The 56165-nt window shown below is 65.3% G+C and carries 56 protein-coding genes, 1 tRNA gene, 2 pseudogenes and 1 riboswitch (1 of these 60 cut by a window edge); of the genes and pseudogenes, 27 read left to right on the plus strand and 32 right to left on the minus strand.

Features of this window, described 5'->3' with window-relative positions; translation table 11 throughout:
• On the plus strand, nt 1–513 hold the final stretch of the coding sequence (locus EV646_RS31040; protein ID WP_132154916.1) for a helix-turn-helix domain-containing protein. 711 nt of this gene lie to the left of the window's left edge; 513 of the gene's 1224 nt are visible here — the last part of the coding sequence; its start codon lies off the left edge, out of view; it ends in the stop codon at nt 511–513.
• Between the two features lie 74 nt (nt 514–587).
• Nucleotides 588–1127: a flavoprotein gene (locus tag EV646_RS31045; protein ID WP_241996455.1), complete on the plus strand. Its 540-nt coding sequence runs from the start codon at nt 588–590 to the stop codon at nt 1125–1127.
• A gap of 564 nt (nt 1128–1691) precedes the next feature.
• Here EV646_RS31045 and EV646_RS31050 read toward each other — a convergent pair.
• From EV646_RS31050 to EV646_RS39030, 5 genes are all read right to left on the minus strand, one after another.
• On the minus strand, nt 1692–2177 hold the full coding sequence (locus EV646_RS31050) for a PIN domain-containing protein (RefSeq protein ID WP_132154919.1): 486 nt from the start codon (nt 2175–2177) through the stop codon (nt 1692–1694).
• Nucleotides 2170–5412: a type I restriction endonuclease subunit R gene (locus EV646_RS31055; protein ID WP_132154921.1), complete on the minus strand. Its 3243-nt coding sequence runs from the start codon at nt 5410–5412 to the stop codon at nt 2170–2172. The genes EV646_RS31050 and EV646_RS31055 overlap by 8 nt, the downstream gene beginning before the upstream one ends.
• A 120-nt stretch (nt 5413–5532) precedes the next feature.
• Nucleotides 5533–6750: a restriction endonuclease subunit S gene (locus EV646_RS31060; RefSeq protein ID WP_132154923.1), complete on the minus strand. Its 1218-nt coding sequence runs from the start codon at nt 6748–6750 to the stop codon at nt 5533–5535.
• Nucleotides 6747–8324, minus strand: coding sequence for a class I SAM-dependent DNA methyltransferase (locus tag EV646_RS31065; protein ID WP_241996439.1), 1578 nt, complete (start codon nt 8322–8324; stop codon nt 6747–6749). Before EV646_RS31065 ends, EV646_RS31060 begins: the two co-directional genes overlap by 4 nt.
• A 53-nt stretch (nt 8325–8377) precedes the next feature.
• Nucleotides 8378–8527, minus strand: coding sequence for a hypothetical protein (locus tag EV646_RS39030; protein WP_158291054.1), 150 nt, complete (start codon nt 8525–8527; stop codon nt 8378–8380).
• A gap of 411 nt (nt 8528–8938) precedes the next feature.
• Here EV646_RS39030 and EV646_RS31070 point away from each other — a divergent pair, with 411 nt between their 5' ends.
• From EV646_RS31070 to EV646_RS31080, 3 genes are all read left to right on the plus strand, one after another.
• A complete protein-coding gene (locus tag EV646_RS31070; RefSeq protein ID WP_132154925.1) occupies nt 8939–9364 on the plus strand; it encodes an SRPBCC family protein in 426 nt (141 codons plus the stop codon).
• Nucleotides 9365–9723: 359 nt separating this feature from the next.
• Complete coding sequence (locus EV646_RS31075; protein WP_199237288.1) at nt 9724–10395, plus strand: potassium channel family protein; 672 nt, start codon at nt 9724–9726, stop codon at nt 10393–10395.
• 160 nt (nt 10396–10555) lie between these two features.
• Nucleotides 10556–11569, plus strand: a complete 1014-nt coding sequence (locus tag EV646_RS31080; protein ID WP_132154929.1) for a PDDEXK family nuclease — start codon at nt 10556–10558, stop codon at nt 11567–11569.
• 39 nt (nt 11570–11608) lie between these two features.
• Here EV646_RS31080 and EV646_RS31085 read toward each other — a convergent pair whose 3' ends face one another.
• Nucleotides 11609–12211, minus strand: coding sequence for a GIY-YIG nuclease family protein (locus EV646_RS31085; protein WP_132154931.1), 603 nt, complete (start codon nt 12209–12211; stop codon nt 11609–11611).
• A 108-nt stretch (nt 12212–12319) separates the two neighbouring features.
• Between EV646_RS31085 and EV646_RS31090 the strand changes: the two genes are divergently transcribed.
• The 3 genes from EV646_RS31090 (at nt 12320) to EV646_RS40745 (ending at nt 14736) form a co-directional block, all read left to right on the plus strand.
• Entirely contained in the window at nt 12320–13231 is a 912-nt protein-coding gene (locus tag EV646_RS31090) for a DUF7662 domain-containing protein (protein ID WP_132154933.1), read from the plus strand.
• 153 nt (nt 13232–13384) lie between these two features.
• Nucleotides 13385–14224, plus strand: a complete 840-nt coding sequence (locus EV646_RS31095; RefSeq protein WP_132154935.1) for a hypothetical protein — start codon at nt 13385–13387, stop codon at nt 14222–14224.
• Entirely contained in the window at nt 14221–14736 is a 516-nt protein-coding gene (locus EV646_RS40745; protein ID WP_132154937.1) for a GNAT family N-acetyltransferase, read from the plus strand. The genes EV646_RS31095 and EV646_RS40745 overlap by 4 nt, the downstream gene beginning before the upstream one ends.
• 490 nt (nt 14737–15226) lie before the next feature.
• Here EV646_RS40745 and EV646_RS31105 read toward each other — a convergent pair whose 3' ends face one another.
• The 3 genes from EV646_RS31105 to EV646_RS31115 all read right to left on the minus strand — a co-directional run bounded on the left by EV646_RS31105 (nt 15227) and on the right by EV646_RS31115 (nt 20352).
• On the minus strand, nt 15227–15415 hold the full coding sequence (locus EV646_RS31105; RefSeq protein WP_132154939.1) for a hypothetical protein: 189 nt from the start codon (nt 15413–15415) through the stop codon (nt 15227–15229).
• Nucleotides 15408–18503: an SIR2 family NAD-dependent protein deacylase gene (locus tag EV646_RS31110; RefSeq protein WP_132154941.1), complete on the minus strand. Its 3096-nt coding sequence runs from the start codon at nt 18501–18503 to the stop codon at nt 15408–15410. Before EV646_RS31110 ends, EV646_RS31105 begins: the two co-directional genes overlap by 8 nt.
• A 637-nt stretch (nt 18504–19140) precedes the next feature.
• Nucleotides 19141–20352, minus strand: coding sequence for an IS110 family RNA-guided transposase (locus EV646_RS31115; RefSeq protein ID WP_422386734.1), 1212 nt, complete (start codon nt 20350–20352; stop codon nt 19141–19143).
• A gap of 2555 nt (nt 20353–22907) precedes the next feature.
• Here EV646_RS31115 and EV646_RS39040 point away from each other — a divergent pair.
• Nucleotides 22908–23005, plus strand: a tRNA-Gly gene (locus tag EV646_RS39040).
• 327 nt (nt 23006–23332) lie between these two features.
• Nucleotides 23333–23854 carry a tyrosine-type recombinase/integrase gene (locus tag EV646_RS31130; RefSeq protein ID WP_158291056.1) on the plus strand — a complete coding sequence of 174 codons (522 nt, stop codon included), beginning with the start codon at nt 23333–23335 and terminating at the stop codon, nt 23852–23854.
• A 261-nt stretch (nt 23855–24115) separates the two neighbouring features.
• Here the strand turns inward: EV646_RS31130 and EV646_RS39045 are convergent, their stop codons facing one another.
• Nucleotides 24116–24271 (minus strand): hypothetical protein, encoded by a 156-nt coding sequence (locus EV646_RS39045; RefSeq protein WP_158291057.1) that lies wholly within the window; start codon nt 24269–24271, stop codon nt 24116–24118.
• Nucleotides 24271–24501, minus strand: a complete 231-nt coding sequence (locus EV646_RS31135) for a relaxase domain-containing protein (RefSeq protein WP_158291058.1) — start codon at nt 24499–24501, stop codon at nt 24271–24273. Before EV646_RS31135 ends, EV646_RS39045 begins: the two co-directional genes overlap by 1 nt.
• 265 nt (nt 24502–24766) lie before the next feature.
• On the opposite strand from EV646_RS31135, the gene EV646_RS31140 reads away from it, so the two are divergent.
• Nucleotides 24767–25978, plus strand: a complete 1212-nt coding sequence (locus EV646_RS31140; protein WP_132154951.1) for a hypothetical protein — start codon at nt 24767–24769, stop codon at nt 25976–25978.
• Here EV646_RS31140 and EV646_RS31145 read toward each other — a convergent pair.
• Both EV646_RS31145 and EV646_RS31150 read right to left on the minus strand, forming a co-directional pair.
• Nucleotides 25972–26526 carry an NUDIX hydrolase gene (locus tag EV646_RS31145; protein WP_132154953.1) on the minus strand — a complete coding sequence of 185 codons (555 nt, stop codon included), beginning with the start codon at nt 26524–26526 and terminating at the stop codon, nt 25972–25974. The two genes, EV646_RS31140 and EV646_RS31145, sit on opposite strands and share 7 nt — an antisense overlap.
• A gap of 713 nt (nt 26527–27239) precedes the next feature.
• Nucleotides 27240–27533 (minus strand): DUF1330 domain-containing protein, encoded by a 294-nt coding sequence (locus EV646_RS31150; RefSeq protein ID WP_132154955.1) that lies wholly within the window; start codon nt 27531–27533, stop codon nt 27240–27242.
• A gap of 212 nt (nt 27534–27745) precedes the next feature.
• On the opposite strand from EV646_RS31150, the gene EV646_RS31160 reads away from it, so the two are divergent.
• Nucleotides 27746–28099, plus strand: coding sequence for a winged helix-turn-helix transcriptional regulator (locus EV646_RS31160; RefSeq protein ID WP_132154959.1), 354 nt, complete (start codon nt 27746–27748; stop codon nt 28097–28099).
• A 147-nt stretch (nt 28100–28246) separates the two neighbouring features.
• On the opposite strand, the gene EV646_RS40370 is transcribed toward EV646_RS31160, so the two are convergent.
• Nucleotides 28247–28393 carry a hypothetical protein gene (locus tag EV646_RS40370; protein WP_241996440.1) on the minus strand — a complete coding sequence of 49 codons (147 nt, stop codon included), beginning with the start codon at nt 28391–28393 and terminating at the stop codon, nt 28247–28249.
• Between the two features lie 13 nt (nt 28394–28406).
• Between EV646_RS40370 and EV646_RS41065 the strand changes: the two are divergent.
• A pseudogene (locus EV646_RS41065) lies at nt 28407–28667 on the plus strand (N-6 DNA methylase); the annotation flags it as partial.
• Between the two features lie 40 nt (nt 28668–28707).
• Nucleotides 28708–29106 carry an N-6 DNA methylase gene (locus EV646_RS40750; RefSeq protein ID WP_199237290.1) on the plus strand — a complete coding sequence of 133 codons (399 nt, stop codon included), beginning with the start codon at nt 28708–28710 and terminating at the stop codon, nt 29104–29106.
• A 90-nt stretch (nt 29107–29196) separates the two neighbouring features.
• On the opposite strand, the gene EV646_RS31175 is transcribed toward EV646_RS40750, so the two are convergent.
• Nucleotides 29197–29655, minus strand: a complete 459-nt coding sequence (locus EV646_RS31175; protein ID WP_132154961.1) for a hypothetical protein — start codon at nt 29653–29655, stop codon at nt 29197–29199.
• Between the two features lie 14 nt (nt 29656–29669).
• Complete coding sequence (locus EV646_RS31180) at nt 29670–29945, minus strand: putative antibiotic biosynthesis monooxygenase (RefSeq protein ID WP_132154963.1); 276 nt, start codon at nt 29943–29945, stop codon at nt 29670–29672.
• Nucleotides 29946–30054: 109 nt separating this feature from the next.
• On the opposite strand from EV646_RS31180, the gene EV646_RS31185 reads away from it, so the two are divergent.
• Nucleotides 30055–30612, plus strand: a complete 558-nt coding sequence (locus tag EV646_RS31185) for a helix-turn-helix domain-containing protein (RefSeq protein ID WP_338419301.1) — start codon at nt 30055–30057, stop codon at nt 30610–30612.
• Nucleotides 30613–30716: 104 nt separating this feature from the next.
• On the opposite strand, the gene EV646_RS31190 is transcribed toward EV646_RS31185, so the two are convergent.
• Together EV646_RS31190 and EV646_RS40755 are read right to left on the minus strand one after the other, a co-directional pair.
• On the minus strand, nt 30717–31433 hold the full coding sequence (locus EV646_RS31190) for a DUF4386 domain-containing protein (protein WP_132154967.1): 717 nt from the start codon (nt 31431–31433) through the stop codon (nt 30717–30719).
• A 313-nt stretch (nt 31434–31746) separates the two neighbouring features.
• On the minus strand, nt 31747–31869 hold the full coding sequence (locus tag EV646_RS40755) for a hypothetical protein (protein ID WP_277875145.1): 123 nt from the start codon (nt 31867–31869) through the stop codon (nt 31747–31749).
• On the opposite strand from EV646_RS40755, the gene EV646_RS31195 reads away from it, so the two are divergent.
• The 4 genes from EV646_RS31195 (at nt 31868) to EV646_RS31210 (ending at nt 35276) form a co-directional block, all read left to right on the plus strand.
• A complete protein-coding gene (locus tag EV646_RS31195) occupies nt 31868–32518 on the plus strand; it encodes a DUF4386 domain-containing protein (protein ID WP_199237291.1) in 651 nt (216 codons plus the stop codon). The genes EV646_RS40755 and EV646_RS31195 overlap by 2 nt on opposite strands.
• Nucleotides 32508–33392, plus strand: coding sequence for an SDR family oxidoreductase (locus EV646_RS31200; protein WP_132154971.1), 885 nt, complete (start codon nt 32508–32510; stop codon nt 33390–33392). The genes EV646_RS31195 and EV646_RS31200 overlap by 11 nt, the downstream gene beginning before the upstream one ends.
• A 145-nt stretch (nt 33393–33537) precedes the next feature.
• Nucleotides 33538–34518 (plus strand): serine hydrolase domain-containing protein, encoded by a 981-nt coding sequence (locus EV646_RS31205; RefSeq protein ID WP_132154973.1) that lies wholly within the window; start codon nt 33538–33540, stop codon nt 34516–34518.
• Between the two features lie 65 nt (nt 34519–34583).
• Nucleotides 34584–35276 carry an HNH endonuclease family protein gene (locus EV646_RS31210; RefSeq protein ID WP_132154975.1) on the plus strand — a complete coding sequence of 231 codons (693 nt, stop codon included), beginning with the start codon at nt 34584–34586 and terminating at the stop codon, nt 35274–35276.
• Between the two features lie 71 nt (nt 35277–35347).
• Here EV646_RS31210 and EV646_RS31215 read toward each other — a convergent pair whose 3' ends face one another.
• Genes EV646_RS31215 through EV646_RS31225 form a run of 3 tightly spaced genes read right to left on the minus strand, consistent with a single transcriptional unit; the run spans nt 35348 to nt 37532 of the window.
• Nucleotides 35348–36148: an LLM class flavin-dependent oxidoreductase gene (locus EV646_RS31215; protein ID WP_132154977.1), complete on the minus strand. Its 801-nt coding sequence runs from the start codon at nt 36146–36148 to the stop codon at nt 35348–35350.
• A gap of 30 nt (nt 36149–36178) precedes the next feature.
• Nucleotides 36179–36634: a hypothetical protein gene (locus tag EV646_RS31220; protein ID WP_132154979.1), complete on the minus strand. Its 456-nt coding sequence runs from the start codon at nt 36632–36634 to the stop codon at nt 36179–36181.
• Between the two features lie 49 nt (nt 36635–36683).
• A complete protein-coding gene (locus EV646_RS31225; RefSeq protein WP_132154981.1) occupies nt 36684–37532 on the minus strand; it encodes a DUF1028 domain-containing protein in 849 nt (282 codons plus the stop codon).
• A 142-nt stretch (nt 37533–37674) separates the two neighbouring features.
• Here EV646_RS31225 and EV646_RS41070 point away from each other — a divergent pair.
• Together EV646_RS41070 and EV646_RS40380 are read left to right on the plus strand one after the other, a co-directional pair.
• Nucleotides 37675–37950, plus strand: a pseudogene (locus EV646_RS41070) (FHA domain-containing protein); the annotation flags it as partial.
• A gap of 124 nt (nt 37951–38074) precedes the next feature.
• A complete protein-coding gene (locus EV646_RS40380; RefSeq protein ID WP_241996441.1) occupies nt 38075–38437 on the plus strand; it encodes a hypothetical protein in 363 nt (120 codons plus the stop codon).
• Here the strand turns inward: EV646_RS40380 and EV646_RS31235 are convergent.
• The 8 genes from EV646_RS31235 to EV646_RS31270 form a co-directional block, all read right to left on the minus strand.
• Nucleotides 38427–39434, minus strand: coding sequence for an acetylxylan esterase (locus EV646_RS31235; RefSeq protein WP_132154985.1), 1008 nt, complete (start codon nt 39432–39434; stop codon nt 38427–38429). The two genes, EV646_RS40380 and EV646_RS31235, sit on opposite strands and share 11 nt — an antisense overlap.
• 39 nt (nt 39435–39473) lie before the next feature.
• On the minus strand, nt 39474–40058 hold the full coding sequence (locus EV646_RS31240; RefSeq protein WP_132154987.1) for a GNAT family N-acetyltransferase: 585 nt from the start codon (nt 40056–40058) through the stop codon (nt 39474–39476).
• Nucleotides 40059–40070: 12 nt separating this feature from the next.
• On the minus strand, nt 40071–41750 hold the full coding sequence (locus tag EV646_RS31245) for a M4 family metallopeptidase (RefSeq protein WP_132154989.1): 1680 nt from the start codon (nt 41748–41750) through the stop codon (nt 40071–40073).
• Nucleotides 41751–41768: 18 nt separating this feature from the next.
• Nucleotides 41769–42209 carry an HAD family hydrolase gene (locus EV646_RS31250; protein WP_132154992.1) on the minus strand — a complete coding sequence of 147 codons (441 nt, stop codon included), beginning with the start codon at nt 42207–42209 and terminating at the stop codon, nt 41769–41771.
• Between the two features lie 104 nt (nt 42210–42313).
• Entirely contained in the window at nt 42314–43108 is a 795-nt protein-coding gene (locus EV646_RS31255) for an endonuclease/exonuclease/phosphatase family protein (RefSeq protein WP_132154994.1), read from the minus strand.
• Nucleotides 43109–43114: 6 nt separating this feature from the next.
• Nucleotides 43115–43474, minus strand: coding sequence for a sigma-70 family RNA polymerase sigma factor family protein (locus tag EV646_RS31260; RefSeq protein ID WP_132154996.1), 360 nt, complete (start codon nt 43472–43474; stop codon nt 43115–43117).
• Nucleotides 43467–44333: an RNA polymerase sigma-70 factor gene (locus EV646_RS31265; RefSeq protein ID WP_132154998.1), complete on the minus strand. Its 867-nt coding sequence runs from the start codon at nt 44331–44333 to the stop codon at nt 43467–43469. Before EV646_RS31265 ends, EV646_RS31260 begins: the two co-directional genes overlap by 8 nt.
• A complete protein-coding gene (locus EV646_RS31270) occupies nt 44334–44531 on the minus strand; it encodes a hypothetical protein (RefSeq protein ID WP_132155000.1) in 198 nt (65 codons plus the stop codon).
• A 137-nt stretch (nt 44532–44668) separates the two neighbouring features.
• Here EV646_RS31270 and EV646_RS31275 point away from each other — a divergent pair, with 137 nt between their 5' ends.
• The 3 genes from EV646_RS31275 to EV646_RS31285 all read left to right on the plus strand — a co-directional run bounded on the left by EV646_RS31275 (nt 44669) and on the right by EV646_RS31285 (nt 46988).
• A complete protein-coding gene (locus tag EV646_RS31275; RefSeq protein ID WP_241996442.1) occupies nt 44669–45886 on the plus strand; it encodes a low temperature requirement protein A in 1218 nt (405 codons plus the stop codon).
• A 3-nt stretch (nt 45887–45889) separates the two neighbouring features.
• Nucleotides 45890–46007, plus strand: a riboswitch (TPP riboswitch).
• Nucleotides 45998–46201 (plus strand): sulfur carrier protein ThiS, encoded by a 204-nt coding sequence (gene thiS, locus EV646_RS31280; RefSeq protein WP_132155002.1) that lies wholly within the window; start codon nt 45998–46000, stop codon nt 46199–46201. (Overlaps the previous riboswitch by 10 nt.)
• 4 nt (nt 46202–46205) lie before the next feature.
• Nucleotides 46206–46988, plus strand: coding sequence for a thiazole synthase (locus EV646_RS31285; protein ID WP_132155004.1), 783 nt, complete (start codon nt 46206–46208; stop codon nt 46986–46988).
• Between the two features lies 1 nt (nt 46989).
• On the opposite strand, the gene EV646_RS31290 is transcribed toward EV646_RS31285, so the two are convergent.
• Genes EV646_RS31290 through EV646_RS31300 form a run of 3 tightly spaced genes read right to left on the minus strand, consistent with a single transcriptional unit; the run spans nt 46990 to nt 51236 of the window.
• Entirely contained in the window at nt 46990–47835 is an 846-nt protein-coding gene (locus EV646_RS31290) for an NmrA/HSCARG family protein (RefSeq protein WP_132155006.1), read from the minus strand.
• Between the two features lie 21 nt (nt 47836–47856).
• Nucleotides 47857–49764 (minus strand): DUF6807 family protein, encoded by a 1908-nt coding sequence (locus EV646_RS31295; protein WP_132155008.1) that lies wholly within the window; start codon nt 49762–49764, stop codon nt 47857–47859.
• Nucleotides 49764–51236, minus strand: a complete 1473-nt coding sequence (locus EV646_RS31300) for a glycoside hydrolase family 43 protein (RefSeq protein WP_199237292.1) — start codon at nt 51234–51236, stop codon at nt 49764–49766. Before EV646_RS31300 ends, EV646_RS31295 begins: the two co-directional genes overlap by 1 nt.
• Nucleotides 51237–51361: 125 nt before the next feature.
• On the opposite strand from EV646_RS31300, the gene EV646_RS31305 reads away from it, so the two are divergent.
• The 3 genes from EV646_RS31305 (at nt 51362) to EV646_RS31315 (ending at nt 56137) form a co-directional block, all read left to right on the plus strand.
• A complete protein-coding gene (locus EV646_RS31305; RefSeq protein ID WP_158291059.1) occupies nt 51362–52708 on the plus strand; it encodes an ABC transporter substrate-binding protein in 1347 nt (448 codons plus the stop codon).
• Between the two features lie 77 nt (nt 52709–52785).
• On the plus strand, nt 52786–54069 hold the full coding sequence (locus EV646_RS31310) for a pectate lyase family protein (protein ID WP_132155014.1): 1284 nt from the start codon (nt 52786–52788) through the stop codon (nt 54067–54069).
• A 13-nt stretch (nt 54070–54082) separates the two neighbouring features.
• A complete protein-coding gene (locus EV646_RS31315) occupies nt 54083–56137 on the plus strand; it encodes a pectinesterase family protein (protein ID WP_132155016.1) in 2055 nt (684 codons plus the stop codon).
• Nucleotides 56138–56165 lie beyond the last annotated feature (28 nt).

Consider the following 56165-nt stretch of genomic DNA (forward strand, 5'->3'; position numbering starts at 1 on the left):
CGAGTAGCTCGGATGGACCCAGCAGCGCTCAGTCTGCTTGGCATGCTCGACCTCCGGATGGCAACCGCCGCGTCACGGCGCAATGACCGTGCAACAGCCACCGAACTACTCGCCTCCGCAGAATCGGCGGCGCAACAGCTCGGTTCGGACGCGAATTACTGGCAGACCTCCTTCGGCCCGACGAACGTCATGCTGCACAGGCTGTCCGCTGCTCTCGACCTAGGCGACATCGCATACGTGACGGAGCACGGCCCGCAGGTCGATTCGACAGTCCTACCCACCGTCCGACAAGTCGCGCACAGCATCGACCTCGCTCGCGCCCACAGCTACTCAGCTCAGGACGACGAGGCAATATCCGCGATCCTGGACGCTGAGGCGAAGTCACCTCAGCTCGTGCGGCACAATCCCGCCGTCCGAGAGATTGTGCGGGACATCCACCGCAGGACGCCAAGCACTGGCGGCCGCGGATCGCAAATCCTCGCCCTCGCCGAGCGCTGCCGGGCGGTTCAATGAGCGGCCGAACACTCGGCCTGGTCTGCGCAGCTGCCGGCGGAATCGAGGACGTGCGCGAGCGACTCATCGAGCCGATGTTGGAGGACGGCTGGACCGTTGCGGTGACCCTGACACCAACCGCGACCATATGGCTGGAGGCCACTGGCGAAATCGGCAAGATTGAAGCAGTCACCGGCCTACCGGTTCGCAGCGCCCCTCGCCTACCTCACGAGACGAGTCCCCATCCAGAGGTGGACTGCTACGCGGCCGTTCCGGCGACCGCGAATCTGGTAGCGAAGCTAGCGCTCGGCATCGCCGACAACCAGGCTCTTACCCAGCTCTGCGAGGCAATCGGCGGACGCCGTCCACCTGTCGTCGTCTTTCCTCGGGTCAACGCGGCCCATGCCGGCCAGCCCGGCTGGGAACACCACATCGCCGCACTGGCCGGCTCTGGTGTCCACCTCGTCTACGGAGAGGATGTCTGGCCTCTGCACAGACCCCGCAGTGCCCCAAACAAGGAACTCCCCTGGCGAGCAATCCGCGCTGCCATCGAAGCGGCTACTGGGCTGGGCCAGCGCCAACACCCGTCAGACGAGCAACCAGGTCGGCCGCCAGCCACAGGCCCTGGCCTGTAGCAGGTGCTGCACTTCCACTCCTGCCGTGGAAGGGGCCTGCTCCTCGCCAACGTCTTCGGATTGGACCATCAGTCGATGGAGTGGCTTTCACTGACTCCGCCACCGATTACCTCTAGTGTCGCGCTACACCCGCCGAGGGACGTGCCGATTGTGGCGACAGTTAATTCAAGCGCATGTCGCCATGCGGACTCGGGCGTTTCATTTAGAGTGAAATCTCATTGAAACACCGGAGCCCTTGACAGCAGAACCAGGTGGGATCGCGCGCAACTACGGCTCAGCTGACGGCTTGACGACTCCCCATCCTGAGCGGCGACGGTCCTCTGTTCAGGCATCCCCGGACCGCCCTGCCCGGGGAGCGCGCTTAGATGACCGGCCAGCCAATGCCCAAGAGTCTGACCGCACACGTGGGTCCGCGCTGTGGCGAGCAGTCATGTCGCGCGCTAATGCCTTGGTCGCCGCTGTAGGCGGCCGAGAGTGACAGCCCGTAACCATAAGACTCGCGAAGCGCCGTGGGTCAGTTGCCGACGAGAGAATAGCGCAGGGCCAGATCTAGCCGAATACATTTCACGGCCCTTCAATCCTCTCATCTAGCTTCCAGACTATGCACAATTGCGGTATGACGGTGCTCAGGCCGTGGATCTTCGGATCAGACGTCACAAGTCCCAAATTATGCTTCAAAGCAGTTGCGGCAATTATTCGGTCACCTGGATCGGCGTTGGTCGTCACAGTCCCATTATCTGTGGTGAAGGTTCTTGGTACAGCAGCAACTCCAAACGCCACGTCACCATCGACAGGGACAACTACGAAAGGACCCACCGGATCTGCCAGGACGTTGCGGACAACCTCCAATTCTTGCGGAGTGATGCCGTTTGAAGACTTCTCGGTCATATATACGAGTTCAACCACTGAGTAAGCAGAGACAGATATCGGCCTATCCATCGTCGTCTCTCGCTCCATGGCCTTCACGGCTGTGTCCGTCAGCCGCGACGGATCTAGCACATACCAAGTGACGACCATTGTGTCGGCGAGTAGCAGACGATTTTCACTCATCGGTTGCCCCAATGTCGGCACCGAGCTCGTGCCGTACCTCGGCGAATGCTTCCTCGCTCAACGCGCTTCGGCGGTGAGTTGCGCCCGTGCCGAGATAGCTGCGGCGGCGCCGACTGTCGCCGAATGCGCGTTCGCTCGCCACGCTATCCCCAAGAAGCATGGCTTGTTCCAAGACCAGGTCGACGGCTCGCGACTCCAAGTCCGGCGGGTAGTCATATTTCGCCAGCAGGCGGCGCACCTTGGCGCGTATAGAAGCACGCACTGAATCTTTATATTGCCAGTCAATTGTCACACTGCCACGGACAGAGTCGACGAGGTCGATCGCGATTCTCTTTAGCGTCTCGTCGCCAATCTGCAGTACAGCGGCGTCATTCTGAACAATAGCATCGTAAAAGGCGGACTCCGCCTCGGTCAGACCGAGCTCCTCATGGTGCTTGGTCAGCTTTCGCATGTCTTTAGCAAGGCCAACGAGTTCAGCGATTATCTCCGCCGTGGACAGGCTACGGTTGATGTATCGGTTGATCGCCTCTTCGAGGAGACCTGAGAACTTGCGTGCCTGCACGACGTTGGTGCGCTGGACGGTGCGGATCTGGTCGTTGATCAGCCGACGCAGCAGTCCCATCTGCAGGTTCGGCTTGTCCTTACCAACAAGGCTGTCAAGGAACTCGTCGGACAGTATCGACAGCTCGGGTGTCTCGATGCCGGCGAGCTTGTAGATATCGACGACCTCGTCTGCGGCGACGGCCTCGTTGACAAGCTGGCCGATGGCGGTGTCGAGTTCGACGGCGCCGCTGCCGCCGCGGCCAGATTCAGGGTTCTGGATCTTCAGGATCGCGGCACGGACGTCGGTGAACATGCGCACGTCATTGCGGATCGCTGCAGCCTCGTCGCGTGCGCCGCACAACGCGAATGCCTTCGCCAGCGCGAGCACCTGGTCGAGGAAGCGAGCGGTGCGGTCGGGGTCGGCCATGACGAAGTCAAGGACAGCCGCGTGCTGAGCCAGCCGTTCGGCCGGGGGTAGCGACGGGGAGGAGTCGTAAGCGCAGCCGTGTAGCAGGCCTCGGACGATGTCGTGCTTCTCCAGCATCGCGGCGACCATGTCTTCGATGGGCACACCGGCCTGGTCGCGGTCTGACGGCGAGTATTCGGCAAGGGCGCGACGCAGATTGGTGGCGACGCCGATGTAGTCGACGATCAGTCCGCCGGGTTTGTCGCGGAAGGTGCGGTTGACCCGCGCGATGGCCTGCATGAGCCCCGCGCCCTGCATCGGTTTGTCGACGTACATTGTGTGCATCGCCGGGGCGTCGAAGCCGGTGAGCCACATGTCGCGGACGATGACGATCTCCAGCGGATCGCCCGGGTCCTTGGCACGCAGCTTCAGCTTCTTCCGGACGTCCTTGGGGCGAATGTGTGGCTGGAACGCGGCCGGATCGGCTGCTGAGCCCGTCATCACGACCTTTATCCGCCCCGCGTCGGGGTCGTCGCTGTGCCACTCCGGGCGCAGCTCGACGATGCGGTTGTAGAGCTCGACGGCGATGCGCCGGCTCATGGCCACGATCATGGCTTTGCCGAACAGCTCGCTGCGGCGGGCTTCCCAATGCGCGACGAGGTCGGCAGCTACGATGTCGAGCCGCTGACTCGCACCGACGATCGCCTCGAGCCGCGCCCACTTGGACTTGGCGCGGGTCGCGTCGTCGGCCTGCGTGTTCTCGCTGATTTCGTCGACTATTTCGTCGATGCTCTCGGAGGCGTCCTCGTCGAGGCTGACCTTGGCCAGGCGGGACTCGTAGAAGATCCGCACGGTCGCGCCGTCCTCGACAGCGCGGGTGAGGTCGTAGACATCGATGTAGTCGCCGAACACCCCGCGGGTGGACTTGTCAGTCGACTCGATCGGCGTGCCGGTGAACCCGAGATACGTAGCGTTCGGCAGCGCGTCGCGCATGTGCTTGGCCAGCCCCGAGGTCAGCCGGCCATCGGCGTCGAGCGCTTCACTGAAGCCGTACTGCGACCGGTGAGCTTCGTCGGCCACTACGATCACGTTACGACGATCCGTCAGCACCGCGTTTACGTCGCCGCCGGCCTCCGGGGCGAACTTCTGCAGGGTGGTGAACACAATCCCTCCGGACGCGCGCCGTAGTAGCGTCCGCAGTTCGCTACGGGAGTCGGCCTGCGCTGGCTTCTCGGGCAGGATCTCCGCTGGCGCGAACACCTCGCCGAACAGCTGGTCGTCCAGGTCGTTGCGGTCGGTGATGAACACCAGCGTCGGGTTACCCATCCGAGGGTCGCGCATAATCTTGGCCGCATAGAGCAGCATCTCGATCGACTTGCCCGAGCCCTGAGTGTGCCACACGACGCCGCCTCGGCGGTCGCCGTCGGGACCCGCGGCCTCGACCGTGGACTCGACCGCGGCGTTGACCGCCCAATACTGGTGGTACTTCGCGACCCTTTTCACTAGCCCGTTCGCCTCGTCGCTGAAAACGACGAAGTTCTGAAGCAAATCCAGGAAACGGTGCTGGTCGAAGACGCCCTTAACCAGCACCTCCAGCGCGGGCCTGCTCGTAACTACCTCGCGGCCGTTGATCGTCTTCCACGGCGCGTAGTGCTCGAACGCGCCGGCGAACGAGCTCATCGCCGCGCTCGTGCCGTCACTGATCACCGTCATCGCGTTCGGCGTAAATATCGCCGGAATGTCGCCGCGGTACGTCTGTATCTGGTTCCATGCGCCCTTGAGCGTGGCGTGCTCGTCGGCGAGGTTCTTCAACTCGACGAGCGCTAGGGGAATGCCATTGACGAACGCGACAATGTCCGGGCGTCGCTCCTTGCCGTTCTGCAGGATCGTGAACTGGTTTACCGCCAGCCAGTCGTTGTTGCCAGGCTGCTCGAAGTCGATCAGGCGAATGCGGACGGTGCGGACCGCGCCACTCGCGTCACGGCGCTCGACTGGGACACCCCGCGTTAGTAGCGCGTGGACGCGGAAGTTCTCGGCGATCGCACTCTGCGTCTCCGCCCGCTCAAGCCGCTTGACCGCTTCCTCGATCACGGACGCAGCGAAGTCGGGGTTGATCCGGGACGCTGCTGCACGGAGCCGGTCGTAGAGATAGACCTGCTCGTAACTAGAGCGTTCGGCGCCCGGTGTGTTCGGAGCGATCGTCGGTCCGAACGCAGTCGCCCACCCGAGCTGGCGCAGGTACTCCAATGCAGCCAGCTCGACCGTCGACTCATTCAGCGAGGTCATGCGTCGTCGTCGACCTCCAAAACCGTCTCCTTGCACAGATTGCAGATCGGTGCCTGGAACCCCATGCCTCAGTGCTTCCTCGTCAGCATGGTGATCATGCTCGTCTGGTCAGAATAGTGCTCATGCCAAGCCTTCGAGGGCTTTCGTGGCTTCGGGCACCCGAATGCCGCCCGTCAAGAGTTGCGGCAGCAGCGCGTCACGCAGGCCAGCCAGCTTGGCGGCCTCGATTCGCCGCTGGTGGATGGAGTCGAGTAATGCCAGAGCGGTGCGCTTTAGTGTTGGGGAGATTTCTCGGACGTCAGGGACTTCGATGGCGAGCAGGTCGTCCGGTCTGACCCGCTGGTGGCTTCCAGAAGTTCCGCTGGCTCGTCGAACGAGTTCGCTACGGAAGTACGCGTCACGCACCGCGAGCCATATGGCGGCGAGATCTTCGCGGTCATCCGTCGTCAGGCAGGCGAATTCGGTCGACGCCAACGCACGTACCCCGTGCGTGGGCACTGCCCACCAGGTTCGGTTGAACCGCGGGTTAAGGCGCGACACCAGAATGCTCGGCCCTGTAACGGCGAGCTTCCCACTCATGATTGTCGATGCTGCGACGCGCTCCGGGCGCGCACTGTCGTCGAAGGCGGGCAGGCTGAAGTGATCGACTCGCTCGCTGCCGAGGCCATTCGGGTGGACGGCCGTACGTTCTACGGTGGCCAGCTGGCCGAGCGGCACGCTCCGCACAGCATTAGCGAGCGACGCGCTGAGTGCATCGAGAAGATCGCTGGCAAGCCGAATGATACGGCGGTTTGACTCGATCTTGTCATCCAGCGCCCCCAACGTCGCCGCGATTCCGCGCTGCTCCTCAAGCGGGGGCAGTGGAAGCGGGATCGAACGAATGATTGGCAGGTTCAACCGCTGCGCTACTGACCCGTCCCTGTGCGCATAGACATACTTACGCATAGTATCCGAATTGAGCCAGTACCGCGCGTAGCTGAAGTGCAGGACCGTCGGATCTGGACGGATGAGGACCATCCGCTGACCGAGGCATACTTCTGTGCCTGGAGGAACCTCAGCCGAAATACCAAAGTAGGTCCCCTCCCGGCTGTAGAGGAGGTCGCCGTACTCCGGCTTAGCACGAGCAATTCGCTCCTCATAGGTTGCCCGCGACACGCGCGCGGCAGCCTCGCCACGGAAGACCCCTCCGCCGATGTCCTGCGTGCGAACGAGGTATGGCCCGGCCTGCGCAAGTTTCGGTGTTGAGTGAGGGCAGTCGAACACGCCGAGTGCAGCGTCCCTAAGGTGAACCCAGGCCCACCCGGCCGGCGTCGGAGTGAGCGGCGTCGGATTCGTCATTCGAGAGTCCTCAGCCGCTCGTGCACTGAGTCCTCTAGTGCGCGCCCGCGCTCGAACTCAGCGAAGAGATCTTTTGTCAGGCGCTCGATCTTCTCGTCGATGGGTTCGTCGTCGGCTTCGACTTCTTCGGCGCCGACGTAACGCCCTGCGGTGAGCACGTAGTCATGCGAGGCGATTTCGTCTCGCGATGCCGCCTTACAGAAACCGGTCGCGTCCTCATACTCGCCATCCTGGTTGCGCCAGGCGTGGTAGGTGTCAGCGATCTTGGCTATGTCGGCGTCGTCGAGCACACGCAGCCGCCGGGTCGCCATGCGGCCAAACTTCCGGGCGTCAATGAACAGGACCTCGCCGACGCGCTTGCGGTGGCCATTGCCGTGGCGATCCTTCGAGACGAACCATAGGGCGACTGGAATGGCAGTGTTGAGGAACAACCGGTCGGGCATCGCGACGATGCAGTCAACGAGGTCGGCTTCGACGAGCTTGCGACGGATCTCGCCCTCTCCGCCACTCTTCGATGACAGCGACCCGTTGGCCAGTACGAAGCCGGCCGTCCCGCGCGGGGACAGGTGGTAGACGAAGTGCTGCACCCAGGCGAAGTTGGCGTTGCCCTGCGGCGGTACGCCGAATGCCCAGCGTGGGTCATCGGCGAGCTTGCCGTCCCACCAGTTCGAAACGTTGAACGGGGGATTGGCGAGCAAGAAGTCGGCACGCAGGTCGGGGTGCAGGTCCGAGCTGAACGAGTCGGCCGAGCGCTCCCCGAGGTCGGCCTCGATACCGCGCAGGGCGAGGTTCATCTTGGCGAGCTTCCAGGTGGTGTCGGTGAACTCCTGGCCGTAAATCGAGACGTCGTTGCGCTTGCCGCCATGCGCCTTCACGAACTCGGCCGACTGCACAAACATCCCGCCCGAGCCGCAGCATGGGTCGTACACCCGTCCGTGGAACGGTTCGAGCATCTCGACCAACGTCCGGACCACCGAGCGCGGCGTGTAGAACGCGCCGGCGTCCTTGCCAGTCTCCTTTCCGGCGAACTGGCCGAGGAAGTACTCATACACCCGGCCGAGCACATCGTCGCTGCCGTGGTCGTCAGTCTCTGTGAACCCGATCGAACCGATCAGGTCGACCAACTGCCCGAGCCTGGCCTTATCCAGACCTTCGCGGCCGTAGTTGCGCGGCAGCACGCCGCGGATGACGGGGTTCTCCTTCTCGATCAGATCCATCGCGGTGTCTATGTCCTGCCCGATCCCGGGCAGCTTGGCGCGGGCCTGGATCGTGTCCCACCGTGCGTCGGCTGGCACCCAAAACACGTTGTGCCCGGCGTACTCATCGCGGTCCTCGAGGAACTGTGAGCGTCGCTCCCCGGGTATACCGTCGGCCTCGAGTTCGGCTTCGATCGCCGCGCGTCGCTCGGTGAACCGGTCGGATATGTACTTCAAGAACACCAAACCGAGCACGACGTGCTTGTACTCGCTCGGCTCCTGATTTCCGCGCAGCGCGTCGGCGGCGTCCCACAACCGCTGCTCCAGCGTCTTGACCGGCTTCGCTGCCTGCTTGCGCCGACGACCTTCCACGAACACGCCCCTCCATTAGCCGCGCTCGGCGGCGATGATGAACCATCCGACCCTACTGCTTACTTCCAACGCAGGGGGCAGCCGAGGTGGGGTGCATGCCGGCCGCTGTGTCCCAGGTGGTCGCGGACGAATTCCTCGCCGACCTTCAGGTTGTCCATGATCAACTCACCGGCCGTCTGCACACCGCCGATGCGCGTGGCATCGAACACCGGCAGCCCAGGTCTGCGCGTCAGAGTTTTAGAGCACTTGTGGAACGCTTCGTGGAACGAACTGGCGAGTAACAGAGTTGCTGGAGCCGACGAGAGCCGGACTCAGCGTGGCTCCTGATGGCTCAAATCGGGTCCTGTCGAGGTGGTCCGGCGGCCTTCTAATCCGCCACTAGTAACGTTCGGCTATCCCCATCCGATAAGCCAGCAAGGCGCAGTTCCGCGATCTACGGGGGTATCGATGGGGAGTCGGCCGCGGCCTTGGCCGGACGCTTGGGGCGACCGTTTGAGGGCGTCGTGACAGCACGAACGCGTTTTCGCCTAGAAATCGTCAGCAGGGCGAGCGGCCCGATCCGCGTTTCTGAGTCCGCAACAGTTGACCTTCCACGGTCTGCGCCGTTGGTCTGGGCGTTCATGAAGGATCCGGCGAGTGCGGTCGTCCTCTCGGACACCATAGTCCTCGGCGCCCACCTGCCTGGGACACCAGACGGGGTCGGCGAGATACAGGTGTTCGTGCACCAGGGCGACGACAGTCGACTCGGCAGCATGCTCGAGGTCGTGGCCATGGAGCCCGGTCGACGAGCAGTAACCCGCCAGCTCTCAGGCCCTTGTCCAGCTGGCGGTGAGCTGGTGATCTTGCCGAGCGGCCCGGAGGCGTGCCAGCTGACGCAGAGCTTCTGGACACTTCTGCCCGCTGGAGTCAGCCGGCGCGACGCCAGAGCGGTCGAATCGGCGTACCGAGAGAGTCTCCGCGACCTTGTTCGGCGCCTGAAGGAACGCGCCGCCGACGACCGTCTCTGGCCTGCATGCGCGTCGTCGTCCGACGTACAGGCCGGCTAGTTGCCACGGCCAAATAGCGCAGTTGCACCAGCGGAAGAGCGTCAGTTCAGCCAGCGGTGGCACAGCAAGGATCCGCCACGCTCGGCAGTTCAGCCTGGGAACATCATGGGAACAAACGGGTGTCGATTCGAGTCAAGTGGAGTCGAGAGCGGGCCGAACTGGTGTCGGCTACTCACGCCTGGAGAGGCGTATGTCGGTGGAATGGTTCGGTTTCCTAAACCGCACGTCAACCGGCCCAGCCCTCGAAGGCCTCTGGCCGGCCTCGCTGTCCGCGAGATCCTGTCGGCATGGTGACTAGGAATGCAGACCGCTTGGCGAGGTACGAGCGGCGCACCGGCTGGCTGCTCACTGCTGCCGCCGTGCTCTTCCTGGTGGTGTACGCATGGCCGATCCTCGACCCCGACCTGCCGCCAGCGCTGGTACGCGCCTCCTCGATCGCGAACATCACAATCTGGATCGGGTTCGGCGCCGACTACCTAGTGCGGTTGACCCTGGCACCCAGCAAGCGCCGATTCCTCCGGACGCACATCCTCGACCTAGTGGTGCTGGTCCTGCCGCTGTTGCGCCCGTTGCGGGCGTTGCGTGTCGTGACCGCCCTCGCGCGGATGAATCGAGCATCGCTGTCGTTCCGGGGTCAGACAACGATGTACGTCGTGGGCGCCGTGACACTGCTGGGATTTGTAGGCGCCCTCGCCGTGCTCGATGCGGAGCGAAACAGCGAGAACGCCAACATCGCATCCTTTGGAGACGCCCTGTGGTGGGCATCCACAACCATCACGACAGTCGGCTACGGGGACCGCTTCCCCACAACGACGGAAGGCCGCATCGCCGGCGTGGCCCTGATGATCGGCGGAATCGCACTCGTCGGCACCATCACGGCCGCCCTGGCGTCATGGTTCGTAGAACACATCGGCTCCGTCGAAAAGGCCAATGCAGAAACCCAGGACGAAGTCGCAAGCCTGGTGGCGGAGCTGAAGGCCATCCGCACCGAACTCGCGGCGGCTAAGGACACCAGTCAGCCTGAGGGTTGAAGCCAGGCCGGTAGTGCATCCTGACGTCAAGCGTCGCGTCTAGAACACAGCACCGCGTAGCCTGTTCTACAGACCCGGCCGTCTTGGGGGTGTGCCGATGGCAGGAATCTGGAGCTTGAGCGGTGATGGTCGCTGGCGACCTATGACCGCTGCAGGATTCGTGAGTGAAGCCGATCTCCACGACCTGATCGAGCAGACACCGACCATGTTGCCGCTTGCAGGCACACCGCGTCTCGCGATTGTCGGCAAGGAGGTCAGGTGCGGCCGGGAACGCGCCGATCTACTGGCAGTTGAGGTCGAGACAGGCAGGCCGGTCGTCATCGAGGTCAAGTTGGCGTCCAACACAGATCGTCGACGTTCACTGACACAGGTTCTCGGCTACGCGGCCTTCCTGCGTCGGCTCGATGGCGACGGGCTTCACACAGTTCTGCGGGGATATCTCGACCAGCACGGCTATACCTCGGTCGCTAATGCCGCCAAGGCAGCAGCTGAGGCCGACCCAAGTTTCGATGAAGATGCCTTCCAGGCTCAGTTCGAGGATGCGCTGGCGGATGGTCGCCTGCGAGCAGTGGTTGTGCTCGACGAAGCACCGACGGATCTGGTGGATCTGGTCGGCTACCTCCAGGACGTGACGAGCGATCGGCTGACCCTCGACCTGGTGGTCGTGACCGCGTATGAGGTAGCCGGTCAGCGCATTCTGGTTCCGCAACTGGTCGAGCCGGATCGCACACAGCTGACTGCAGAGTTGGCCGGAACCGGTAAACCATCCACTGCGAGCGAGGTTGTCCGCGGCTCGGATCCGTTTGAAGCGTCCATCGGCACCGTGGCACTCGAGCACCAGCCGTTGCTGCGGCGACTCTTGGAGTGGGCACAGGGACTGGAGCGCGAGGGCCTCGCCACCCTCTTCACGTCGATCGGCAAGGGCCGATGGGTCCTCAATCCTCGTCTGCCGGGCCAGGCTCGCGGGATGGTCTCGATCTGGAACGAGAATGGCCCCTACCTCTCCCCGTACCGCACCGTTCTCGACCAGGAAGCGCCTGCCACGCTGGCGAAACTTGATGCGACAGTGCCCAACGAGATCGGCCGGGGCAACTACATCAAGGCCCAGTACGACGAAGACCTGCTACGGCTCCTGCGCGAGGCCTACGTAGAGGCCAGAGACAGCCGCGCGTAGAGCCAGGCCGAGGCCGTCAGCGCTCGACGCGCCGTCGCGCTAGCTGATGGGTAGTTCTCGTGCCCGGGCGCGTTGATGGGCACGGGCGACAGTGAGTTCGGCATGGAATCCGCTGTGCTTGTTCTGGTCGAGGTTCAGCGGGAGTAGCAGGTTGTGGATGAGTTGGCTTTCCAGTAGCCAGGGCGTTGGGGTGGCGACCCAGCACACGCGTGCATGGCGAGCCATCCAGTCGGACAGGACCGCTTCGTCGTGGGCGAACGTCATCCGTTGCCCGGTGCCAACGCGGCGCAGCTGAATGCCCAGTTGTTGGCTGAGCAGAGAACCCAGCGACAGCCGCAGGGTCGACCCGTAGGCGTTGCCTCGGAAGTGGTATCGGATGCGCGACCGCAGGGTCTGGCGGCTACCGGCGCGACCGTCTTTGGGCGGTGCCTTCGGCGAGATCCCGACGTACAGCAAGGCGCCAGCGGCGGTGTGATGGCACCCCTGCACGGGGACGCGCGGCGGGGCTTGGTCGAAGTACCAGGCATACACGCCGGACACCGCGGGCACCGGGCAGGGCCACGTCAGGACCTCGGCGCGGGTCAGCACGGCAGCCGGCTCAAGCAACGAGGCAAGCTCGTCAGCGTGTTCGGATAGTGGCACACCATTATGTTGCCGTACGGATGAGGCAGGGGCGATCCGCTGATGGGCGGCTGGCCGAAGTGGCACCGATAAGTAGCCGAACCGCCGCGGTGGTGGGAGGAGGGAAGCATGCCTGCGAATTGGCAACACCTGACGCAGTTTCTGAACGGCCGCTCCGAGGTCGTCCACATGGATTGGCAGGAGTTTGACGAGATCGTTGGTGGCGTGCCCGCATCCGCCATCGACCACTACCCGCAGTGGTGGCATGGGGATCGGCCGCAAACGCGCGCGTGGCGCGCCGCCGGCTACGAGGCTGAGCAGATACGGCCGGGGCGGTCGGTGGTCTTTCGCCGCGCCGCCGACGCGTCGCGGGCACGCACGGGTGTGTCGCGATCGGTGGACCGACTTGACCATTCGGTCGAGACCGATGCTGTCTTGGGTGGCCTTGATCGGAGTCGAGTACTACTGATTGTCCCTTGCTCGGCCCGCAAGCGTCCCGGCGGCACGGCCGCCGCGCGGTTGCTGCCGTGGCCTCGAGAGCTGGTCGCCGCGCAGCGACCCGTCCTGGCCGACGCTGGCCTCGATGACAGCCGACTGATGCCCGCCTGGCAGCGCTACGACGGCGAGTTCTATCGCGCTGCCGGAGCCGGGCTGCGTCAGGTAGCCGAGGCGGGCCGCCTGATCATCCTGAGCGGAGGCTATGGTCTGATCGACGGCGCCGAGCTGATCGGAACCTACGACCGCGTCCTCTCCCTCGCCGACTGGCCGCCGGGGCTACTTGAGGACTTGCTTCAGCAGCGGGCGCGCGCGTCCAATAGCGACGTGGTGGCGTTCGCGGCAGCAACGACCGCTTATGCAACTCTGCTGCGCCGCATCCGCTGGGATCTCCCCGCGGGTCGCCGGGTCTTCCTGGTAAGTGTCAGTGGCCTCAGAGGAGCAGCCAACGTATCGCGGCGGCTTGGCGAGGCCTGCAATTCATTCCTCCTTGGCGAGCACCCAAGGTGGCCGGAAGGCATCCGCGTCGAACCACTGACAGCGTGAAACGGCCGCGGCCTGAGACGAAACCGCGTGGTCTACATATCCGACAACGCTTACCCTCGAGCCAACCAAACCGTGACCTTCACCGATCACCTGAGCGGTTGTTCTGACCGGCCAGGCGCGGCATACTGGCGTTAGACCTGAGGGGAGGGTCCGATGGCCACACCGAAACGCAATTACGTCCTTCCGCTCCCGGTAGTTGGCTGGGACCTGCTGGTTCGCGCGTTCTCGCCGGCGGAGCGTCCCACTAGGGCAAAGCTACGGACGCTACGGAACCGGCATGGCGTGCAGGGTGTCCAAGTCACCCACAGAGGTGAGCACAACGCTGCCGGTAGCGGAACCTACTTCAGCGTCCTTGCGGTTTTCGCCGCGCACGCTGAGCGGGACGGACGGCCAGAAGAAGCTCATGAGCTCGCAACAGCGGCGGCGGCACTGGAGACGCGGTTCAAACCGCAGTTGACTGGATTTCTCCGCCACAACGACCTACGGGACCTTCCCAAAGCGCCATTCTTCGACGACCTCATGCGGGCGACGGCCGAGGTGATGAAGAGCTGGCTCGGCCTGCGGCCCGGCGGAACCTTCGCGGCAGCCGTGAAAGACGTTCGTGGACCCTTCGCCCGCCTTGACGCATACCTGGTCTTCACTGGTACTCGAACCTCCCTGGACCTCCCTAAGGAACTGCTGGAGGCAGCCAAGCTTGGAGTGAACGACTGCGCGTGGGTCTTCAGTAGCACAGTTGAGAACACCGGCCTCGTCGAACTGCTCCCAGCGGTGAACGTCCGGCGAGCTCTGGTCGGCAGCACCTTGGAGGATTGGTACACCTCGGTTGTCGCGTCAGAGGCTGCCGACGACAGCATGACTGAGGCCGAGATGGAAGCAGTCGCAGATGAGTACGATCGGCTAGCCGGGCCGATGAGTCCAGCCAGAATCGCTGCGGCCCGCCGCACTGCGAGCGACAGGGGCTTTGTGCGGCAAAGTGTCCGCCTGGTGGGATGACTCGGGGACTCAAATGGCGTGAGGCTGACGCGGGAGACAAAGCAGTCTTACAGAGGTTCACCTGCACCGAGCCGCCCTCCCGGCCTGGCGGAAGAAGCAGACCGCTTCCTTATGCGCGGCCATACGAACGGGTCGTCCAAACCTACATCCGAACAGGTCGTGGTATCGGCGACCCAGCGGGACGAATGTTTCTCGGAGATGACGATCACGGCCTCGCGGCAGTTGGTTCCTTCTGGATACTCGATGAGCCCGGGGCATATAAGCTGCGGGTTGTCGCGGTCGCCCTCCGAGCTCAACACAACGGGTACGGCCGCGCGACCCTTCGGTACCTCGTAGAGCAGATCGGACGTCATGCGTTGTCGACCGGCTGCACTGATGTCGATATCTTCGGCTCGATCCACAAGGACAACTCCAACAGCAAGCGGATGTGCGAAGCCGAAGGTTTCGCGCTGCTTTGTCCCGATGGCGAGGAGTACGATCTCTACCTTCGCCAAGTCAGTTTTGATGCCTGAACCACGCTCGCCGGGGGTCTCTGACAAGGAGCTCACGGTTCAGCTCCGACGCGACCCGTCACCTGGGGGTGCTCACGCCGGCGAGTATCGCGCCACCCATCGGCGACCACCCGAGGCGACGGGTCCCTACCTGGACGCTCGCTGGCCGGCCGTCCGAGCGCCCAGAGGCGAGCCTTCAGCAAACCGCACCCGGACAGTCCGAGATGGAGTCCCTAGCTAAGGCCGCTTCTCGAGAAGGCGCTCGGCTGGCACCGGCCGCCATCCGTTCGCTCACCGTGGGATCATTCGTGGTGCGAAATGGAGTCGAAGAGGGTTGGTTAGCGGGGCCACAGTCCCTTCGAACACAGACTTTTGACGCCTAAAGAGGCTGGTTACTAGGGCATCATGGCCCCTTTTAATCCGCGGGTTGTGGGTTCGAGTCCCACGGGGCCTACCAAACACGCAGGTCAGAGCACACATGACCGCAGCGGCCACCCCCTCGACCCACCACTTACCCACCACTTTGGGTCTCCCAGCCTCGTTCAGCGTCGCCGCGCCCGAAGACCGCGTCCATCGCTCTGGCCGCCTCCAGGTTCTTGACCTTGCGCCCGAGGTAGCCGTCCTGAGTCATCGACACTCGGCTGTGGCCGAGCTGGTCCGCGATCTGCCGAGAGGTTACCGCGTTCGGGTCGTCAGGCATCGCCAGACTCCAATTCTTCGGGTGTGTCCTCGTCGTCAGGACTTACGGAGTACACCGTCTGACCTCGCGGGATGGGACTTTTCCGTTGCCACAACATGCGGTTGCGCTTCAAACGCTGAGAAAATTCCTGCCGCGCTCGCTGTTCCTCGTGCCGATCCATCGGGGCGGCGGCGTGAAGTTTATGTTCCAAAATGAAATCATGCAAGGCATCCGCCTCTGCTGGAGTTAGCGTATGCCGATAATAGGCACTTGTCGCAATTGTTGGAAAGAACTTATCTACGGCGCGAACCCGCGGGTGTTCCCTTTGCGCAAGACTGAAGTACTCTATCCAGCCCTCCGTTTGCAGTCCAAACGCATATAGCGCGCCCATCACGACTGGCTTTGGATCAGTTAAGAACGCGGGGTCCTTGAAACAGTTCTTCAGGGTTAGGATCAACTTTCTTGAGGACAGGGTTATAGACATTCCCGTGAAGCCAGCCAAGATCGGAGCAACACCCATGAAAATATCAACGAATTCATCGGCCTTCGATTGCGCTACTCCGAAGTTGATGCCGATGCGCCTTGCCAGCCCTCGAACGAATTCCTCATACTCGTCGTCCTCGCCAAGCAGCTCAACGTATACACCCCAAACGACAAGTATGCGATGAAAAACCGTCTTCTTAAGGTGTTGATCACGAATCATTTCAGAATCTCGCAGGACATTCGACACCAAGGACAGAGCGGTGCTGACACGAGCGAGCTCCGGTCCGTCCTCGACCTGGTCGAGCGGGAAGGCTTCCCGGTCCTCGTCCTCTAGATGATCCAACCAGTCGTAATCCGAGGGTTCCGTGGTCTCGGCAAAGGAAGCTCGTTTCCCCGGCATATCCAGGTCCAGCTGTCGCATTAGCGATTCCACCGACGATGCGTCCCCATCTAGCTCAGGTGCGGGCAATTCACCGAACATCCCGGAGGCAGATGATGCATACTTGTCGTGTGCCCATAAGAGACTGGCTACTACCTTGAGAACTTCTGCGTCACCTCGCGCCAGAGCTGCGTAATGACGGATTATCGGCGCGTAATAGAGTGGTCGAGAGTATAGCAGTTGGCGGAAATTTTCCGAAACAAGCGCCCGCTTTGCCGACAATAGGTGCAAATAGCTTGACTGGGTAAACCTTACTTGACTATTGCTGACAGCGAGAATCCTCAGTTCTCTAAAGTGCGTGAAAACCTCAGTTGGATCTTCGACCCAGCCAACCTCCTCAAAATACTTCTCGAGCGCGGTGACGACGACTGACTCAGGCAGCGAGCCGCTGTTCGTAAGAACGAACTGCTCCGCCAGGCTTGCCAGGATATCGAATCGCTCGTACGAGTCTAGACCAAACCTGGCATCCTCATATACGTTTCCCCGCCCCAAAAGAAGGCCTATGTACTCGTCCAAGAGCGCCGTATCAGAAGCGGCCGCCAGTTTCGATTCACCATGTAACAGGGTGCTGATGAGGACGGAGAATGTGAACGGAGTCCGTGACAATGACTCTTGAGTCACGATGGAAATTGCCTTTCGCGCCACAGTCAGAGCCTGCGCGGGAGAGGATGCGGCAAGCTCAGCAAGCTTCCGTACGTCAGAAGTATTGAACCGGCCCAAGTATCTGAGATTTGCATCTAGACCGCGATCGGACATCGCACTATATATGTTAGCTTCCAAGCCGGACCGACAGCCAATTATCAACCACGCGAGCCTGAGCGCCTGGAGTTCATCGAGAACCTTGTCCGCAAGCTTACTCGGAGCCGGAGGAAAATTGTCGATCGCAAGAGCCAACTTCGGAAGAGGCTGGTTCTTGCCGACTCTGACGCCAATTTGCCTGAGCGCCTGCACGACCAGAAGGCGCAGAGGAGACCCACTACGGCCGAGATCTCGACAATCAACCATTACTGGCAATTCGCCGAACCCGAGCCCCGCTCGCTTATGCAACATCCAGTCCATCGCTGATGTCAGGCCCGAATGTTCGTCAGCCGCAAGCAGAATCGACGGCTCCTTAATCTCGACCGCAATGTCGCATCGACGCGCCTGTATTTCCGGATCGCTATCGAGCGATGCGGTAAACTGCTCGTGCGAGACTGGCAAAATGACGGGAGCAATTAGCAATTCATCGATTTGAGACGCTCCTGGGTCTGAAGTGTGGTCAATCAATACCGACCCGCTTCGCACGCGATCGCTAATCGACTCCATCGCCTGCTCGATTCCTGAGACCATGACTTCAGAATCGGCGCCCGACGATCGGATATTCCTTAAATACCCTGCCAGGTCAGAATATTCGCTCCCATATGCAATTGGCTGGATCGAATCAGCGCTGTGGTATTGTTGCAGCGTTGCCAATTCCGAGCTTCGACAGAGCCGATAATGAGTTACCGCCGAGCCCTCTAGTTTGTCATTGAGCCAGTTGCGGAGTGCCTCGAAATTGGGATCGGCCAACCCTTCGCCGAAACCAACGAACAGTATGGTCTTCGAAGCTCCGAGCGCGTGCTCCAAGGCCTCAGTCGCGGGATGCTGCATTACTCGGCCATACGACCCATACCCCAGGATGACTGACCGCGGCTTCTTCCAGTGTCCGTGAAGGTGAGCGATGTCATTCGAAGAGCCATGGAGTGCCGCACGAAACGGCGCGTTGTCTAGCCAGGTAACCGGATCACGCCCAGAAACATCGGAGATCAAGTTGTCGTAATTTGTCGTCACGATGGGAGCACGGAGATCGACGATCGCGGAGACAACGTCTCGATTCTTGACTGAGAGATCCCCGACGTCGCGCTGCAACCATTGGAAGAAATGTGTGCCATCTGGCGCAGACAACTCTGTTTCTACCATCTGAGCCACGCTTAGCAGGCTCGGCATGTACGTCATACCACGCTCTAAGCCATGGCGAGCTTCTTCAGCCCACCAGTCCTCCAGGCCAGCTCCAACCACCTCCTCCGCATATGCCACCCCGGACTTGAGCAGCCCGAGCCACGAGGCCGTTGGGGCGTTGGCTGTTGTCGCTACTGAGACGCCTGCACCTACGAACACGACCACGCGGCCGTTGATCAGATCGTCGACGAGTCTGTCTTGATGAATCATGATTCCCCCAGCTTCTGCGGCTCCAGAGTGCCCCCACCCAGCCGCGCGAAAAACAATTCATAGCACAGTGCCGCGGACCGCTCCTAGGATCCGGTACCTGAACTGCCTGACAAGTTTCTCTACGTCTTCAAGTTTCTCTACGTCTTCAAGACGGGCCCCTCCAGGGCCCGAAAGCGCGCCGCCACCACAGGGCGGGACGCCTGCCCGTCACTCCGCTTCGCTACGTTCTGGGCGCGTCCCTTGGCTTGGCGCGCACGTTGCCAACAGGGCGCCGGGGCGCGAAGACAGCAGACCCGCCATCAACGATCGCCGCCCTGTCGATGTGGCACTCGCCGAACAGGCCGGCCACTCATCTCGGCCGCTGGGCCGCACCACCCGGCTCGCCCTGGGTTTCCGCATCGCCTCGCTAGCATCATGGAGGGACGGTCCGGCACGACACGCGTCAAGACACCCCACGGGGGTGGGTGGCAAGTGGTGGTGGGCTGTTTGGGTTGCCGGTGTCTGGCCCGGCCGTGTGATTGTGCGGGTCTTCGTGGCTGGGGCAAGGGCGCTTTGCGACGCTGCGCGTCTGCCTGGCGGCAGCCCTTGACGCAGCCGCTGCGACCCGTGGTTTTGCGGCTGTTCGGGCGTGTCGGTTTCAGGCCGCGGTGGGGAGGCTGGTGGGCCAGGCGATGTCTTCTCGGTAGGGCTCGCGGTGTTCGAGGCAGTGGTGGAGTTGCCCGACGAGCTTGCTGCCCAGTCGGCGAAGCGCTGCCTCGTGGGTGTCTCCGGCGGCACGGCGGCGGCGGTAGTAGGCCATGGCGCCTGGGGAGTGCTGGATCGCGTTGAACGCCCACCAGCGGCAGGCGTCGGCCAGCCGTTGGTTGCGGGCCCGGCGCAGCAGCACGACGCGGGACTTGCCGGAGGCCCGGGTGACCGGGGCGGTTCCGGCATAGCGGCGCCGGCTGGCAGCATCGAGGAAGCGGGTCGGATCGTCTCCGAACTCGCCCAGCACCCGGCCGCCGAGGACCACACCGAGTCCGGGCAGACTACGCAGGATCTCGGCGTCCGGGTGGTTGTCAAAACGCGTCGCCAACGCGGCCTCGAGATCGGCGATCGCGGTCTGCGTGGCCGTCAGGGTGGTGACGATCGCCTGCACCGCGACGCCCATCGCCTGTTCGACCGCTGCCGGCTGGCGGAGTTGTTCGGCAGTGAAGGCTTGGTGCAGCCGTTCCACCTCGCTGGCGCGCACCCCCACCCGTCCGGCCGCGCGCAGCAGGTGCCGGATCTGTTCCGGCGTGAGCGCACCTGCAGCGACCGGGGTTGGTGCCGCGGCCAGAACCGTCAGCGCTGTCTTGGTGGCCAGGTTCGGGAACGCGGTCAGCGCGGCCGGGAAGAACTCGCGCAGCAACGACCGCAGCCGGCCGGTGTCACGCAACCGGACTCGGACCGCGTCTTGGTGCGCGCGAGCCAGCACCGCGATCGCCCCCACCTGCGCGGAATCATTGGCCAGCTCACGATGCCGCGCGGCGTCGGTGCGCAACAAGTTCGCCAGCACCAGCGCATCGGCCGCATCCGACTTCCCGCCCGAGACCGCGTAGCGATCCCGGTACCGGTCAACCGCCTTCGGGTTGATCGCGAACACCCGGTAACCCGCGGCCCGCAACGCCGCCACCAGCAGTCCACGGTCGGTCTCCAGTGCCACCTGCACGTCGGCAGGCCGCTCGGCACGGGCACACAACAGCTCGGTCAGCTGGGTGAACCCGCCGATGTCGTCGCTGATCCGGCGCTTGGCCACCACCTGCCCAGCGGTATCCACAATCGCCACGTCGTGGTGATGCTCGGCCCAGTCAATCCCGCAGAAGACCACCATCGACATCTCCTCCTTTCCTGCTCGCCGCGGATGAGCCACCGGAGGCCACACGGCGCCCTAATGGACAGCGCTCACGGCGCGACACCCCACCAGCCGTCTGCGGTCTCCAGCGACCGGCGGGGCCACCGTCTTGACGAAGAAATCCACGTCTCCGAGCGCTCAAGTGGTCATCCCGCCGGCGGCTCAAGCAGCAGTCTGCGCCCGCCACCGGCAGGCGCCACCCTCTTGACAAAGAGATCCAAGTCTCCGGGCGCCAAAGTGATCATCCATACCGGCGACGCGAACCGCGCCCCACAGACCCATTAGGGTGCCTCCGGCATCGCACGCGATCGAGCAAGCTCGACCCTTGACCCGCACCGCTCCGAACCTGAGGTCGGCAGCTATCGGGGCGACGCGGGGGGACTGTCCGCGCTGGAGCCGTTAGCTCCCCCGGCGCATCTACATATTCGCACTGAGCGCCGCGGTCGTCGACTATAGCGCCCGTCATGCCCCTGCTCCTTCTGGCATCGGGACATGTCCTCCAGACCGTGCATTCACGGTCCACCGGAAACGACGCGACGGTTACCGCCGTGATGGGAGCACGAACCGGATCGCCCGCCCGACATGCTGTACGTGCCGTCTTGACATTCCTCCATGTACCCAGTCCCGTTCCAGAAACTGGGGATGCAGTCGAAGTAACTGCAGACGTCGAGAGGCGGGTCGCGCACGTAGCCTCCGCGTCCGCAGAAGTTGTAGCCGTAGGGGTTGGCTGGGGCGCCGCACAACGCTGGCTTAGTCGCGGGTGGAGGCGGGGAAGCTTTGGGTGGGCGGGTGGTCGCCGGCTTCCTCGGAACGATGGTGGCAGGCGGGCGGGTGGGCGTCGGCTTCGTCGGAGCGACGGTGGCAGGCGGGCGGGATGCTGGCGGGTGAGCCGTGGTCTGCGGGACCGGCGTCGTCGGCGCCAGGGTTGGGACGACCGACGACGTTGTGGGAGCCGCCACCGGTGGACCGGTCGTGGCCGGCGGTGCCGGACTCAGGACTGCAGCCGCCAATGCGCTTCCAGCGCCGACCCCTACCAGGCCAAGCAGCAGAGCGCCGGTCGCGGACGCCCGACTGGCAACCCTGAAGCGGGGCAGCGACCCGCGCACCAGGCCAACGATCCCGATGCCCGCAACCCCGAGGCCGCCGACGATGAGAAGCCAGGGCAGTAGCCCTATAAGCAGCAGGATAACCAGGATCTTGGCCCACATCGGGAGGGTGCGGAACCGGCGGCGAACACGCTGGGGAAGCGGCTGGGTCGGAGCCGCCCGGCCGGAGTTGGGATAGCCGCCGCGCGAGCGACCGACGGGACGGTCTTCCGATCCCGGCGTGCCGGGATGCGGAACCTTCGGGGGTGTTGTCGAGGATGGCGATGCTGTGTCGTCAGGCACCCAAAGAGCCCAGCCCGGCGGGGGCGGTGGCCAGGCTGGGTCCGGCCGCCAGTCCGGCGGGGGCGTCCAACCAGGTGGCGGCGCCGGCCAGTTCGGAGGCGGGTTGAACCGGTAACCCATGAAGCAACGATAGGGTGACCGACTTGACACGTACAGGTCAATCGTCGCCGGTCTAGTCGTCGCTCTCCGGTTGCACCACCGGTTGCGGTTCATGGCAGTTCGCCACCATCCGCACACCTTGCCCAAACACTGATGGCCCGCCTGACCGAACGACCACGCACAACGAGGAATCGAAGATTCGAACTCGAACCTCGCGGTGCCGAGCACCACTTCTCTCAGCGGACGACTTACAGGTCGGGATTCAACCGGCAACGACCGGAGCCGAGAAGCAGCACCGAACGACGACAGCGCGCCGAATGTCCTGCAATTAAAGGGGTTTCGGGCGACAGTCAGCAACGCCGAGCAGATCCGTCCGATTATCAGCGGATTCGGAGTCCGCCGGCATCTTCTCGCTCCGCGCGCTCTCGGAGTACTACGCCGACTGGCACCATTGCCGTCGTGGAACTTCGACCGTTGCTGATCACGCGCATCGCCAACATGCTGCCCGGCAGCGTGGTGATCGGGCTCGGCGTCGGATTGTGGTTCGAAGCCACCGCTGACCGCTACCTCGTCGGTGCGGCTGTGCTCGTCGCCGGTGGTGTCATTCTCGCGGTCCGCGGCTATCGAGTCAGCGCACGATACGACGGCGAGACGCTCACCGTGCACGGCCTGTTCCGGAGCCGCAAGATCCACAAGACGAGGATTCGCGATATTACCGAGTTTCCTGCGGTCCGATGGTCGAGCCGATCCGGAAGGGCGGTATGGACTCCGATCATCGCCTTTGCAGAACTCAACACCGTCATCCCGTCCCGTCGCGAGACGGAACGAACAGGCGATCCAGGATCTCCAGCGCTGGCACCGAGGGCGTCGGGGCTGACGGCTGAGTGCCTTCAGCACCCTGACCTGAGCCACGGCACAGCGGGACGGTTCGTGTCGGAGGATCACCGGACCGCCTTCTGTCCGGCAACCCACCAGATTGCCCACCTGTATGGACGCAAAAGGTTGCGAATCGACAGGCACCGCCGAGTATCCCCAGAAGGGCATATGCCCAGGTCAAACGGTGGTTTTGGTAAGTGCCGGAGCATGCTGCCAACCGCGGATTCCCAATCCGCGGGTTGTGGGTTCGAGTCCCACGGGGCCTACTGTTTCCGCAGGTCAGGCGCAGATCGGTGCCTCGGCCGCAGCCGTCCGGTCTGCATTGACTCTGCCAATCCGCAGAGTTGGCCCAGGGCTGCCCGCCTGAGCGGTGTCGGCGGCTCCGCGCAGCCAGCTGGCGGCGCGTTGTTCAGCGACGTATCGCATCCTGTCGCACTGCTCTCGTTTCGTCCGATCTCCGATCCGCCCAGCCGTTGAGCTGCCACATGCAGTTGAACTGTGGAGGGCTGAGATGAGCAGATCGCACCTTCCGATCGGAAACGTGGGGCAACGTCCGATCCCGTGGTGAGAGGAAGGACGACAAGGGCAAAGTGGTGGCCTGGCGCGCCGCCGCGTACTTCCGTGACCACGACGGGCATGTCCGTGAGGTCATCGCCTTCGCCAAGACCAAGTCCGCGGCCGAGCACCGCCTACTCACGAAGCTGCGAGACCGGGCGACCATTACGCCGGCCGGCGAGCTGAGCCCGACGGACAAGATCAACGACCTCATCGACTTGTGGATCGAGAAGTTCGAGGAACGGGTCGCCGACGGCCGTCGATCACCGACGTCGCTGACGACGTACCGCACGGCCATCAAGAACCACGTACGCCCAGCCCTCGGCGAACTCCGGATCGGTGAAGCAACCACGCCACGCATCGACAGAGTGATCGGAACCATCAAGCGCAACGCCGGCCGATCCACAGCGAAGACCTGCCGCGCGGTCGTCTCCGGCATGATCTTGTCAGTGCTGAGACCGGCGGTGTGGATGGTGGCTGGAGCGATGGTGGGTCCGCTGGTGTCACGGGCCAGGTCGAGCAGGATCGCTTCGGCGCCAAGGATCACGGGCGAGGTGTAGATCTGGCCGTTGTGGATCGTGAACACGTTGGCGCGGGTGACGGGGATGGTGACCAGGTCTGGTGCGGTGAGGCTGATTGAGTGCTGTCCGGCGCGTTCGACGATTGCTTGCAGCGCGGCGAAGCGGTCGGTGGTGGAGACGAATCGAAGCAGCCGGGTTTGGCGTGCGGCCTCGGCGAGGAGGTTCCAGCGCGTCCAGGTCGCGCGTTTGGTTTGCAGTGTTAGGACGGTCGCAGCGCCGTACGCGTCGAGCGTTTCGGGCTCAGGTCTGCGGCCGCCAAGGGACGCTGGCCGGTGGCGTCAGGGATCGTTGGATCGCGGCGACGGCCTCATGTCCGATCGCTTGGCCAGCGCGTTTGCGCCACTGCGACATCAGTACGGCGAGCGGTTGAGCGAGGTGCTTGGATGGTCGACTCATCAGGGTTGCTTGCTGCCGCAGGCATACATTTCGCGGCGGCCGGGTGGGTGGATCTGGTCGATTCGGTCGTCGAGAAGTGCGTTGAGGTTGGCCTCGATCTGTGCGGATCTGGCCGAGAACTCGCGGATCAGTTCGTCGGGAATCGCGTCGATCTCGAACGCCGGATTTCGCCGGGAACCGCGCTCGCACAGCGGTGATCGTCGGCGTGCCCAACCGCCGGCGGCGACCAAGGAATCCGGCGGCTGAACCGCCGCGACCCGGTCGTCAAGCGATGACGAGATTTCATCGTCGACCTACCTCCCGTCGCAGGTTGACCCGATGATCAGACCGCGTCCGCCGCTCCACCGGCTCTTCTCCGGCCTGGTAGAGCTGAACCCCGTAGACCCCGAGCTCGCGGTCCCGAACAAACTCCCTCAAGACGCTCCGCAGCATCCACCGGCAGATCGTATGTAACACCGACCGGGCTCGGGCGATATCTGGAGGGGGTGGTGCGGGATGATCTGGGACGAACCCGTTGGGGCGACGTACTTCGCCGAAAGTGATCCGCACGATCCGGTCGGACCGAAACAGCGGCCCGACCTGCGGGCCTGTCTGCTGCTCCACCTGCTGTTCACACCGCGCCTGGTGATCGGTGACTCGCAGGCGCTCAACAACCCGGCCTTCCGCGCGCTGCTGACCGACGAGTCGGGTACGCCGTCGGCCGACAGCGACATCGCGCCGCTGCTCGCGCGGGGCGATCTCGTCATCGCCAAGCGAACGGGGCAGACGCTGGCCGAGATCCGGGCCGGGCATGCGGCGGGCGACGTGGTGGGCGTACCGCCGGTAGAGTACGCCGCGTTTCTCGACGAGATCGCGACGGAGGCGTGGGAGTGGGAGCCGGCCGCGATCGCCGCGGAGTTCAAGGCGAACTCGTTGCTGCGGCTCTCGGAGGTCGCCGGCGAGAGCCCTGATCCGCAGCAGCTGGCGGCTGTGCGCAACTGGGCGGAGGAGCGGGAGCCGTTGCTGTACAACGACCTGCGCAAGCGCCTGCGCGAGGTCGACGGGCCGACGTACGACCTGGTAGACAGACTGGTCGGGATCGAGTACCGGATGGGTCTACCGAACGCGCTCGGGATGCCGACCGCGGACTCCGCGACGAGCCTGAGCAGCCCGTTCGCCTATCTGTCGTTCAGCGAGCCGACCGAGATCGGCGCCGTACGGACCTGGGTGCTTCGTCCGGAGGCGCTTGCGAAGCTGCCGGTGGCGGCCGTGATGGCAGCGGCCGAGCTACCAGCGAGCCGGACGGTCAAGGACCAGCTGGGCAAGATCGAGGTTGGCCTCGAGCCGGACCTGCAGGTCCTGTACGCGGCCCTCGACGAGTTGGTCCGGCGGCTGGAGTCGGCGGCTTTGGAGCTGGCAGAGGGCGGAGACGCAGCCGCGTTGAAGGAGCTCAAGCGTCGGCCGGCCCGGGTTCGGCTCTGGAAGGCAGTGAAGTTCAGCGCGCTCTCGACCGGGCTCTGCGTCGGCTTCGACGTCCACTCTGGCGGCCTCCCTGGCCGGCTGCCCCTCGTCGCCCAGCTCATCACGATCGGCGCCTCGATGGCCCGCGACATCCGCGGCGCCCAGAGGGAAGGCGGTGCCGCTGAGCTGACCGACCTGGTCCAGCGTGCTGACGCTCGCCGGGACGGCGCAGGCTTACTGAAACGAGTCGTCCTACCGCCTCAGTGAGCCAGCCTGCACATGGTGAACGCCGCAATACTGATCGAACACCTCAGCTCCCCGTTGGCGACCTTGCGCAGTACGTCGTCGTCGCTCAACCAGACAGCCTCTGCCACGGACTCCATCACCTCGGCGCGTTGCTCGCCGACACCCAAATCCGGCTCGGCGATAAGGACCTCGGCCACCGTCACCGCATTCTCAATCAGCCCCGTATCAGGGTAGATTTGCCCACGCTCGGTCACCTGACCGCCGACGTACCCCGACTCCTCAAGCAACTCCCTGCAGGCCGCCTCCTCCAGACTCTCCCCTACGTCCCACCCACCCCGCGGCAACTCAAGCGAAACCACCCCCGGCGGATACCGATAGGCCGGCACAAACAACGTCCCCTTCGAACTCCGCGCCGCGACGACGACACCACGCGCACCCCACCGCCAGCGCAGATAGTTGCCGCGGTCCCCCGAGGGCCCCTCGACCTCGTCGTCGTACAACTCTCCGAATCTGTTCGAGAAAACCAGATTCTCCCGCCGACGAATGATCGGAACCGGCTCAGGCAGCATCCTCGGATCCTAGTCGCTCCGCTGCGGTTGGCGCAGTACGAACAGCTCCTTGCCGTCAGCTCCACCCGGGCTGGGAGACTCGGTGCAGTGCGAGGACCTCATCGTTGCCTTCAGCAAGGATCATGTTGCCGGCTGCGGCGATTCCGGCGTAGCAGTGGATCGCGTCCTAGTTGGTGGGTGCTGACGCCTTGCTGGGCGATGGAGGTGAGGCGGCAGTAGCCGCGTTGATCCCAGAGAATCGCGACGCGTCGGCGGCGGTGACGGCGTACCGCTGGCGCAAGTTGCTGGTGCCGTTGAGCCCAGATGGGGTGGCCGGTAGTGACGTCGATGGCTGTGACGATCGTGCTGGTGTGTGCCAGCGTCGATAGAGGGCTGATCCAGCCGAGCCCGCGCCCAGCGCCCCGGCATCCTGACGGAGGACTCTTCGGAGGCATGCAGGCCGACTAGAACATCAGTCCCCTTAAGCACAGATCCTGAGATCAGGGTGTCACCTGGGGGTCTGCGTCGTGCACGGTGTTCGCGACGCAGACCCCTCGGGGCCCACTTAGTTGCAGCTTGCGCCGGCTACCCGAGCTGGGCATTGCAGTTCGACCACCACGTTGTCGGGGTCGTGCGAGTCGAGCTGGAGTTGGCGGTGAGCGCCATAAGATTCGGGAGTGGGCCGGTATACCCCAGAATCCTGCTGCTTCAGTGAAGATCCGACTGGACCTCAGTCAGTCGATGCCTTCGACGATGCGGAAGTCGCGCTCGACGCCGTCGGAGAGGGCGACCAGCGCCTCCTGGTAGGCCGCACTCTCGTGCGCCGCGACGGCCTGCTCGAAGCTGTCGAACTCGACCAGAACGGTGCGCTCGGCGATCCCGGCGTCATGCGCGACGACCCGACCGCCACGGATGAGGGTCCGCCCGCCAAAGGCCTGGACGGCCGGACGGGCCAACTTGTTGTAAGCAGCCAGCTTCTCAGGGTCTGAAATGGTGCGGTAGGAGCTGACCCAGTAGCCCTTGGGCAAGGAACCTCCAGTGTTGGGATGAGTGCATCTGACTTACGGGTTGGTTTCGGACGAGCGTCGGCGGGCGAGAGCGAGGCTTGTCAGCGTCGTGATCGCCATGGCGCCGAGTGCCGCGGTGGTGTAGGCGCTCCCAAAGCGCTTCGGAAATCGAATCGATGAGGCGCACGATAGTGTGTCGGATATCGAAGCCGCAAGATGGGACGGTACGACGGATGGCGGCACCCAGGCCGGGACGGGCGGTCCGAGGGTCGAGCACCGGCCGGCCACTGATGGCCGCCCTCGACCTGTTCGGCCGTAGGTGGAACCTGCGGATCGTCTGGGAACTGCGACACGGGCCAGTCGGGTTCCGTGCGTTGCAGGAGCGCTGCGACAACATGTCCTCCAGCGTGCTGCGGCAACGCCTGACCGAGCTGCTCGACGCCGCCCTCGTCGAACAGCATCCGGACACCACCTACGCCCTCACCGAGCTGGGCCACGGCGCCCGCCGCGCGCTGCGTCCGCTCGCCCGGTGGGCCGTAGAGTGGGCCGCGACCCTCTCCGCCGCCGATTCCGAAGACACCCGCTAGCGCTTCGGATTTCGAAGCGCTAGCGTCATTTGGAGTATGACCTACCAACAGCGATAAAACCGGCGGGTCCCAAACTCACGCTCAACGAAACCCGTCGATCAGGCCGATCACGGCGATGCTTGTCGCGTCGTGGATCTGGAGGGCGCCCTAGTACTCCAGTTGCAGCAAGAATGCACAGAGGTCTCGCAGGTCGAACGCATACGACCGCATAGTTTGCGGCGACCGGTCCACCGCACTCAGATGCGCCAGGAACCGATCAACCGGACCGACAACGGCGTACTGCTCGTCCAGCACCGTCCACGACACCCTGCGGTCAGGCGAATTCTTGCTCGTCGCACACGAGCACGCTGCGCAGGACGCCGCGAACATGAGGCCCACGCAGCGGGATCATCTACGCGACCATTTCGCGTCCGGCTACGAACTGGTCGACGGCACCGGTCGACTCGCCGCCATGAATCTGCTTCTTCACGGCATCGGCACTCCTGATGGCGACTCGCTCATCGAGGTACGCGACGCTCTCATCGCCGATCCGGGGGAGCGGTCGAGCGTCGTACTCTCCAATCCCCCCTTCGGTCAGACGGACGTGAGGTGCGTGAGGACCAGAGATCGTGCGGCAGGACTTCGTCGTCACGACGAGCAACAAGCAGCTCAACTTCCTGCAGCACATCATGACGATTCTCGACATCAACGGCCGCGCAGCCGTCTTACTCCCGGACAACGTGCTCTTCGAAGGCGGAGCCGGCGAAACACTGCGCCGCAAACTGCTGGCCGACTTTCGACCTGCACACCATGCTGCGCCTACCCACGGGGAAAGCGTGGCGTGGCAATCGCTGCACCAAGTCGCGTGGTGGAGTTCCTGCGCGTCGACCCCGCCCAACTGCTCCGGATCAAGGGATCACCTGCAACGCGCGATCGTCAGGTCGATGTCGGCGACCGCGCCCAAACACACCACGAGGCAAACGATCGCGCATGGCTTGGCGAGGTCGCGGACTTGGGGGAGACGCTGACGCATCCGGGCCATCAGGTCCCTGCGTGGCAACGGGATATGGAGCATCGACCCGAATCACTCCCGCCTTCCCCATGCTCGTGATCGAACGTTAGCGCCAAGCGTCGCCGGGGGTCCGGGCGTAGCGTCGCCAGGTGTACCGCCAAGGGATGACGGCCAGGATGACGACGACGAAGGAGCAGTTGAACAGCACGTCGCGCGCTTCGGCGTTCAGGTCGTTGGCGATCAGGTGGGGAACCGCGACCGCACCGACCCAGATGACCTTCCAGGCCACCTCGAACAGCAGGATCGGGAGCATTCGCACGGGGTATCTGAGCCCGAGGAACGCCAGCAACGACATGGCCGTCAGCAGGCAGGCAACGACCCCTTCCATCACCGGCAGCGATCGAGCGTCCTGAACCAGAACCGGCCACTTGACGAGGGCCAGCCCCACGCCCCAGAACGCGTACCCGAACCGCATGGCGTTCATCCGCCGGGTAGTCAGCTCCTGATCGCGTCGCGGGCTGGATGTTCGTTCGTCGCGAACGGTGGTGGTGTTGCGTGCGCTCATGGCGTGCTGCCTTTCTAGTGGTTGTGGCGGGTCAGAAGGCGTCGGCGCAGCCGGTGCAGCTGCGGCATCAGTCCGTAGATCACGATCGGTACGGCGATGGTCGCGAGGACGAACGTCCGCACGACCGGCGTGAGCGTGCCGAGCCAGTGACCGAGGGCGAGGTTGAGGACGGTGAGGGTCGGGAACACGGCCAGCCAGATCATCAGGGCCAACTGGTGCTTGGTCGGCGGTCCAGGTACGGCGGGCTGGGATGTCGGGGCGGGCTTCGGGTCGGGCGCTGGTGTGGTCATGTACCAAGGCTGGGGCTGGGTGGAGGATTCGGCTACGAAGGTTGCTGTTTGTGGGAAATGGGGGTCAGATGATCTCGTGGAAGACGCCTCAGCGGCGGAGATTGCCGCGGTGCTCGAAGGAGTCGGGGGACGGCTCAAGCGACTGCGCGCGCAGCGCCGAATGACGCTCACGGATGTTGCGACAGCGACGGGGATATCGACGAGCACGATGTCGCGGCTCGAGACCGGACAGCGGCGGCCGACCCTGGAACTGCTGCTGGCGTTGTCGCATGTGTATCGGGTGCCGCTGGACGATCTCGTCGCGGCGCCGGTGCAGGGCGATCCGCGGATCCGGCTCAAGCCCAGTCGTGTCAAGGGCCGGACAGTGATCCCGCTGACGCAACAGCCCGACGGCACGCAGGCGTGGAAGATCGTCATTCCGACCAGCAAAGTCACCCCGGAGCTCAGGGCGCACGACGGCCACGAATGGATCTACGTGCTGTCCGGCCACCTGCGCCTCGTCCTCGGCGCCGAGGACTGGGTGCTCGCACCCGGCGAGGTCGCCGAGTTCAGCACCGACAAGCCGCACTGGTTCGGCAGCACCGGCGACGAGCCCGCGGAGATCCTCAGCATCTTCAGCCGCCCCGGCGAACGGATGCATGTCCGGGGACCGGCTCCGCACGCTTAGCGCAGATCGAGGCGCATGAGGATGTGGGGGCGACCGGCTAGGGGGATGGGCCTGCGGCAATCGCGTCGAGGCCGAGAGCCAGCCGGCCGCCGCTGACCCGCCGACTACGAGCCCCCGCCGCGTGCGACGGGTTCGCCGTCGAGCCCAGCCAGAATCGGAGACGGCCTGAATCCCTTGGCGATGAGCCAGATGGCGAAGCTGACCTCCCAGGCGAACACGGGCAGCGCAAGGACCGTGTGGACGCTCTGGCCGTAGACGCCGAACAGCATCGCGGTCGCCGACAAGGTGACCAGCGCGCCTCCGCTCATTCCAAGTATTGCGATGATCCGCGGTACCAGTTCTGATCGGTACACCAGGTAGGCCAGCAGGAAGCTGTTGAATCCCAGGACCCAGCTCGGTCCGAGCAAGAATGTCCAGTCGTGGATCGCCACCAGGGACCGCTCGATCGCGGAGACGGCGGCGTTGCCGGCGTCCGCCGTATCGGTGAGGTCTTGCCTCAGTGTCACGGCCACGAGGACGCTGACAGCGCCGATGACGATGATGGCGGACTCCAGAACCCGGCCGCAGACGTAGCCGAGCGCGATGCTGTGGTTCTGCCTCTTGACCACGGGATAGAGGGTGACTGCGCTGCCGATGCAAGCGACAACAAGCAGCAGCTCGAGGAATCCTCCGAGCAGCACCCTGTTGTCGGCGTTGGCGCCGGCGATGTAGTTGCCGTCGCGCAGAACGGGTTGATAGAGCAGCAGCGCCGGGATCGCGGTGACCTCAGTTGCCAGATAGAACACGCCCGCGACAATCGCGGTACGTCTCAATGCGCTCATGTTCGCCATGCGAGTGCGCCCCTTGCGGCGGCCCCCCGGTCGCTCATAGCTGTCTCCGACGAACACGCCTGAGACCACCATCCGCATGCGCCCTATCGCTGGTCACCATCCTCGGGAGAACGACCCCTGTCAATGTTGAACTCCATAGCCATTTGCCGGCGACCAAGACGGCGTGCCGCTTGCTGGTCATGGACAGGGCTGGCAGAGAAGCACATGCTGGGGCCAGCGCGGTCAGATCTTGCGCCTAGTGATCCGTCGGGTTGCCACAGTTTCGTGCCGTGCTGGGGGCTGTTCGCATGGGCACAATCAGTAGTCAACAACACAGCAGCGAGGCAACAGAGCGATCCGTCTCGGTGGGGGTTTCGCCGGCTGGGTCGCGGCGCAGAACCGCTGTGGTGGCCGGGAGCTTGTTCATCGCCTCCACCGTGGCGTTCATGATCGCGGCGACGGTGTTGTCGATGACGTTCGACTGGCCTGACATCCTCCGTGAGCCGGCGGACGTGGTGCTGCCTGAGTTCGCGGCCGGTGGGGCGAGTCTGGTGTGGACCTGGTTCGCGGTCGCCTGGACCTACGCCGTACTGGCGGTGCCGATCTTGTTGCTGCCGACCGCGTTGGCTCGTCGTGGGGACGCCGCGCTGCGGGTCGCTACCTACGTGGGGGCCGCCTCTGTCTTGTTGGCACTGATCGGGTTCCTGCGCTGGGTCTTCGTCGTACCGGCCCTGGCCGATTCGTACCTGAGTGGTGACGAACAGACCCGGGCGGCGGTGGCGGCGGCCTGGACTGCTCAGCATCAGTACGGCGGCGCGCTGCTGGGCGAGCACCTCGGTCAGCTTCTTGCCATCTGCTGGTCGGTCACGGTCAGCGTCATCATCCTGCGCTCCCACCTGATGCCCGCGTGGGCGGGTTGGCTTGGTCTGCTGGCGAGCGCCCTGTACTTCGTCAACCAGGGTGACATCCTTGCCACCGCGATCTCCGGTTTCCCCGTCTGGGACCTGGGCGGTCTCGTCGGAAGTTACCTGTGGGCAGTGTGGCTGATCGTGCTCGGTGTCCTGTTGTTCAGGCGGGTGAACGGAAGTGCCCGCTGATCGGAAGTCCACGGACCTTGCCGGCAGGACAGTGCTGATCACCGGTGCCACCGGCGGCATCGGCAAAGCGACAGCGCTCGGGCTGGGCGCGATGGGTGCACGCGTGCTGATCACCGGACGAGACCGCGGACGCACCGAAGACACAGCTCGCGAAATCCGGGCAGCCGCCGGTGGTCTGGTCGAGGGGTTCGTCGCGGACCTGTCCTCGCAGTCGGAGGTCCGGCGACTGGCCGACGAGGTGCTCCAGCGTCATCCACGCATCGACGTCTTGATCAACAACGTCGGCGGTTACTGGAACACCCGTCACGTCACCGTCGACGGTCTCGAGCACACCTTCGCCGTCAACCACCTCGCGCCGTTCCTGCTCACCAATCTGCTCCTCGAGAGCCTGCAGCACAGCACCGCGGCGCGCGTCGTCACAGTCTCTTCCAACGCGCACACGATGGGACGCATCGACTTCGACGACCTCCAGGGCGAACGGTCGTACTCAGGCGCCCGTGCCTACAACCAATCCAAACTCGCCAACGTCCTGTTCACCTACGAACTGGCCAGAAGACTGAAGACCAGCGCCGTCACCGCCAACGCGGTGCACCCCGGCTTGGTGAGCACCGCGTTCGGAGCCGGCGACCCCGGCCGCGCCCAGCGACTGTTCGTTCCGGTCCTGCGACCGTTCATGAAATCCCCGGCACAGGGCGCCGCAACCTCGATCCACCTTGCCTCCGCACCCGACCTCGATCGGATGACGGGACGCTATTTCGCCAAGAGCAAATCCACGAGATCGTCCAAACGCAGCTACGACGAATCAGTCGCGAAACGACTGTGGGAGGTGAGTGCCGACCTGGTCGGGCTCACCACTCCAGCGGCCACTACGTAACCAGGCGATTCGACGCGGTGCTCCGTGGCGTGGTCACCGGCGCGGTCCTCGGCACCGGACAGGCTGGTCAGCCGCCGGCGGCTCGACCCGCGCAGGCGGATACCGTGCTGGCCGCAACTACATCGGGCCTGGGTTAGTCTGCGGCATGGCGCAGGGGGATATTGACAAGATCGCTGAGGACACCGGATTCTCCGGTGTGGTCTGGATCGACCGGGCCGGCGAGATCGAGTTCGCGAAGGCCTACGGGCTGGCCAACCGCACGTACCGCATTCCCAACTCCCTGGACACCAGGTTTGGCATCGCCAGCGGCAGCAAGGGGTTCACCGCCCTGGCCGTGGTCTCACTGGTGCAGGACGGTGTGCTGGAGCTCGGCACCACCGCCCGATCCCTGCTCGGCAAGGATCTACCGTTGATCGCGGACGACGTGACTGTCGAACATCTACTCACGCACACCTCTGGCATCGGCGACTACTTGGACGAAGAGGGCGACACCGAGATCACCGACTACGTCATCGGTGCGGCGCATGAGCTCACTACTACCGAGGCTTTCCTGCCCCTGCTGGACGGGCATCCCACCAAGTTCCGGGCTGGTGAACGGTTCAGCTATTGCAATGGTGGTTTCGTGGTCCTCGCCCTGCTGGCAGAGCGGGCCAGCGGCGTCGGATACCACGATCTGGTCCGGGAACGGGTGCTCCGACCCGCCGGCATGACCAGAACCGAATTTCTCCGCTCCGACGAGCTACCCGCTGATGCGGCCGTGGGTTACCTGCCATTGAACGGCGTGGACCGCTCCAACGTCTTCCACCTGCCGGTGCTGGCCAGCGGCGATGGCGGCATCCACACCACCGCCGCCGACATCTCCACCTTCTGGCGCGCGCTTTTCGCCGGCGACATCGTCGATTCCGTCCAAGAGGTCGTACGGCCGCGCATCGACGTACCCGAGGACTCCAGACGCTACGGTCTCGGCTTCTGGCTGCACGAGAGCACCGACACGGTGATGCTGGTCGGATCCGACGCCGGCGCGTCGTTCAAGTCCATGCACGACCCACACACCGGCACCACCTGCACAGTGCTTTCCAACACCTCCCCGGGCGCCTGGCCCATCGCCCGCGCTTTCACAGCTTGAGGATCTGGTGAACGGCACCCGGGACCGAAGGTTAGAGTCGCGGCCACCCCGGGTAGCTTCGCGTGGTGCGTCGACTTCTTGCTGCTCTGCTCGTGCTCGGTACCGCAGTGTCTGGTTGCACCTTTCCCGTGGCTGGTGCGGGTCCAGCGCAGAGCTCGCCTTCCAGTACGTCGTACTCCGGCTCGGCCCGATTGATCCTCGCTGAGCTGGGTCGCGTCCGGGTGGTCGCGACCCGGCCCGAGGTTCCCGGTTACCAGCGGGACCAATTCGGGCAGACCTGGACCGACGATCACGACGGCCGGGGCGGTCACAACGGCTGCGACACCCGCAACGATGTACTCGCGGAACAGTTGGCCGCGGTCCGGTACCGCAGCAAATCCAGGTGCGTCGTGGTCGCCGGAACGCTCGCGACTGACCCGTACACCGGTCGCCACATCGAGTTCCGCAAGGCCGCGGCGGCCAAGGTGCAGATCGACCACGTCTACCCGCTCGCGCGGGCCTGGGACATGGGAGCGGCCGGCTGGCCGAAGCAGCGGCGGGTCGACTTCGCCAACGACGAGACCGCGAACCTGCTGGCCGTTGACGGGCCGGCCAACGCGTCCAAAGGCGACGACGGTCCGGGCGAGTGGCTGCCGATCAACCGCGGCTACCGCTGCACCTACGTCCTGCGGTACCTCCAGGTGGCACGCAAGTACGCGCTCCCAATCACCACGGCCGACCGCGATACCGCGCGCGCGATCACCCGATCCTGCCCGTAGCCGGTCAACGTCGGTGGACCGTGCCCCGCAGGGTTTCCAGCGCGGCCCGGCCGGCGGTGCCCACTAAGAGGTCAACGCGGTGGTCCGGCCTCGACGATGGCGCGTACGTCGTCAAGTCGCAGTGTGCTCGGGTCGACGTCGGTCAGGCACCAGGTTGCGCCGGCCGTGGCATACGGTCGTACGTCGGTTGACGGGGACAACTCGATCGCTATGTCGAACCCGTCGAGCGAGCCGCGTTCTGCCTCGACCGCTGCGACCGCGGTTGCCAGTTGGTCCGGCGACGTCAGGTTCACCGGGAAGAATCCGTCGTACCGGGCCGCTCGTCGTACCGGCTTCAGCTTGCCCGGGAAGCCGGCGACCCAGATCGGGATCCGGCCATGCACGGGCCGCGGCTCGAAGCGGACGGAATCGACCAGGTAGTGCTTGCCCCGGTGGGTGACCGTCTCCCCCGACCACCCGGCGGTCAGGATCTCCAGGCATTCGTCCAGCTTCTCCGCGCGTACCCGGTCATTCACCTCGTCGCCCGACCGGGAGAACTCGCCCGCGAACTGATCGCCGCCCAGGCCCACCCCGAGCGTCAGCCGTCCGTTGCTCAACACATCCAAAGTCGTTGTCTCACGCAACAACTTCGTCGGCCGGCGCCGGGCGACCGGAGTCACCATCGGCCCGATCCGCAGCCGCTCCGTCGCGACGGCGATCGCGGCCAGCGTGATCCATGGATCCCCCACCTCCGACACGGGCGGCCGCCACCACAACTGGTCCCAGACGAACATGCCGTCCCAGCCCGCCTCCTCCGCCGACGCAGCCAGCCGCGCCACCACCCGCGGATCCGCCAACTCTCCAAACAACGGCACCCATACGCCGAATCGCATCGTCGCCTCGCTATTCCTGTACGACGGCCGTCAGCACGAGTAGCGGACATTCACACCGTTGTGGTTGCCGGTAGTGCGGAAGTGCAGATTCGTGAGTTTGTAGCGGAGACAGGGAATTTGCCCCTGCTGGAAACCGCCCGTATACAGAAGCATGAAGCTCTGGTTGGCGGCATTGTCCTGGGCGCCCTTGCAGTTGCCGGAGAACTTGCCGTCGCTGCCGCTTTCAGCAATCTTTGTGAAGTTGGCGAAGGTCACTGGCGTCCTACTTCCATATGGCTCATTGGCGTACGGCGACCACCCGAGGTCGACTCCCGGAACCGGTTGACCGGTGAAGGGCGACGTCACCGTGCCCGAAATAGTGCAGGACTGCTTCGTCCCGAACCAGTCGTCCCACTTGATGTACAGGGTCAGCGCGGCGCTCAACGCACCTACGATGGCAACGAAAGTCGCAATACCTCTGTTGAACGTTCCCCCTGGCTCAACCATGATCAAAACAGTATGCGTGCCTCCGGACACCGTCCAGACTTGGCGAGAATCACCGGCGGAGATCTGCCGCTTGGTGGCGGAGTTGTTGGAGGACTACTGGGTCGAGCTTGCCTGGGACCAGGCGTTCTTCGTAGTTTTCGACGCCTGCCCAGGTCGCAAGGGCCTCGGCGAGTGTGCTTTCGTCGGCGGGGTAGCCGAGTTGATTGAGGGCGGCAACTACTTCGGCGGCAAGCGGACCCTCGAGGGGTAGGAGGGTTGCTGGGTCGGGCTTGCCGAAGTACAGATCGTGGAGGTCCAGCAGGCGAGTCAATTCGTCGACTGGGGTCTGATGGTCGTCGACGCGGAGGTCGATCGCGATGTCGAGGACTCCGCCGTACGCCGCTCCCTCGCGCCAAACGCGCAACGCCGCACTCTGCCGGCCCCGCCGATCACCGCCCGCCTGGTCACCAGCAGCCAGCGCCGCGAGCAACCGCCGCTCGAATGGCTCTCCGGAACGAGACCCCCAGGCGTCAGCCATCGCCGCCACCACCTGCTGGCCGACAAGAATGTTGCCCTGTACGGCGTAACCGTCGCCAGCCTGGCCACCCGCCCAGTCAAGGCATGAAGCGCCGGTGAATGTGGCTCCGCGCCCGAGGCTGTCAACCACGCCAACCTGGCGGTGCTCACGCTCGTCGTCACCGCCGGCCAACTGGGCAATCACCTGATCGGCTGCGATGCCCTCGGCAAGCAATTCCAGACCCTTCGGTCCGTACGACAGCTCAGCCATCGCCTGCGTAGCGACCGCTCCGGCACCAGCCCGCCCCCACGGCACCACCGCCCCAACCGCAAGAAACTTCGACGCAACCGCGATCCCCCACGACTCCGAACCCGAATCAAACGCCACAATCGAGAACGTCATCACCCCTCCTCGCCAACGCCAACTGCCGCGTCTCCAGAGTCTCGCAGCTTCTCGAGGGCGAGGAACACCAATTCTCCGCCGGATCGTGTTCTGGACGGCCGGCGGGGGTGGGCGGAGAATTGCTGGCAGCTAGGGGGCTGGCATGCGAGTTGCGGGCTATTTGACCGGTGGGGTGGGGGCTCGGCAGTGGCGGTGGGAGTTGCCGGAGCGAGGGGTTGTGACGGTCGGGCGGGACCCGGGGTCCGACCTTCACCTGCAGGAGGACGAGCTGGTGTCTCGTCGGCATGCGGAGTTGGAGTGGGTGGATGGAGAGTGGTGGATTGCTGATCGGTCTACGAACGGGACGTTCGTCAATGGCCGGCGAGTTGGTCGTCAACGATTGGAGGACGGTGACCGGGTTCGAGTTGGGGCGACCGAGTTCAGCTTCCATACCAGTTCCACGCAACAGTCGGCCGAGGCGACCGCCGGCGTGCAGTCATCGGCGCCACCCAAGCGGCAGGGCCGCGGGGTGGGCGGGAAGATGCTTGTGGCTGGTGGGCTTGGTGAGTCCGGCGACGAAGAACGCCGCCGGCCTCACTCTCACCGTGGCCAAGGTCGAGCGCACGCGCCACTTCACCCGCGTCGAGGTGACCATCAAGAACAACACGGAGTCGTCGTCGATCACGCTACCGCTGTTCGAGAACTGCGTGTTCAGCGCCGCCGACGGTACGACGCTGAAGGCGGACGACTTCCGCAGTCAGTGGTCACAGACCGTCCCACCAGGTGCGTTCCAGCGTGGCACGATCACCTTCCCGGGCCATCTGCCGGATACGGCGACGCAGGCGAGGCTGAGCTTCAGCCACATCTTCGGCACCTTCGAGGCGACTGCGATCTCGGTGACCGGGATCCGCCTGTTCAGGCCTTGAAGACGTCCGCGAACCAGTCTAGTTGGGCTTCTTGTTGGTAGGTTTGGCCGCCTTCGTGGTTGTTGTGGGGGTAGATCTTGATGTCTTTGGGGACGTCGGGGGCGGTGTCGGTGCCGTAGGAGTTGTAGGCGGCGAAGACGGTGGAGGGTGGGCAGGTCTGGTCCATCAGGCCGACGGAGAAGAGGGTGGGGGCGGAGGCCAGGCGGCCGAGGTTGACGCCGTCGAAGTAGCTGAGGGTGCGGTACGCCGGTTCGGCGTGGTCGCGGAAACCCTTCAGGTACCGGGTGATCTCGCCGTACGGGTCCTTGTCGGTGATCTGTACGGCGCGCCGGAAGTGGCACAGGAACGGTACGTCGGGGGCGCAGCCGACCAGGTTGATCCCGGCCAGTCCGGCCAGGCCCGCTGCGGCGATGGAGATGCCGCCGCCTTGGCTGCCGCCGGTGACGATGATCTTGTCCGGGTCGACCAGCGGGGACGTTCGGACGGCCTCGAGCGCGCGTACGGCGTCCACGTAGACGCGCCGGTAGTAGTAGGTCTCCGGGTTGGTGATGCCGGCGGTCATGAAGCCCGGGGAGTGGTTGAGACCGGCGTACGCGCTGTCGTCCGGCGTACCGCTCCCGCCGCCGGCGTTGTAGCCCTGGCCGCGGGTGTCCATCACGAAGTGGGCGTAGCCGGCCTGCGCCCACAGAGTGGTGGAGTGGGGGAAGCCGCGGCCGCCGGAGTAGCCGTAGTACTGGACGACGGTCGGCAGGGGTCCGGATGCGCCCGCTGGGACGTGCAGCCAGCCCTTGATCGGCGTACCGCCGAAGCCTGCGTACGTTACGTCGTACGTGGTGATGACGGCCAGCTTGTTGTCCACCTCGGTGAAGGTGGCGGCGAGGTCGTCGCTGCGCGTCTTCTCGATGGAGGAGCGCCAGAACTCACGGAAGTCGTCGGGCACGGCCACCTCGGGCCGGTAGTCACGCAGCTGGTCCAGGGGCAGATCGAACATGGCCATGGGCAACCAATTTAAGGCACTCCCGGCCGAACGGCGCTCTCAGTGTCCGAAGCTGGACAGGTCGAGGCGCATCAGGATCCGGGGGTGGCCGGCCAGGACCGAGGTGGTGTCGGCGGCCTTGGTGAAGCCGGCGCGCTCGAAGTTCTTGCGGAGCCCGGCGTACGCCATGGTCAGGTCGACCTTGGCGTCGCCGTTGTCGAGGGGGTACGCCTCGATCGCCGGGGCGCCGCGGTCGCGGGCGAACTCAACCGCGCCGGTGATGAGCGCGTGTGAGATGCCCTGCTTCCGATGACCCGGGCGGACGCGGATGCACCACAGCGACCAGACGGGCAGGTCGTCGATATGCGGGATCTTGCGGTTGCGGGCGAAGGACGTCTCGGAGCGGGGTGCGACCGCGGCCCAGCCGACCGGCTCGTCGCCGTCGTACGCGAGGACGCCTGGCGGCGGTTCCGCAGCGCAGAGGTTGGCGACGTACTCACCGCGGGCCGGGCCGTGCAGCTCGTTGTTGAGCTTGGACGGGATCCGGTAACTCAGGCACCAGCAGACATTCGAGGTCGGCGACTTCGGCCCCAGCACCGCCCGCACATCCTCGAAGACCGAAGCCGGCCGAACGTCGATGCTCACCCCACCACGATGTCAGACGATGCCGACGGCGTCGAAGGCCCTCTCGATCGCGGCGATCTTACGAGCGCGCTCGTCCGGATCCAGTCCCCGGAACAGGCTTCGGGCGCTGGCGACGACGGCACGGCGGCTGTCGATGAATTGCGAGGTACGGGACAACCGCTGCGACAGCGCGAGGTAGAACACGGCGACGACCTCGACCGGAGTCAGGACCAGGTCGCCGTTGCCGTCCTCGGTGGTGAACATGAGGAAGGCGACCTTGTTGTGGATGCCGCTGTTCTTGTGTACGCCGCCCCAGTCGCCCTTGCGCGTGAAGGGCAGGACCAGGAAGCCGTCCATGTGGTCGGGCTGCCCGAAGCGAGGCGGATCCGAGAGATCGCGGAAGGGCCTGTCGTCCTTCTTGAGTTTCTCGCCCAGCAGCCAGTCCCATTCGCGCGGGTCGTCCTTGCCGGCGTTGGCGACGGCGGTGCCGAAGATGTCGGAGTATGACTCGTTCAGCGCGCCGGACTGGAAGGCGTACTCCAGCCGCGCGGTGTGGTCGGTGACGCCGTGGAACATCTCGTGCGCGACCACGTCGACGTTGGCCGACAGCGACCGCAGCAGCCCATCGGTACGACGTACCTGGCCGTAGACCATCTGCCGTCGGTTCCAGAAGGCGTTGACCCACTCCTGCGGGCCGGTGCTGTCCTCCTCGACGACACAGTTGATGGTCGAAATCATCGCCCCACCGCGGCCGTCGATGTTGTCCCGTAGCAGCACGGTGCGAAGGAACTCCGACACGGCCACCGCGTTCGCATGCGCGCTGACCGCGGCCGGTGTCCAGGCCGGCGGGTTGGCGACGGCATCACCGGGCAGCTTGGCCGCGTCGACTTTCGGATCGCCGAAGAGGAAGTCATGAGTCTCGATGTTGTGCGTCGGGTCGAACATCACGAGGCGACCGCCTTGGCGGGACACGGGGAACGTCCGGGAGACGTCGAAGGAGTCGACCGCTGTCGCCTCCTCGGCCGCCATGCTCGGCGTACGGGGAAGGATCGTCACGACCTGCCCGTCATGCGCGTCGACGACGTAATCGACGAACCGAGGTGGCTCGAGGCTGTCGTCTCCCTCCCCTGCCGGTTCGGCGTCCCGGTCCAGCTTCACCGGCACGTCCTCGAGGATGTAGACCAGCCGCCAGTCAGATGCTTTGACGTCGAAGTAATAGTTCAGCCGAGGCACGACGCCGGTCAGGTCCGGCTGGTAGCCGTCCGGCGCAGCGTCGGCGGCCGTCAGCGCGTCGGCGGGCGAGACCTTCGCGACCGGATCAACTCCCTCGGGCTCGCCGGTCGCGACGTCGATGCCGACCAGGCTGTTGTCCTCATCGAGCTCGACCGTCACCAGCGAGCCGTAGACCGGAATGTCGTGCACGATCTGCCGGAACTTCACCGTGCGCGTCCCGGTGAGCGGGACCGTCTCGGTACCGATCGTCTTGAACTGTGCGCCGTCGTCCGCCGGCGCGGTGAGCGACGGCACCGAGTCACTGACGACCGCCTGGTCGAGGAATCGGCGGGCCGCTGTTTCCGGATCGACGTCACCCTCCGGTACGACGCCGGCGTAGGCCGCCCGCTCCTCGGTCAGTTGCTCGATCGCCCCCGAGGACGACTCGTCGGCGGTATGCACGGAGAAAGTGATCAGGCCGTTGCCGGTCTCGCTGGGCATTTCGGTACGTCCTTTCGATTACGGTACGGCGAACTCGGCCGCGACCAGATGCAAAGCGTGCAGCGGGTGAGGAGATACGTGGAATCCAACGGAAGCAGCGGTTTTGCGCTCTTCGGCGTTCTCTCCGACGTACACACAACGAGCCGTCGGCAACGAGGCACGTTGCGCGGCGAGTTTGAAGAAGGCGGGCTGGGACTTGTCCATGCCCTCGATCGAGCTGAACAGGCACAACTCGGCATCGACGAGCTCCGACAGCCCCGCATCGTCGAGCACTTTCGTCAACGTGGCCGCGGTTTCGTTGCCGGTGTTGGAGATCAGGCCCAGCGCGGCGTCGTCGTCCCGCAGCCGCGCCAGCACCTCGGGCACGAACGGATACACCTCGAGCCCGGAAAGATGACCACCCTCGACAACCGCAGTCGCCAACGTGTCACCGATATCGAAGAAAACCGCCGGCCGCATGTCTCCCCCTAGCAGCCGCGATTCAGGTCCCCACCCCGCGGCTCAATCGAGCGTCTCACCAGCCATGCCGACTCGCAAGACCGACTGCCCAATGAGGCAATTCGTCAAATGTCGAGGAGGAGGGCGCGGTGGTCGGAGACTTCGGGGGTGGTGAGGACTTCGAAATGCTTGATTGCGGTGGGGTCGGAGATGAGGAGGTAGCTGGCGTGGCGGGTGGGTTTGGGGTACGACGAGGTGCGGGTGTCGGTGGTGCCGACCAGGTCGGTGAGGCCTAGGTCGGACAGGACCTTGAAGGTGTCGCTGTCCGGCAGGAGGTTCAGGTCGCCGCAGACGATGGTGAGGTCGCCTGGGGAGCCGACTCGCTCGATGAGGGTGGCGAGGTGGTCGGCCTGGGACTTTCGGGCTGGGGTGTCGTGTTTCCCGGCGGGGTCGCGAAGGCCGTGCAGCTGGACCACAGTGACGAAGCGGTTCGCAGACCGGTCGATGACACGAGCCGCCAGCGCCACCCGCGGCCTGTCCTCGATCGCCCAGTCCTCGTGATCCACGAACTCGCCGTGGACGAACTCGCTGTCGACGCCGATGAGCGGGAGGTTGTCGGTGACGTACGTCGCGATGCCGAAGTCCTGGTGGTGCCGGCGTCCCGACTCGAGCGTGACCGGGCCGGCGTCGCTCGCGATGAACAGTCCCTGATGCGCGGGCAGCACCGATCGCACATCGTCGTACAGGTTCGCCCGCTGCGGCAGCGACCGCTCCCCGTCGTCGAACCGCGTCCAGCCGGACACTCCCGGCGTACGCGTCACCTCTTGGAGACAGACGACGTCCGCGCCGATCTCCCCGAGCCATGGCGCCAGTACGTCGTACATCGCGCCGCCCCAAGCATTCACCGAGACGATCCGCATAGCGCCCTACCCTAACGAGTGCCAGTGCGTGAGTTTGTCCGGGTTGAGGACGATCCAGACGGCGGTGATGTGAGCGCCGGCGATGGTGAGGCTGATGACTGCGACCGCTTGGCCGGTGTGGCGGAGGACCAGGCCGGTGTGGCCGTTGACGGCTTCGGCGGTCAGGTCAGTGCCTGGCCGGCGAGCGAGCAGGGTTGCGACGAAGCGGGCGACGTTGTCCGCGCCCTCCAACGGTTGCCTCGGGGCAACGACCTTTCCACCCCCGTCCGTGACCGCGATCGCGTCCTCGGCGAGTGTCCTCCTGACCGCAGCGAGATCACCCGCTGTGCAGGACAGCGCGAACCGTCGTACGAGCGCCTCATCCAAGGGTTCTGCCGATCTTGGCGGGGTTCATCATCCACAGCACCTGGTCGATGCCCTCGGCCGAGGCGTTGACAGTGCAGACTGCGAAGGCAACTCCGTCCTTGTGCAGAACCGCCACCGCCTGCCCGTTCGCCGTACCGAAGTCGACCTCGACGCCGGCCCAGAACCGCTCCGCGAACGCCTTGTGGTACTTCGCCACCCGCTGTACGCCGACCACCGGGAAGCGAGAGGCACGGACGGCGCCGCCACCGTCGGAGTAGCTGATCACGTCGTCGGCCAGCAGCTGCTCGAGCGCCGCGAGATCGCCAGTGCGAGCCGCCGCGACGAAAGCGACAAGCAGTTTCCGCTGCTCAACAGACGTCACCGGCTGACGGCGATCGGCGACGATGCGCTTGCGGGCCCGGCTGACCAGTTGCCGCGTAGCCGCTTCGCTGGCCTGGAGGATGCCGGCGATCTGGCTGTACGGGTAGTCGAACGCCTCCCGCAAGATGTACGCCGCTCGCTCGGTGGGTGAGAGCCTTTCCAGCACAAGCAGTACGGCAAAGCCCAGCGCCTCATCCCGTTCTGCACCGAGGTGGGGATCGGCGCTGGTGTCGACCGGTTCGGGAAGCCACGGCCCGATGTACGTCTCACGCCGTACGCGCGCCGACTGCGTCGCGTTGATCGCGAGTCGCGTGATGGCGGTCGCCAGGTAGGCGGCGGGGTTGGTGACCACGCTGCGGTCGCTGGTCTGCCAGCGCAGCCAGACGTCCTGCACCAGATCCTCGGCCTCGGCCACGCTGCCGAGCATCCGGTACGCGATGCCGAACAGCCGCGGTCGCACCTCCGCGAAGACCGCCGCAGCGTGTTCGAGGTCCTCCATCTACTCGCTTTCTTCCATCGCTTGCACCGCACCGAGCAGATTCTGCAGACCGGCTTCCTCACGCTGAACGTCGGTCGGATCGTACCGCCACTCCTCCACCGGCAGTACGACGTCCTGCTCGGGAGAACTCGACTCGGCCAGGGTCAGATCGGCCTCCACCTCGACCTCCAGCTCCCGCAGAAAGTCGTCACTCGTCATCGTCGTCTCCCATCGCTGAACACAGCCCGGTCGACAGCTAAGACCGGACAGCCCACCGCGTTGTGACAGGCCTGGCGTCACAAATCAGCCCGCTGCACTGTCTCAGGTGGCAAGAGATCAGGGAAGGAGCGAGACAAGTGCCCGACTCAGCGATCCGGATCCGCGTCCGGATGACCGCGCGTCCGATCGACGAACCACACCGGGTGGCCAGCCAGCTCGAGCTGTTGTTCGACCTCACCTTCGTGGTCGCGGTCGCCGCTGTCACCGCCCAGTTCGCGCACGACATCGCCGATGCGCACGCGCTCGACGCCCTGTTGCCCTTCCTGCAGGTGTTCTTCGCGATCTGGTGGGCCTGGATGAACTTCACCTGGTTCGCCTCGTCGTACGACACCGACGACGTCGCGTACCGCCTGCTGACGATGTTGCAGATGGGCGGTGTGCTCGTACTCGCGGCCGGCGTACCAGCAGCTGCGGGCCACTCCGACTATCGCGCGGTCGCGCTCGGCTACCTGATCATGCGGGCCGGTCTGGTCTCCCAATGGATCCGCGCCGGCGTCGAGGATCCCGAGCGGCGTCGTACGGCGTTCCGTTACGCGGGAGGCATCGCCGTCCTGCAGCTCGGCTGGGTCCTGTGGCTGCTCGTCCCGGCCGCTCTCGGACTGGCGGTCTTCCTCGTGCTCGTCGTACTCGAACTGGCGGTCCCGCGATGGGCGGAGCGGTCCGGAGCGACGAACTGGCATCCGCATCACATCGCCGAGCGGTACGGCCTGTTCACGATCATCCTGCTCGGCGAGAGCGTGCTGGCCGCGACGACCGCCGTCCAGCGAGTCGTCGAGTCGGCCCACGTCAGCGCGGAACTCGTCACCGTCGCCGCCTGCGGCCTGATCCTGCTCTTCTCCCTCTGGTGGCTCTATTTCCTCCACCCAGCCGGCCATGGCCTCACCGAGAACCGCCACCGCTCGTACCGCTGGGGCTACGGCCATTACGCCCTGTTCGGCGCACTAGCCGCCCTCGGCGCCGGCCTCGAAGTCACCGTCGAACAAACCGGCCACCACCTCCCAGCCTCCCCCACCGCAGTCGGCTACGCGGTCGCCATCCCCATCGCCGCCTACTTCATCTCCCTCTGGACCGTCCACACCGCTATCTCCACAACCCCTCTCGGCCCGCTGCCCACAATCACCGCCGCCGCCCTCGTCCTGCTCGTCCCGCTGACCACCCCATGGACCACCCCGCCCATCACGATCGCAGCCCTCACAACCATCTGCGTCGCACTGACCCTCATCACCACGATGACCCGGAGTAATCGGCGTGTCGCGTGCTGGACCCGAGTTGTCCCCGCGGGGCTCGGTGGCTAATGTCGCAAGTGCCGCGGGAGCTCGCACCGGAGCGGGCTGAGAGGGCGACTGCCATGGGTGTCGCCGACCGCTGAACCTGAATCGGGTAATTCCGGCGTAGGGAGGACGCGGATGAACAACGTGTGGGTCAACGGCGAGGCGAAGACGGTGCCACCGGATCAGCCGGTCGCCGAACTGGTCCGCGAGTACTCCGATCGTGAGACCGGGATCGCGGTCGCCGTCAACCAGAACGTCCTGACCAGGTCCGAATGGGCCGGTACGACGCTGGCCGACGGCGATCGGGTGGAGATCGTCAGCGCGGTCCAGGGTGGTTGAGACCATGGACGACCCACTGGAGATCGCCGGCCACACCTACACGTCACGCCTGATCATGGGCACCGGCGGCTCGGCCAACCTGGAAGTGATGGAAGAGGCATTGATTGCCTCCGGCACCCAACTCACCACGGTCGCGATGCGCCGGCTCGGCACCGGCCACGAAGGCTCGATCCTCGATGTGCTCAAGCGCAACGGGATCGCCGTACTGCCGAACACCGCCGGCTGCCACACGGCGGCGGAAGCGGTACTCACGGCGCGGCTTGCGCGGGAGGCCCTGGAGACCGACCTGATCAAGGTCGAGGTGGTCGCCGACGACCACCTCCTGCTGCCCGATCCGATCGAGTTGCTGGACGCCGTCGACACGCTCGTCGCCGACGGATTCACCGTGCTGCCTTACACCAATGACGATCCGATCCTGGCGCGCCGGCTGGAGCAGGCGGGTTGTGCGGCGGTGATGCCGCTGGCCGCGCCGATCGGTTCCGCACTGGGCATCCGCAATCCGCACAACCTCGCGCTGATCGCCGAGGCAGCGAACGTCCCGGTCATCGTCGACGCCGGCATCGGTACGGCGAGCGACGCAGCCCTGGCGATGGAGCTCGGCTGCGACGCCGTCATGCTCGCCACTCCAGTCACCCGGGCCGAGAAGCCGGCTCTGATGGCAGCCGCGATGCGCGACGCCGTCAACGCCGGCCGAGCCGCCCGCCTGGCCGGCCGAGTCCCCCGCCGCTGGCACTCAGCCCTGGCATCCTCCCCAGTCACCGGCCTGCCAACATACGACGGCAGCTGACTCAGCCGAGGAATTCCTCGACGGTCGTCACACGTCCGAGCAGCTTCGCTGTCGCCGCCGGGTCCACCGAGACCGGATGCGAACCGAGCCAACGCCACATCGTGGTCAGGTCTTTGCCGACGAACCGTTCGAAGAGCCGGACCGGCATCGGGAATCCGCGTGGTCGCCGCCCCCGCACGAGCTGCCAGGCACGACGGCACTCGTCGATCGAGCGGAACTCGGCCGCGAGCGGCAGCTCCGCGCCGACGAAGCCGGCAGGTTCGCCGAACGCGCGGGCCGCGATTGCCCCGAGGTCGTCGACAGCCAGCCAGGGGATCTGCGTCCGATCGCCGGCCAGCTTGGGCATCACGTGCCAGACCGAGACGGGTGGGTAGAAATCCTTGTCCGTCATGAGTTCCATGAACGCCATCGGCCGGAGCACCGTCAAAGGAACCTCCAGCGAGCGCAGGTAGTCGGCGATGATCAGCTTCGACTCCCACGAGTCGACACCGGTACCACGCAAGCCCGGTCCGGCCGACCCATAGACAACGTGTTGTACGGCGGCAGCCCTGGCCGCGTCGGCGACGTTCTTCCCCTGCCGCACCTCGCCGTCATGCCCGGCGATCATCGGGTTCTGCACGCTGTAGACGCCGTACGCACCCTCGAACACGCGGATCAACGAATCCGTGTCCGCCATGTCGCATTGAGCGACAACTGCGCCGGCCTTCCGCAAGGCCTCGCCGGCGTCAGAGTCAGGGGTACGGGTCAACGCACGCACCTGCCAGCCGTCGGTCAGCAGGTGGCGCGCGACCGCGCCGCCCTGACGACCTGTTGCCCCCAGCACCGCGATGACCCCGTCATGCTCCATGCCACGCCCCCTTCCACCAGGCTAGGACTGCTGAAGCCTCCCGGCCAGATCCGGAGCCTCGGCGAGATCGATGGAGCGGTCAAGCAACAGCGCGGTCAGGGAAAGCGGAAGGTCCTGGTCTGGTTGGAGGGCTAGGGCGCTTTGCCAGGCCAGGGCGGGGCCGGCGCCGACGTAGTCGGTTGAGCGAAGGAACCACGGGCGTACGTCGGCTGAGGACTGAACCAGCAGCAGAGTCGTGACAGAGTCGCCGCGTTGCTGGACGAAAGCCAGCCAAGGACTGACAGAGCCATAAGCCGCGTCGGTGCCCTCACCGGCCTCGCTCAAAACAACCGTCGTCTCCGCCGAGGGCAGGCGCCAGAAGATCCCGCCGTACCCGGCACCTGGGCGGCCAGCGGTGGCCGGGCTGTCGATGCGGATGGGGCCGTAGCGTGCGGTGAGGACGCTGTGCCAGTCGAGGCGCCAGCCGCCTTCGGCCAACGCACCCGTCAGTTGCCGGCGTTCCACCAGTTGCGGGCGGCCCTGTTCGTCGTACCAGGTGATGTCGTCGGTGAGTGAGTTGCCGGCGTCGTGGTCGACCGTGACGCCGCGGCTGCGTTGCTGGCCGTGGTTCGTGAGCAGGGTCGGGCCGCGTCCGGGGAGGAATGTGCGACCACCCCAGTGGGAGGTTCCGTTGACTCCGGCAACGGCCAGCGAGACGCCGTAGTGGTGCCGGTGGTCGACCGGGCTGACCTCCGTCAGCGGGTGGCCGGCGAGCGTGCGTACAGGATGCAGATACGGCCGCGGCGAGTGCACCTGCGGCATCCGGCGTCCGAACTCGTAGTGCGCAAGGAGTCCGGAATCATTGCCGAGCACAAAGATGTCACCCTGCTGCTGCCAGCGCACCGGCCCGACCCGCCCGGACGGCGCGTCACTCAGCAATCTTGTTGCCTGCGGCACCGGTCCGGTACTCGCGCGCAACGCCAATCGCAGCTCCGGTACGCCGTCGACCTCAGCCTCTGACCCCGCGATCTCGGCGTACAACCGCCGCCACGCCAACTCACCCAGCCCCTGCTGCGGAACCCGCACAGTGGTCAGCGACGGTACGGCGAACCGCGACAACCCGATGTCGTCCATGCCGGCCACGGACAGATCAGCCGGTACGGCGACGCCGACCTCGTTGAGCCGGGCAAGCAAACCGAACGCGACCAGATCGTTGAAGGCGACAACGGCCGTCACATGCGACTCGAGCACCTTCTCGACGGCGCCGTACCCGTCCTCGATCGACGATCCACAAGGGATCCGGACGATCTCGAGCGCGGGGATCTCACGCTCGGCGATCTCCAGCGACCGCAGCCGGTCGGTGTTCGACGCACTGCCCACCGGCCCGGCCAGATACGCGAGCCGCCGATGCCCGAGGCCGACGAGATGGTCGACCACCGTCCGCACCGCACGGCCGAAGTCGACGCCGACCGAGGCGACTTCGGGCGGGCCCTGGCGGTTGACCAGGATCACCGGCTTCACCTGCGGCAGCAGCTCGAGCAGGCTGTCCTCCGCCAGCCGCGGCGACACCATGATCAAGGCGTCGCACCGCCGCCGGGCCTCCACTGCGATGTCCGCCTCGGCGGTCGGATCCTCGTCGGTCTCGGCGACCAGTACGCGATAACCAGCCGCCGCGGACGCGTTCGTGATACCGCGCAGGATCTGCTGGAACAACGGGTTCCCGAGGTCCGGGACGACCAGCGCGACCATGTTCGTCCGGCCGAGAGACAGGCTGCGGGCCAGGTCGCTGGGCCGGTAGTTCAACCGGTCGGCGGCGGCACGGACGCGTTCGGCGATCTCGGGCGCGACGGTGACGCGCCCGTTCATCACGCGCGACACGGTCGCCCGCGACACCTCCGCCGCCCGCGCGACATCGGCGATCGTGATCGAGTCCTTCGGAGTCCTACCCATCAAGCCGTCTCTCGCTCAGTGACCCGGACTGGGCCGAACACTGCCCCGCCACCCTCCATCGTGCCTTGCGGCGCCGCGGCGAACAGCCCCACCTCGGCCCCGATCCAGCGTCCCTCGACAGCCTGGAAAGTCCCGGCTTCCACCCACTCACCCCCCGCCCGGTAGGAGAACCGCACGACCGCATTCTCATCCACCTCGGCCGCCAATTCGACGTACGGCGTCTCCAACTGAGCCTGATGCAGGAGCTCCTCGTCCGACGTGTCGCGTTCCCGCAGTACGACGTCGACGCCGGCGGGCGTGCGATGCAGGCCGATCCACGCATACGTCTGGCCGAGTACGACGAGGCCGGCGCGAGCACCCGGGCCGCCACCATCGAGACGGACCGAAGTCTCGAAGCGGCGGTGGTGGCCAGGCAACTGCTGGCCGAGAACCTGCGGAAGATTCCGCAGATTGCCGTCGTCGTCCGGGAGCACGGCCAAGCGCAGTTGGCCGTCCTTCGGGGCGTCGTACCAGTCCGGCTGCGGGTTCGCCTGCCAGTGCCACATCGGTGACAGCTCCGGGCCTTCGAAGGCGTCGGCGCGCTCGGGCTCACGCTGCTCACCTTCCGGCAAGGCATGTCGCAGGACCGGCTCGCCCTCCGCACCGATCACCGGCCAGCCGTCAACCCACTTCATCGGTTGCAGGTGGACGACGCGACCCGCCGGACCCCGATCGGAGAAATGCAGGAACCAGTCCTCGCCCTCGGGCGTGTCCACCCACGCACCCTGATGCGGCCCGTTGACCGGCGTCGACCCTTGCGCCAGTACGACCCGATCCTCGTACGGCCCGTACGGCGACGACGCGCGGAACACCGACTGCCAGCCGGTCGTCACCCCGCCGGCAGGCGCGAAGATCCAGTAGTAGCCGTCCCGCTTGTAGAACTTCGGCCCCTCGAGCGTTGTGTACCCGGGCAGCAGGTCTCCGTCGATGACCGTACGCCCGGGCCCGATCACCTGGTCCAGTTCGGGCGAGACCTCGCGAACGGTGAGCCGGTTCTTGATGCCGGCCCGGCTCTTCGCCCAGCCGTGGACGAGATAGCAGCGCCCGTCGTCGTCCCACAACGGGCAGGGATCGATCAGACCGCGACCGGGCAGCAGCAATCGCGGCTCGGACCAGACTCCGGCGGGATCCTTGGCGGTGAGCACGAACAGACCGTGATCCGGATCGGGGTAGACGATCCAGAAGCGCTCGTCGTGGTACCTGATGCTCGGCGCCCACACGCCACCGCCGTGCCGCGGGATCCGGAAGTGCTCGACCGGTGGGACCTCACGCAGGGCGTGGTTGACCAGCGTCCACGAAATGAGGTCGCGCGAATGCAGGACCGGAAGCCCTGGCGCCCGGTTGAAACTCGACGCGATCAGCCAGTAGTCGTCCCCGACGCGGACCGCGTCCGGATCCGGCCAGTCGGCGTCGAGTACCGGGTTCGCATACATCAAGCCCTCCATCGGTCAGTCCATGGAAAACGCCTTCCGAACTCTAGGCGAGTCCGGGGCATTGTGTTACTTTCTCACGAAGAAACCGGTTTCTCAAACCATCTGGCGTGGAGAGAAGGTCAATGATGAGGCGCACGAGTTGGCTCCGGGCCGCCGCGGCCGCGGTAGCGGTCACCCTCACCATCGCGGGTTGCGCGGGCCCGACGAGCGGTGGCGGGGACGCGGCGGCGAGCAACCCCGACGACTGGGGTGAGGCGAAGGGCACGGTCCAGTTCTGGGACACCAACGCCAATCCGGCGCTGACCAAGAAGTGGCAGAAACTGATCGGCGACTTCAACGCCGCCAACCCCGACATCAAGGTCGAGTACGTCGGCCTGCCCAACTCGTCGTACCTGCAGAAGGTCGACAACGCGCTGGCCTCCGGCGAGATCCCCGACGTACTGCTGATCGGCAACGACGTCGCGCACCTGATCGCGCAGAACGCGCTGGTGTCGCTCGATGACGCGTACGAGAAGTCCGGCCTGACCGGGAAGATCGACGCCGGCATGCTCAAACTCGAGCGGCAGAACTCGGCCGATTCCAAGCTCTACAAGGCACCGTTAAGCGCACTGTCCGATGTGATCTGGTACCGGACCGACTGGCTCAAGCAGAAGGGTCTGGCCGAGCCGAAGACCTACGACGAGTTCTTCGAGCTGACCCAGAAGCTGACCGAGAAGGACAAGAACCGGTTCGGGTTCGCGTTCCGCGGCGGGCCGGGGTCGATGCCGCCGATGTTCGCGATGACGTACGGCCAGGCGGGAATCGGCAAGTTCTTCACCGACGACGGCAAGGCGACCTTCAACTCGCCGGAGGCGGTCAAGGCGCTCGAGCGGTACGTCGGTCTGTACGGCACGGTCAGCGCACCGGCCGACCTGTCCAACGACTACGCCAAGATCGTCGCCGCGTTCGACGGCGGCTCGGCCTGGGCGACGCACCACAACCTCGGCTCGACTCAGGACCACTTCAAGGCGCTCGGCCCGTCGAACGTGGCCGGGGTGCAGCCGTTCCCGAACGCCGACGGGGTGATCACGGCGACCGCGCCGGCCATCTCCGGCCTCGGCATCCTGGCGAAGAGCCAGAAGAAGGCGGCGGCCTGGAAGTTCGTCGAGTACCTGAGTACGACGGCCAACTCGGAGTGGTGCGAAGCCGTCGGCCAGGTACCCGCCAACACTGAGGCCGCGAAGGCGCCCTGGGTGCAGGAGTCCCAGCCGCTGAAGGCGATCGTCGAGACGTCGAAGAACCCGAAGACGCAGTACTTGCAGCTACCGACGTACCTGCCGGACTGGAGCAAGATCCTGAAGACCGAGATGGAACCCGACTTCCAGAAGGTCCTCCAGAAGCAACTCACCGCCCAGTCCTTCGCCGACAAGTACGCCGCCCGCTTCGAGCAGGCCAAGAAGGAATACGACTCGTCGCTCAAGGGCGGCAAGTAGCCCCCTCGTCCGACGTTTGACGACGGACAGTGACGACCAAGCTAGAAACCGGTTTCTCTCTGCATAGGAGACCTCTCATGCCGCCCAGCATTCGTCGTACGGCGCCGCTCCTGGCGGCCGGCGCCGTACTTCTCAGCCTCGTCGCGGCGCCGTCCGCGACCGCACAACCCACACCTGACAACGTCGATCCGTCGCGTCAGACCCTCGCAGCCGGTGACGGCTGGGCCTCCGAAGGCTCCGGTACGACGGGAGGCGCCGCCGCGAAGAACGTCATCCGGGTCCGGACCCCGGCTGAGCTGCGGCAAGCCGTCGCCGGCGACCAGCCGAAGATCGTGCAGGTCGCCGGCCTCATCGACGCGAACACGACCGAGGACGGCCGGCGCATACCCTGCGAGCAGTACGCCGTCGCGCCGTACACGCTCGCGGACTATCTGGCGACGTACGATCCGGCGCGCTGGACAGGTCCGGCGAGCGGGCCGATGGAAGACGCGCGGAAGGCGTCGAACAACCGGCAGCGTGAGCAGGTCCAGGTCGACATCGGTGCGAACACCACGCTGATCGGCGTCGGCCGCGCACACCTCGTCGGCTTCTCGCTGAACATCGATCGGGTCGACAACGTCATCGTCCGGAACCTGCGGATCTCCGACGCATACGACTGCTTCCCCGTCTGGAACGGCGAGACCTGGAAGACCGAGTGGGACAACCTCGTGGTCAGCGGCGGGACGCATGTCTGGCTGGACCATCTCACCCTCGACGACGGGGACACCGTCGACGCCGAGCAGCCGCGCTACTTCGGCGAACTGTTCCTGCGCCACGACGGCCTGCTCGACGTGGTCCGTCAGGCCGACCTGGTGACGATCTCCTGGAGCAAGCTCAGCGGTCACGACAAGTCGATGCTGTGGGGCAACGGTGACACCGTCGTCGCCGACCGCGGCAAGATTCGCGTGACCCTGCACCACAACGAATTCACCGACCTGGTCCAGCGGGCGCCCCGCGTCCGCTTCGGCCAGGTGAACGTCTACAACAACCTCTATCGCGTCACGGATCCGAGCCACTACGAGTACTCCTGGGGCGTGGGCGTCGAGTCGTCGATCACTGCCCGCGAGAACTGGTTCGAGTTGACAGCCGGTGTGACGCCGGACCGCATCATCCACAACTGGGGCGGTACCGGCATCTCGGAGTCCGGCAGTTGGGTCAACGGCCGCAAGACCGCCGTACTGGATGCCTACAACGCCGCGCATCCCGAAGCTCCGCTGCTCTCCACGGTCACTGGCAGCGCCGGACCGCATCTGACGATCTACCCCGCACCGAGCGTCCCCGCCCTGGTCGGCGCGTGGGCCGGCGCGGGCCGACTGGACTGAGAGGACGACCTTCATGAACCGAACCGCCCTCCTGACGCACGTCCGCCGGTGCCTGGCCGTCGGTGGACTCTCCCTCACACTGGTCGCCGCCCTGGTGCCGGCATCCAGCGCCGCCCCGACATCCCTTGCCGGCAACCCGACCCAGATCCGCACCGAGGCGGAGTTGCTCGCACTCATGGGCGCACCCGCCACCACGACCGTGGACGGTCCGGTGTGGTCGGCCGGCGCGACCGGCATGGCCTCCATCCCGACCGCCGAGTCGCCCGACGGCACTACCGGCGGCCTCGGCGGCCGGACCGTCACGGCCGGCACCGCCGAGGAGCTGACCCAGTACGCCGCGCAGCCCGGCCCGCTGATCATCGTCGTCCGCGGCAGTCTCCGGATCCCCTTCGGCACACAGGTTCCGGTCGCCTCGGACAAGACCATCGTCGGTGCCGGCGAAACGGCCGAGCTCGTCGGCGGCGGCCTGTTCCTCAACAGCACCCACAATGTGGTCGTCCGGAACCTGCGGATCCGCGACTCCTACATCCCCGGCGATTGGGACGGCAAGCGCAGCGACAACGACAACGACGGCGTCCGGCTCGACACCGCGCACCATGTCTGGATCGACCACGTCACCTTCGAACGGCTCGGTGACGGCCTGGTCGACGTACGCAAGGACTCGGACTACGTCACGTTGTCGTGGAACGTGTTCAGCGCGCACAACAAGGCCGTAGGCGTCGGCTGGACACCCAACGTGGTGACCAAGCTGACCCTGCACCACAACTGGTTCTCGAACACCTACCAGCGCAACGCGAGCATCGACAACGTCGAGGCAGCGCACGTCTACAACAACTGGTTTCGAGGCATCGGCCAGTACGGCACGATGTCCCGGGGCGCCTCCAAGGTGGTGGCCGAGAGCAACTACTACTCCGACGGCGAGGATCCGATCGTCGCCAAGGACCCCGCGTCGCAGATCGTCAACCGCGGCAACATCTTCACCAACATCCGCGGCCGGCGCGACAACGTCGGTACGGCGTTCGACCCCGCGACGTACTACTCCTCGACTCCGGATCCCGCGAGCTCGGTGCCCTCGATCGTCGGTGCATACGCCGGTCCCACCACGAGGGCTCGCACGTACGGGCAGACGGTGACGGTCGCGCTCGACGGCACCGGTGACTTCGCCAGCATCAGCGCGGCGGTGGCGACGGTCGGCGGCCGACCGGCCACGATCATCGTCAAGCCGGGCGTGTACCGGGAGGTCGTGCGGATCTGGGGCTATCAGGACGACCTGACCATCCGTGGTGCGACCGGCAACCCGGCAGACGTCGTACTGACCTACGAGCTCGCCGCCGGACAGGAGAAGTTCTACGGCGGGACGTTCGGCGCGACAGGTTCGGCCACGCTGGGGATTCTCGGCGACGACGTCACCGTCGAGGACATCACCGTCCAGAACGGCTGGGACGAGCAGGCGAACTTCCCCAGCCAGGCGCTCGCATTGCGCACCGCAGGCGACCGGATCCGGCTCGACAACGTCCGGCTGCTGGGCAACCAGGACACACTGCTCCTAGACACACCGAGTCGTGAGGCGCGCGCCCGTACCTGGATCACCGACTCTTTCATCCAGGGTGATGTCGACTTCATCTACGGCCGCGGTACGGCGGTCATCACGGACAGCACGATCAAGTCGATGGATCGCGGTCAAGCGGTCAACGGGTACGTCACCGCGGCCGCGACGATCGACAGCAACCCGTACGGCTTCCTGATCGAACACAGCCGGTTCGAGTCGGACGCGGCCCCCGGCACGGTCTTCCTCGGCCGGCCGTGGCACCCGAACAACGATCCCGGAGCCGACCCGCTCGTGGTGGTGCGGGACTCCTGGCTGGGCGCCCACATCGGTACACCGGCCTGGTCGGACATGAGCGGCTGGTCGTGGCGGGATGCGCGCTTCGCGGAGTACCACAACACGGGCCCGGGCGCCGCTTCCGGGGACGGCCGGCCGCAGCTGACCGACGCCGAAGCAGCCAGCGCCGACCGCTCCGCCTGGCTGGCCGGAACCGACGGGTGGAACCCCGTCGACCGCGACTGATCTCGCAGCAATCACCAAGGAGAATCCA

Source organism: Kribbella antiqua, from assembly GCF_004345665.1.
GTDB lineage: Bacteria > Actinomycetota > Actinomycetes > Propionibacteriales > Kribbellaceae > Kribbella > Kribbella antiqua.

Excerpts from the sequence above, each read along its gene's own strand:
- EV646_RS31045 (WP_241996455.1), top strand. The coding sequence starts at position 588 with ATGTTGGAGGACGGCTGGACCGTTGCGGTGACCCTGACACCAACCGCG.
- EV646_RS31050 (WP_132154919.1), bottom strand. The coding sequence starts at position 2,177 with ATGAGTGAAAATCGTCTGCTACTCGCCGACACAATGGTCGTCACTTGG.
- EV646_RS31055 (WP_132154921.1), bottom strand. The coding sequence starts at position 5,412 with ATGACCTCGCTGAATGAGTCGACGGTCGAGCTGGCTGCATTGGAGTAC.
- EV646_RS31060 (WP_132154923.1), bottom strand. The coding sequence starts at position 6,750 with ATGACGAATCCGACGCCGCTCACTCCGACGCCGGCCGGGTGGGCCTGG.
- EV646_RS31070 (WP_132154925.1), top strand. The coding sequence starts at position 8,939 with ATGAAGGATCCGGCGAGTGCGGTCGTCCTCTCGGACACCATAGTCCTC.
- EV646_RS31090 (WP_132154933.1), top strand. The coding sequence starts at position 12,320 with ATGCCTGCGAATTGGCAACACCTGACGCAGTTTCTGAACGGCCGCTCC.
- EV646_RS31095 (WP_132154935.1), top strand. The coding sequence starts at position 13,385 with ATGGCCACACCGAAACGCAATTACGTCCTTCCGCTCCCGGTAGTTGGC.
- EV646_RS40745 (WP_132154937.1), top strand. The coding sequence starts at position 14,221 with ATGACTCGGGGACTCAAATGGCGTGAGGCTGACGCGGGAGACAAAGCA.
- EV646_RS31105 (WP_132154939.1), bottom strand. The coding sequence starts at position 15,415 with ATGCCTGACGACCCGAACGCGGTAACCTCTCGGCAGATCGCGGACCAG.
- EV646_RS31110 (WP_132154941.1), bottom strand. The coding sequence starts at position 18,503 with ATGATTCATCAAGACAGACTCGTCGACGATCTGATCAACGGCCGCGTG.
- EV646_RS39045 (WP_158291057.1), bottom strand. The coding sequence starts at position 24,271 with ATGAGTCGACCATCCAAGCACCTCGCTCAACCGCTCGCCGTACTGATG.
- EV646_RS31140 (WP_132154951.1), top strand. The coding sequence starts at position 24,767 with ATGATCTGGGACGAACCCGTTGGGGCGACGTACTTCGCCGAAAGTGAT.
- EV646_RS31145 (WP_132154953.1), bottom strand. The coding sequence starts at position 26,526 with ATGCTGCCTGAGCCGGTTCCGATCATTCGTCGGCGGGAGAATCTGGTT.
- EV646_RS31160 (WP_132154959.1), top strand. The coding sequence starts at position 27,746 with ATGGCGGCACCCAGGCCGGGACGGGCGGTCCGAGGGTCGAGCACCGGC.
- EV646_RS31175 (WP_132154961.1), bottom strand. The coding sequence starts at position 29,655 with ATGAGCGCACGCAACACCACCACCGTTCGCGACGAACGAACATCCAGC.
- EV646_RS31180 (WP_132154963.1), bottom strand. The coding sequence starts at position 29,945 with ATGACCACACCAGCGCCCGACCCGAAGCCCGCCCCGACATCCCAGCCC.
- EV646_RS31190 (WP_132154967.1), bottom strand. The coding sequence starts at position 31,433 with ATGAGCGCATTGAGACGTACCGCGATTGTCGCGGGCGTGTTCTATCTG.
- EV646_RS31195 (WP_199237291.1), top strand. The coding sequence starts at position 31,868 with ATGATCGCGGCGACGGTGTTGTCGATGACGTTCGACTGGCCTGACATC.
- EV646_RS40755 (WP_277875145.1), bottom strand. The coding sequence starts at position 31,869 with ATGAACGCCACGGTGGAGGCGATGAACAAGCTCCCGGCCACCACAGCG.
- EV646_RS31205 (WP_132154973.1), top strand. The coding sequence starts at position 33,538 with ATGGCGCAGGGGGATATTGACAAGATCGCTGAGGACACCGGATTCTCC.
- EV646_RS31215 (WP_132154977.1), bottom strand. The coding sequence starts at position 36,148 with ATGCGATTCGGCGTATGGGTGCCGTTGTTTGGAGAGTTGGCGGATCCG.
- EV646_RS31220 (WP_132154979.1), bottom strand. The coding sequence starts at position 36,634 with ATGGTTGAGCCAGGGGGAACGTTCAACAGAGGTATTGCGACTTTCGTT.
- EV646_RS31225 (WP_132154981.1), bottom strand. The coding sequence starts at position 37,532 with ATGACGTTCTCGATTGTGGCGTTTGATTCGGGTTCGGAGTCGTGGGGG.
- EV646_RS31235 (WP_132154985.1), bottom strand. The coding sequence starts at position 39,434 with ATGGCCATGTTCGATCTGCCCCTGGACCAGCTGCGTGACTACCGGCCC.
- EV646_RS31245 (WP_132154989.1), bottom strand. The coding sequence starts at position 41,750 with ATGCCCAGCGAGACCGGCAACGGCCTGATCACTTTCTCCGTGCATACC.
- EV646_RS31250 (WP_132154992.1), bottom strand. The coding sequence starts at position 42,209 with ATGCGGCCGGCGGTTTTCTTCGATATCGGTGACACGTTGGCGACTGCG.
- EV646_RS31255 (WP_132154994.1), bottom strand. The coding sequence starts at position 43,108 with ATGCGGATCGTCTCGGTGAATGCTTGGGGCGGCGCGATGTACGACGTA.
- EV646_RS31265 (WP_132154998.1), bottom strand. The coding sequence starts at position 44,333 with ATGGAGGACCTCGAACACGCTGCGGCGGTCTTCGCGGAGGTGCGACCG.
- EV646_RS31270 (WP_132155000.1), bottom strand. The coding sequence starts at position 44,531 with ATGACGAGTGACGACTTTCTGCGGGAGCTGGAGGTCGAGGTGGAGGCC.
- thiS (WP_132155002.1), top strand. The coding sequence starts at position 45,998 with ATGAACAACGTGTGGGTCAACGGCGAGGCGAAGACGGTGCCACCGGAT.
- EV646_RS31285 (WP_132155004.1), top strand. The coding sequence starts at position 46,206 with ATGGACGACCCACTGGAGATCGCCGGCCACACCTACACGTCACGCCTG.
- EV646_RS31290 (WP_132155006.1), bottom strand. The coding sequence starts at position 47,835 with ATGGAGCATGACGGGGTCATCGCGGTGCTGGGGGCAACAGGTCGTCAG.
- EV646_RS31295 (WP_132155008.1), bottom strand. The coding sequence starts at position 49,764 with ATGGGTAGGACTCCGAAGGACTCGATCACGATCGCCGATGTCGCGCGG.
- EV646_RS31300 (WP_199237292.1), bottom strand. The coding sequence starts at position 51,236 with ATGTATGCGAACCCGGTACTCGACGCCGACTGGCCGGATCCGGACGCG.
- EV646_RS31305 (WP_158291059.1), top strand. The coding sequence starts at position 51,362 with ATGAGGCGCACGAGTTGGCTCCGGGCCGCCGCGGCCGCGGTAGCGGTC.
- EV646_RS31310 (WP_132155014.1), top strand. The coding sequence starts at position 52,786 with ATGCCGCCCAGCATTCGTCGTACGGCGCCGCTCCTGGCGGCCGGCGCC.
- EV646_RS31315 (WP_132155016.1), top strand. The coding sequence starts at position 54,083 with ATGAACCGAACCGCCCTCCTGACGCACGTCCGCCGGTGCCTGGCCGTC.